The 57,671-nt window shown below is 57.1% G+C and carries 50 protein-coding genes (2 of these 50 running past the window's edge); 23 read left to right on the top strand and 27 right to left on the bottom strand.

The genetic code is table 11. The features are described from left to right. The 5 genes from BM352_RS10040 to BM352_RS10020 form a co-directional block, all read right to left on the bottom strand. Window positions 1-218, bottom strand: the start of a protein-coding gene (locus BM352_RS10040) for an ABC transporter permease (protein WP_245780961.1). The gene continues 712 nt to the left of window position 1, outside the view; only the first 218 of its 930 coding nucleotides appear in the window; its start codon is at window positions 216-218; its stop codon lies off the left edge, out of view. 6 nt (window positions 219-224) lie between these two features. Beyond that, entirely contained in the window at window positions 225-1,337 is a 1,113-nt protein-coding gene (locus tag BM352_RS10035; protein ID WP_090216227.1) for an ABC transporter ATP-binding protein, read from the bottom strand. Between the two features lie 107 nt (window positions 1,338-1,444). After that, window positions 1,445-2,581: an extracellular solute-binding protein gene (locus BM352_RS10030; RefSeq protein ID WP_090216224.1), complete on the bottom strand. Its 1,137-nt coding sequence runs from the start codon at window positions 2,579-2,581 to the stop codon at window positions 1,445-1,447. 218 nt (window positions 2,582-2,799) lie between these two features. Continuing rightward, complete coding sequence (locus BM352_RS10025; protein WP_090216220.1) at window positions 2,800-4,059, bottom strand: NAD(P)/FAD-dependent oxidoreductase; 1,260 nt, start codon at window positions 4,057-4,059, stop codon at window positions 2,800-2,802. Then, window positions 4,046-5,461: an NAD(P)/FAD-dependent oxidoreductase gene (locus BM352_RS10020; protein WP_090216218.1), complete on the bottom strand. Its 1,416-nt coding sequence runs from the start codon at window positions 5,459-5,461 to the stop codon at window positions 4,046-4,048. The genes BM352_RS10025 and BM352_RS10020 overlap by 14 nt, the downstream gene beginning before the upstream one ends. Window positions 5,462-5,582: 121 nt before the next feature. On the opposite strand from BM352_RS10020, the gene BM352_RS10015 reads away from it, so the two are divergent. From BM352_RS10015 to BM352_RS09995, 5 genes are all read left to right on the top strand, one after another. After that, a complete protein-coding gene (locus BM352_RS10015; RefSeq protein ID WP_090216215.1) occupies window positions 5,583-6,347 on the top strand; it encodes a DeoR/GlpR family DNA-binding transcription regulator in 765 nt (254 codons plus the stop codon). A 190-nt stretch (window positions 6,348-6,537) separates the two neighbouring features. Then, window positions 6,538-7,335, top strand: a complete 798-nt coding sequence (locus BM352_RS10010) for an N-formylglutamate amidohydrolase (RefSeq protein WP_090216212.1) — start codon at window positions 6,538-6,540, stop codon at window positions 7,333-7,335. A gap of 29 nt (window positions 7,336-7,364) precedes the next feature. Beyond that, window positions 7,365-8,729, top strand: coding sequence for a glutamine synthetase family protein (locus BM352_RS10005; protein ID WP_090216209.1), 1,365 nt, complete (start codon window positions 7,365-7,367; stop codon window positions 8,727-8,729). 11 nt (window positions 8,730-8,740) lie between these two features. After that, entirely contained in the window at window positions 8,741-10,120 is a 1,380-nt protein-coding gene (locus tag BM352_RS10000; RefSeq protein ID WP_090216206.1) for an aldehyde dehydrogenase family protein, read from the top strand. Window position 10,121: 1 nt separating this feature from the next. Continuing rightward, on the top strand, window positions 10,122-11,267 hold the full coding sequence (locus tag BM352_RS09995) for an iron-containing alcohol dehydrogenase (RefSeq protein ID WP_090216203.1): 1,146 nt from the start codon (window positions 10,122-10,124) through the stop codon (window positions 11,265-11,267). A gap of 12 nt (window positions 11,268-11,279) precedes the next feature. Here BM352_RS09995 and ugpC read toward each other — a convergent pair whose 3' ends face one another. The 5 genes from ugpC to BM352_RS09970 all read right to left on the bottom strand — a co-directional run bounded on the left by ugpC (window position 11,280) and on the right by BM352_RS09970 (window position 16,399). After that, window positions 11,280-12,293 carry a sn-glycerol-3-phosphate ABC transporter ATP-binding protein UgpC gene (gene ugpC / locus BM352_RS09990; RefSeq protein WP_090216200.1) on the bottom strand — a complete coding sequence of 338 codons (1,014 nt, stop codon included), beginning with the start codon at window positions 12,291-12,293 and terminating at the stop codon, window positions 11,280-11,282. Next, window positions 12,294-13,130: a sn-glycerol-3-phosphate ABC transporter permease UgpE gene (gene ugpE, locus BM352_RS09985; RefSeq protein WP_090220092.1), complete on the bottom strand. Its 837-nt coding sequence runs from the start codon at window positions 13,128-13,130 to the stop codon at window positions 12,294-12,296. 23 nt (window positions 13,131-13,153) lie between these two features. Next, entirely contained in the window at window positions 13,154-14,035 is an 882-nt protein-coding gene (ugpA, locus tag BM352_RS09980; protein WP_090216197.1) for a sn-glycerol-3-phosphate ABC transporter permease UgpA, read from the bottom strand. Between the two features lie 71 nt (window positions 14,036-14,106). Next, window positions 14,107-15,417: a sn-glycerol-3-phosphate ABC transporter substrate-binding protein UgpB gene (gene ugpB / locus BM352_RS09975; RefSeq protein ID WP_090216194.1), complete on the bottom strand. Its 1,311-nt coding sequence runs from the start codon at window positions 15,415-15,417 to the stop codon at window positions 14,107-14,109. A gap of 208 nt (window positions 15,418-15,625) precedes the next feature. After that, window positions 15,626-16,399 carry an ABC transporter permease gene (locus BM352_RS09970; RefSeq protein ID WP_090216191.1) on the bottom strand — a complete coding sequence of 258 codons (774 nt, stop codon included), beginning with the start codon at window positions 16,397-16,399 and terminating at the stop codon, window positions 15,626-15,628. Window positions 16,400-16,503: 104 nt separating this feature from the next. Between BM352_RS09970 and BM352_RS09965 the strand changes: the two genes are divergently transcribed. Next, complete coding sequence (locus BM352_RS09965; RefSeq protein ID WP_090216188.1) at window positions 16,504-18,600, top strand: 4Fe-4S binding protein; 2,097 nt, start codon at window positions 16,504-16,506, stop codon at window positions 18,598-18,600. Then, entirely contained in the window at window positions 18,597-19,466 is an 870-nt protein-coding gene (locus BM352_RS09960; protein ID WP_090216185.1) for an FAD:protein FMN transferase, read from the top strand. Before BM352_RS09965 ends, BM352_RS09960 begins: the two co-directional genes overlap by 4 nt. 67 nt (window positions 19,467-19,533) lie before the next feature. On the opposite strand, the gene BM352_RS09955 is transcribed toward BM352_RS09960, so the two are convergent. The 6 genes from BM352_RS09955 to pedF all read right to left on the bottom strand — a co-directional run bounded on the left by BM352_RS09955 (window position 19,534) and on the right by pedF (window position 25,464). Then, on the bottom strand, window positions 19,534-20,316 hold the full coding sequence (locus BM352_RS09955) for an FAD binding domain-containing protein (protein ID WP_090216181.1): 783 nt from the start codon (window positions 20,314-20,316) through the stop codon (window positions 19,534-19,536). A gap of 13 nt (window positions 20,317-20,329) precedes the next feature. After that, window positions 20,330-22,699: a xanthine dehydrogenase family protein molybdopterin-binding subunit gene (locus tag BM352_RS09950; protein WP_090216178.1), complete on the bottom strand. Its 2,370-nt coding sequence runs from the start codon at window positions 22,697-22,699 to the stop codon at window positions 20,330-20,332. 24 nt (window positions 22,700-22,723) lie between these two features. After that, window positions 22,724-23,209, bottom strand: a complete 486-nt coding sequence (locus tag BM352_RS09945; protein ID WP_090216175.1) for a (2Fe-2S)-binding protein — start codon at window positions 23,207-23,209, stop codon at window positions 22,724-22,726. 43 nt (window positions 23,210-23,252) lie between these two features. Next, the gene (locus tag BM352_RS09940; protein WP_090220088.1) at window positions 23,253-23,774 is read right to left on the bottom strand and encodes an SRPBCC family protein; all 522 of its coding nucleotides are present in this window, start codon (window positions 23,772-23,774) and stop codon (window positions 23,253-23,255) included. A gap of 87 nt (window positions 23,775-23,861) precedes the next feature. Then, complete coding sequence (locus BM352_RS09935; protein ID WP_090216172.1) at window positions 23,862-24,764, bottom strand: transporter substrate-binding domain-containing protein; 903 nt, start codon at window positions 24,762-24,764, stop codon at window positions 23,862-23,864. A gap of 1 nt (window position 24,765) precedes the next feature. Further along, entirely contained in the window at window positions 24,766-25,464 is a 699-nt protein-coding gene (gene pedF / locus BM352_RS09930) for a cytochrome c-550 PedF (protein WP_090216169.1), read from the bottom strand. Window positions 25,465-25,613: 149 nt separating this feature from the next. Between pedF and BM352_RS09925 the strand changes: the two genes are divergently transcribed. The 6 genes from BM352_RS09925 to BM352_RS09900 are packed head-to-tail and all read left to right on the top strand — an operon-like array spanning window position 25,614 to window position 30,334. Continuing rightward, on the top strand, window positions 25,614-26,789 hold the full coding sequence (locus BM352_RS09925; protein WP_245780960.1) for an ABC transporter substrate-binding protein: 1,176 nt from the start codon (window positions 25,614-25,616) through the stop codon (window positions 26,787-26,789). 59 nt (window positions 26,790-26,848) lie between these two features. Next, on the top strand, window positions 26,849-27,784 hold the full coding sequence (locus BM352_RS09920; RefSeq protein WP_425434552.1) for a YVTN family beta-propeller repeat protein: 936 nt from the start codon (window positions 26,849-26,851) through the stop codon (window positions 27,782-27,784). 30 nt (window positions 27,785-27,814) lie between these two features. Then, window positions 27,815-28,237: a cupredoxin domain-containing protein gene (locus BM352_RS09915; RefSeq protein ID WP_090216159.1), complete on the top strand. Its 423-nt coding sequence runs from the start codon at window positions 27,815-27,817 to the stop codon at window positions 28,235-28,237. Further along, the gene (locus BM352_RS09910) at window positions 28,234-28,950 is read left to right on the top strand and encodes an ABC transporter ATP-binding protein (RefSeq protein ID WP_090216156.1); all 717 of its coding nucleotides are present in this window, start codon (window positions 28,234-28,236) and stop codon (window positions 28,948-28,950) included. Before BM352_RS09915 ends, BM352_RS09910 begins: the two co-directional genes overlap by 4 nt. After that, window positions 28,947-29,738, top strand: a complete 792-nt coding sequence (locus BM352_RS09905; RefSeq protein ID WP_090216154.1) for an ABC transporter permease — start codon at window positions 28,947-28,949, stop codon at window positions 29,736-29,738. Before BM352_RS09910 ends, BM352_RS09905 begins: the two co-directional genes overlap by 4 nt. Before the next feature lie 59 nt (window positions 29,739-29,797). After that, window positions 29,798-30,334, top strand: coding sequence for a tetratricopeptide repeat protein (locus BM352_RS09900; RefSeq protein ID WP_090216151.1), 537 nt, complete (start codon window positions 29,798-29,800; stop codon window positions 30,332-30,334). On the opposite strand, the gene BM352_RS09895 is transcribed toward BM352_RS09900, so the two are convergent. Both BM352_RS09895 and BM352_RS09890 read right to left on the bottom strand, forming a co-directional pair. Further along, window positions 30,274-30,981: an ABC transporter ATP-binding protein gene (locus tag BM352_RS09895; protein WP_090216149.1), complete on the bottom strand. Its 708-nt coding sequence runs from the start codon at window positions 30,979-30,981 to the stop codon at window positions 30,274-30,276. The genes BM352_RS09900 and BM352_RS09895 overlap by 61 nt on opposite strands. Window position 30,982: 1 nt before the next feature. Then, complete coding sequence (locus tag BM352_RS09890; protein ID WP_090216144.1) at window positions 30,983-31,954, bottom strand: ABC transporter substrate-binding protein; 972 nt, start codon at window positions 31,952-31,954, stop codon at window positions 30,983-30,985. 152 nt (window positions 31,955-32,106) lie between these two features. Between BM352_RS09890 and BM352_RS09885 the strand changes: the two genes are divergently transcribed. Beyond that, window positions 32,107-32,502, top strand: coding sequence for a c-type cytochrome (locus BM352_RS09885; RefSeq protein ID WP_090216141.1), 396 nt, complete (start codon window positions 32,107-32,109; stop codon window positions 32,500-32,502). A 3-nt stretch (window positions 32,503-32,505) separates the two neighbouring features. On the opposite strand, the gene BM352_RS09880 is transcribed toward BM352_RS09885, so the two are convergent. Continuing rightward, a complete protein-coding gene (locus tag BM352_RS09880) occupies window positions 32,506-33,027 on the bottom strand; it encodes a hypothetical protein (RefSeq protein WP_090216139.1) in 522 nt (173 codons plus the stop codon). Window positions 33,028-33,236: 209 nt separating this feature from the next. On the opposite strand from BM352_RS09880, the gene BM352_RS09875 reads away from it, so the two are divergent. The 5 genes from BM352_RS09875 to BM352_RS09855 all read left to right on the top strand — a co-directional run bounded on the left by BM352_RS09875 (window position 33,237) and on the right by BM352_RS09855 (window position 40,256). Then, window positions 33,237-35,000 (top strand): PQQ-dependent methanol/ethanol family dehydrogenase, encoded by a 1,764-nt coding sequence (locus BM352_RS09875; RefSeq protein ID WP_090216136.1) that lies wholly within the window; start codon window positions 33,237-33,239, stop codon window positions 34,998-35,000. Window positions 35,001-35,109: 109 nt separating this feature from the next. After that, window positions 35,110-35,811 carry a response regulator gene (locus BM352_RS09870; protein ID WP_090220084.1) on the top strand — a complete coding sequence of 234 codons (702 nt, stop codon included), beginning with the start codon at window positions 35,110-35,112 and terminating at the stop codon, window positions 35,809-35,811. Between the two features lie 36 nt (window positions 35,812-35,847). Continuing rightward, entirely contained in the window at window positions 35,848-37,038 is a 1,191-nt protein-coding gene (locus tag BM352_RS09865) for an FIST N-terminal domain-containing protein (protein WP_090216132.1), read from the top strand. Window positions 37,039-37,042: 4 nt separating this feature from the next. Beyond that, the gene (locus BM352_RS09860; RefSeq protein ID WP_090216129.1) at window positions 37,043-39,295 is read left to right on the top strand and encodes a hybrid sensor histidine kinase/response regulator; all 2,253 of its coding nucleotides are present in this window, start codon (window positions 37,043-37,045) and stop codon (window positions 39,293-39,295) included. 109 nt (window positions 39,296-39,404) lie between these two features. Next, window positions 39,405-40,256 carry a shikimate dehydrogenase family protein gene (locus BM352_RS09855; RefSeq protein WP_090216125.1) on the top strand — a complete coding sequence of 284 codons (852 nt, stop codon included), beginning with the start codon at window positions 39,405-39,407 and terminating at the stop codon, window positions 40,254-40,256. Window positions 40,257-40,289: 33 nt separating this feature from the next. On the opposite strand, the gene BM352_RS09850 is transcribed toward BM352_RS09855, so the two are convergent. After that, the gene (locus BM352_RS09850) at window positions 40,290-44,021 is read right to left on the bottom strand and encodes a translocation/assembly module TamB domain-containing protein (protein WP_090216122.1); all 3,732 of its coding nucleotides are present in this window, start codon (window positions 44,019-44,021) and stop codon (window positions 40,290-40,292) included. Continuing rightward, entirely contained in the window at window positions 44,021-45,796 is a 1,776-nt protein-coding gene (locus tag BM352_RS09845) for an autotransporter assembly complex protein TamA (RefSeq protein WP_175500658.1), read from the bottom strand. Before BM352_RS09845 ends, BM352_RS09850 begins: the two co-directional genes overlap by 1 nt. Window positions 45,797-46,219: 423 nt before the next feature. Here BM352_RS09845 and BM352_RS09840 point away from each other — a divergent pair, with 423 nt between their 5' ends. From BM352_RS09840 to BM352_RS09830, 3 genes are all read left to right on the top strand, one after another. Then, entirely contained in the window at window positions 46,220-47,212 is a 993-nt protein-coding gene (locus BM352_RS09840) for a TRAP transporter substrate-binding protein (protein ID WP_090216116.1), read from the top strand. A gap of 87 nt (window positions 47,213-47,299) precedes the next feature. Continuing rightward, window positions 47,300-47,830, top strand: a complete 531-nt coding sequence (locus tag BM352_RS09835; RefSeq protein ID WP_090216112.1) for a TRAP transporter small permease — start codon at window positions 47,300-47,302, stop codon at window positions 47,828-47,830. A gap of 3 nt (window positions 47,831-47,833) precedes the next feature. After that, window positions 47,834-49,114: a TRAP transporter large permease gene (locus tag BM352_RS09830; RefSeq protein ID WP_090216109.1), complete on the top strand. Its 1,281-nt coding sequence runs from the start codon at window positions 47,834-47,836 to the stop codon at window positions 49,112-49,114. A 122-nt stretch (window positions 49,115-49,236) separates the two neighbouring features. Here BM352_RS09830 and BM352_RS09825 read toward each other — a convergent pair whose 3' ends face one another. The 6 genes from BM352_RS09825 to BM352_RS09800 form a co-directional block, all read right to left on the bottom strand. Further along, window positions 49,237-49,980 (bottom strand): SDR family NAD(P)-dependent oxidoreductase, encoded by a 744-nt coding sequence (locus BM352_RS09825; protein WP_090216107.1) that lies wholly within the window; start codon window positions 49,978-49,980, stop codon window positions 49,237-49,239. Window positions 49,981-50,010: 30 nt separating this feature from the next. After that, window positions 50,011-52,338 carry a DUF4962 domain-containing protein gene (locus tag BM352_RS09820; protein WP_090216105.1) on the bottom strand — a complete coding sequence of 776 codons (2,328 nt, stop codon included), beginning with the start codon at window positions 52,336-52,338 and terminating at the stop codon, window positions 50,011-50,013. 80 nt (window positions 52,339-52,418) lie between these two features. Continuing rightward, complete coding sequence (locus BM352_RS09815) at window positions 52,419-53,981, bottom strand: type 2 periplasmic-binding domain-containing protein (RefSeq protein ID WP_090220081.1); 1,563 nt, start codon at window positions 53,979-53,981, stop codon at window positions 52,419-52,421. A 26-nt stretch (window positions 53,982-54,007) separates the two neighbouring features. Next, window positions 54,008-54,889, bottom strand: a complete 882-nt coding sequence (locus tag BM352_RS09810; RefSeq protein ID WP_090216102.1) for a carbohydrate ABC transporter permease — start codon at window positions 54,887-54,889, stop codon at window positions 54,008-54,010. 13 nt (window positions 54,890-54,902) lie between these two features. Beyond that, window positions 54,903-55,898, bottom strand: a complete 996-nt coding sequence (locus BM352_RS09805) for an ABC transporter permease (RefSeq protein ID WP_090216100.1) — start codon at window positions 55,896-55,898, stop codon at window positions 54,903-54,905. Beyond that, window positions 55,895-56,998 carry an ABC transporter ATP-binding protein gene (locus tag BM352_RS09800; protein WP_090216097.1) on the bottom strand — a complete coding sequence of 368 codons (1,104 nt, stop codon included), beginning with the start codon at window positions 56,996-56,998 and terminating at the stop codon, window positions 55,895-55,897. Before BM352_RS09800 ends, BM352_RS09805 begins: the two co-directional genes overlap by 4 nt. Window positions 56,999-57,171: 173 nt before the next feature. Between BM352_RS09800 and BM352_RS09795 the strand changes: the two genes are divergently transcribed. Further along, window positions 57,172-57,671, top strand: partial view of an enolase C-terminal domain-like protein gene (locus tag BM352_RS09795; RefSeq protein ID WP_090216094.1) — the beginning only. 751 nt of this gene lie beyond the right edge of the window; 500 of the gene's 1,251 nt are visible here — the first part of the coding sequence; its start codon is at window positions 57,172-57,174; its stop codon lies off the right edge, out of view.

Raw genomic sequence — 57,671 nt, 5'->3', positions numbered from 1 at the left:
CCATATAGCAAATACTGGTAATTGCTTATGGTATACACGTCTTTTGGACCTCCTATCTCGGCGGGAGGCAGGTTGTACCGAAAGGAATAATCCAGCATCGACAGCTGTGGCAGAATGATCAGAAAGATCAGCCAGAAGGACACCAGCCCTATCAGCACACTCCCCATCACCACGCCATTGGTGCGGAAAAAGTCAGTGAAGATCATTTTCTTTTTCATCAGCGCCTACTCCGACGCCAATTCGCCCGCAGGCATAGCAACCGCGTTCGACGCATCATAGCGGAGCGACAGGTTCTCACCCTTTACCGAAATGCGATCCTGCCCAAGGTTGGGAATAGACATTTTGATCTGCTTGCCGCCGTCGCCTTCAAGGAAGACGCTGAAAGAGTTGCCCTCGAACTCCTCGTTCATGACGTTCGCGGATATCCGTGTTTGGCTTTCTGCATCCGCTGGTGCAAGCTCCAGCGCTTCGGGACGGATGAACATCATAGCGTCGTCGCCGACAGAAAGTTTGCCGATTTGGGCGGGCGTAATGCGTGACAGCAAGTCGCCAGAACGGTTTGTGGTGATAACAGCATGATTGCCACTGATTGATTTAACCTTGCCGCGAAACACGTTGTTTTCGCCGACAAAAGACGCCACGAACGGCGTTGCAGGATCGTCGTATATGTGGTGCCCAGTGTCGATCTGATCGATCACACCAGCTTTCATAACCGCAACATTGTCGGACATGGTCAAAGCCTCACCCTGATCGTGGGTGATATAGATAAAGGTGATCCCGACGCGTTGTTGGATCTCGCGTAATTCGGTGCGCATATGCTGGCGAAGCTTCAGATCAAGCGCTGAAAGTGGCTCGTCCAGCAGCAGCACATCCGGGTTTGCACAAAGTGCGCGCGCGATGGCGACCCGTTGCTTTTGTCCGCCTGATAGCTCGCTTGGCAGTTTATCACCCTGCCCGGTGAGAGCGATCATATCCAACAGCTCGTCCGCCCGTCTGCGACGTTCGCCCGCGCTCGCGCCTGCAACCTCCATCGAAAACGCAATGTTCTCCCAAACCTTCATCAATGGAAACAAGGCCAAGTTCTGGAAGATCAGCGCTGTGGGGCGCTTGTTCGGCCCAATCCCTGCCATGTCATTGCCGCCGATGAGCACTCGGCCCTCGCTGGGTTCGAGGAAGCCCGAAACCGCGCGCAGGATCGTAGTTTTGCCGCAGCCTGATGGCCCTAGAAAAGAGAAGAAGTCGCCGCCATTGATGCTGACATTGGCGTCTCTCACCGCTGTAAAATCGCCAAATCTGATCGTGATATTCTCAAGATCTACCGCAACACCAGAACTCATGTCGTTTCCCCGTTCTTATCATATCCGAACATTATGGCTCGTTCGTGATCGTTCTCTCTGCCATCTCGCCCGGCCGCGTCCCATGCGGCCGGGCAAAATGTCGTCATTTAGGCACTTTGGAACTTGTTCACAAATTCCGTGCGCACGTCGGCATACCAAGGTGCCTCTGCTGGCCAAGCGTTGAGTTTGGCCAAGGCATCGCCCGGATAGGCTTCTGCAAAGTTCTTCGCATAGGCTTCGCCTGCCAGCTTGTCTGCGCCTAGGATCGGCGAGTTGTAGCCGTGCTTGTCAATCGCGGGGCCTGCGTTCTTCGGATCGAATGCGAATTTGATCAACTCATAGGCTTGATCAATGTTCTTCGCCCCTTTTGGCATCGACAAACCATCAACCCACGCCATCGCGCCTTCAGCCGGCGCTTGGTACGTCACAGGCTCGCCCGCGGTTTTGAGCGCCAGCGGCGGCCCGTCCCAAGTTTGCCCAACGACAACGCCGTCATTCAACAGGCCGTTTTTCTGGGTGTCCGCGTCGTTCCAGATCAGTTTGAGGTTCTTCTTCCGTGCGATACACCAATCGGCGATCATGCCCCAGGTTTTGCGCATGTTCTCTTCTGACTCGTAGGCCGCCCAAACAGAGCCGGGGTCCATTTCACCCGATGCTTCCATGTAGAGTCCTGCGCACAGCATTCCGGAGTGGGCACGAATCATGGTTTTGCCCGCGTTCTCCTCGGACCAGATTTCGCCATAGCTTGGAACGCCGGACGCATCCGCGGGTGCCCACTTGTCCACGCGCCACGACATGCCCTCGGTGCCCCAAATATGAGGAATCCATGTGTTGCCGCCGAAGTCCCATGCGTCAGGGCCGATTTTAGCCATCGCAGGGTTCGCAGCCTCAATCGGGATGCGGGACATGTCGAACGGTTGCAGTAGTTCCAGCGGGCCCCATTGCAATGAGCGGTTGTTGGTCGGCCCGATCAGGTCCGCGCCTGCCCCTTGCGACGCTTTCATCTTGTTGATCAGCTCTTCGTTGGAGCCGATGCCGATGTAATTCACCTTGATCCCGGTCTCTTCGGTGAACTTAGCCAGCATTTCGTCGGGCCAGTAATCGGACCAATCCATCAGCGTCATCTCGCCGGATGTCGCGAAGGCCTTCGATACCAAAGCGGGCGATGCCAAGGCCGCGACGCCGGCGACAGCGCCCGATTTGAGAACCGCGCGGCGGCTCAGAGTGTTGCAAGTTTTCGTCATGAAGTTACTCCCTCCTGGAGGTTGTCGGCACAACGTCATGTTGTGCACTCTTGAAAAATACCGACCCTCTTATTCTCGGGGTCTTCAATGCTCATCGGACCTTTAAAGTCTCTTTGTAACATCTCGACTTACGCACAGGCTGAACATGTCTGCACAACTAGGCGTAGCCTTCACCTAAGTTACCTGAAGCGGTATGTTCCTTTGCATCTCGGCCTCAGTCAATCACGCGCGTCCGAGACTCTGAACTCAATGTCCCCGCCTCCGACAGTCGACGCTATTTTACTCATCGGCACAAGGACTCGGCGTTCTGGACGGGCACTTAATGCACAGCTCCAGATCTCATTTCCGTCCTGCGCGGCAATCAGACGTCCGCTGACAGGTTGCGTAACCCTCAGTTGGAACGTGCCCATGCCTGCGGCTGGATCAGACAGGCAAAGCCTTTGTGGCATGATGAATTTCAATCGATCATCTTGCGTGCTGACGGTGATGCAACGGTCCGGCATAGGAAGCTTCCCCGCAAGATCAGCAGCGACCCACTGCCCTGTCCTTTGACCTTCTGCCCAGCTCCATCCTGCCGTTTCAACAGGGCGCAACAGGTTTCCAGTCGCAAAGTATGCACGATCCGACGTGCGACCCCATTGATCGACCAGAGGCCCGCCGGTCGTTGCATCGACCTCAAGGTGGCCGCACCGCGCAAGTGTTGCGTCGGGCGTGAACTGCCCGCTAAAGATCACCCCGTCGCAGTTAAGGCGTCTCGTTGTTCCGTGCGGGCATTGAAGCAATACCGCTTCCACCTGTGCTTCGCCTTCGATTCCGACCAATTTCATGCCGGTGAAAACCGGTATTCCTTGCAGTTTTGGCAGAAGTGAACTGGGCCACCGAGCAGTGATGCGGTCGCTTTGCTCGACCATTGCGACGGGCTTAACCCCAGCTGCGCGACAAGTCAGAATAGCTGAGAATGCCACCAGTTCGCTACCGATGATCACTGGGCGTTTAAAAGGACGGACCCCTTTCAAATGCACCATAGATTGCAACGCACCTGTGTTCACCACCCCTGCAACGCGCGCACCTGAGACCAGACGCGCAGATCGCGGCGCCTCGCGAACGCCTGTCGCAAGGACAACTCTTTTGGCGCTCAGCTCCACCACGCCTTCAGGGGCAGCGACAAGGAGTTTGCCGTCACGGCGCGCCTCGACCACCGTTGTCATCGTCGAAATTTCTACGCCGGCATCTTTGGCAGCACGCACAAGGCGGGCAGCATAGGCTGGCCCCTTTAGGATCCGCTTGAACTCGCGAAGACCATAGGGCGAATGCGCGCAATGACGCGGGATGCCGCCCGCTCCACCCTCGCGTTCCAGAACAACGACGCGATTTACACCGGCTTTTTTGAGTTCAGTGGCCGCGGCCAGACCTGAGGGACCACTGCCAATGACGGCCACATCAATCGGCGGTCCGTCACCCAGCTTATTGCTGTTCATTTCGTAAACCTTCGTAATCGTCAAATTTCTCAGCCAAGGGCCGCTCGAAATGACCACTGGTCAGTTCCGCCAGACGCGCCGCACAGTAGAAGCCCTGGCATCGCCCCATCGTCGCGCGGGTTTGGCGTTTCAACCCGTCTATCGATCTCGCCCGCAACGGCCCCGACAACGCTGTTTCAATTTCGCGCTTGGTGACCAGCTCGCAGTGGCAGACCACTTCGCCACCCGTGCCACGGGTCCAGTCGCGCGCAGCCCCCTCGGCCAGCTGATTTGCTTGCGGAGTGGCCGGATTGGCCAACGGCTCGTGGGACCGGCCCATTTCGCTGTAAAGGCGATAGACGTATTGCGCGATGCCCAAAGCCCCGCTTAGTCCAGTAGACCGGATGCCACCGACTGTGATCCAGTTTCGATCAGACTTGGGCAAAATCTGGTAGTCATTGTTTTCGGTCGCGGGTCGCAACCCCGCGTAAGTGGCGGTGACCGGCATATCTTTCAAAGCAGGAACCTTGGTGACCGCATCAGCGATCAAGGCTTTCAAGGTCTGCTCATCTGTTGTTGTATCTGTGCGGCTTCGCTGCTCCTCCGCTGTCGGACCGACCGCAAGGTTGCCGAACACTGTCCGGAACAACACAATTCCTTTGGTGGTCTTGGAGGGCACCGGAAGAATGATCGAAGACAGCAATTTGCTGGCTGCTTTGTCGAAGACAACAAACTGCCCTTTGCGTGGCTTGATCGTAAAATCGGATGCGCCAAGCAGTGCCTGATCAACAAGGTCGCCATACAGGCCTGCGCAATTGATCACGACTCGCGCTTCTACCGACCCCATCGTCGTGTCGAGCCGCCAATGCTCGCCATCGAACACGCCACTCGTTACGTCACATGACGTCATAAGATGCGCACCATTTTCAATAGCTTGGTGCAGGTACACATAAGGCGCCGACCACGGATCAATCAGGCTTTCAGTTGGCACAAATGCCGCGCCGAGTGCCTTGTCGCTCAGATTTGGCTCTTGAGCTTTCAAGGTCTCTGCCGACACCAACTCAACATCTGTGATGCCGTTGCGATGGGCCCGCGCTTTAAGGGCTTCCAGCTTGCTCAGGCCAGCCTTTTTCCATGCAACAACATAAGCGCCAGCGTTGTCTTGCACCAAGCCCAACGAGCCGCGGATGTTCTGATATTCCTGATACCCCGCCCGCACACATTCGAGTTCCAAAGACCCTTCGGGCGCGTCAAAACCGGTGTGAAGAATTGCGCTGTTTGCTTTGCTCGCGCCTGCAAGAATATCTGTGGCGCGTTCCAAGATCGCGACACGAGCACCCTCCAATGTGAACCGCCGCGCCATCGCGCATCCAACGACGCCCGCCCCGATCACCACCACATCAAATCGTTTATTCTCTGGCATTTCCGAGCGATTTATTCCAAATTTCCAAGGAGCACTTTGACCAAGTAGGCATTTATTATGACTATTTATTGACTACTTTGATAAAATTGGCGAGCACGACAGTCAACACTCACGAGGCGCAATGAAGAAAACGGCACGGCAATCGAAAATGATCGAGCTTGTTCGCGAAAAGGAGAAAGCGTCGGTCGATGAACTGTCGGCGTTATTGGACATCTCGCCCGAAACCGTGCGCCGCGACCTAAGTCAGCTTTCCAAAGAAGGAAAAATCCATAAGTTTCATGGGGGTGCGACGCTTCCCACTGCGCTCGGCGAGGGGGAATTCCGGCAACGCATGTCCGAAAACGTCGTGGCAAAAACCAAGATTGCGACCACGGCCGCAGGGCTGTTCAAACCCGGCGAGACCCTGCTGATCGACACTGGATCGACTACGCTGTTTTTCGCCGAAGAACTCGCCAAGCGATCGGGCCTCACAGTCATTACCAACTCTGCCCAGATCGCGCGGGCGATCAGCCAAGGCGCGGGCGACAACCGCGTGTTTCTTGTCGGGGGCGAATACAATGCCGACAACAATCAGACCTTCGGTGCAATGGCGGCGACTCAAATTCGCGCCTTCCGCGCCCACCATGCGGTCGTGACCGTTGGCGCAATCGACGCACGGACCGGAGCGATGGATTTCAGTATCGACGAAGCCCAAATCGCTCGGGTGATGATCGAGCAAGCCAGCGAAGTGACGGTGCTCGCCGATGCGAGCAAGTTTGACAAGCTGGCCTCCTTTGAGGTTTGCCCGCTGCCGACCATCGACCGGCTTGTGTGCGACAGGCCGCCACCTAATGATGTGCGGGACGCACTTTGCGCTGCTGGTGGCCAAGTCGTGATCGCAAAGTAATGCCGTCAGTTCCGCAAACGCCCTTTGCCCCTTCACGCCTTGCGGGCAATGCCGTCATCTTGGGCATGATAAGAAATGACCCGCTTTCGATCCTGGAAACCGGTTTCGCCCCTTCCAACTCACTTAACTATCGCACAGTCTTCGCAAGGAGATCGCGCGATAGATTGGCTGCAACAATGAGGACCAGCAGATGAACGCCGCAGGTGTTTCAGGGCAATTACGAGACACGCCGCTTCTGAGCGAAGAAGAAGGTGCGGCCTATGAGACGTTAAACGCTGATGGCCGAAGCCCTGTCGTCTTCGTGTGCGAACATGCGTCGAACCGCGTTCCTGCAAGCCTGAACGGGCTTGGTCTCACGCAAGATCAACTCCAGACCCATGTGGCTTGGGACCCCGGTGCATCAAAACTTGCGCGACGTCTCAGCGCAGTATTTAACGCGTCTTTGATTGAGGCCAGATTTTCGCGATTGGTCTATGACTGCAACCGTCCTCCCGACGCACCAAGCGCCATGCCAGCGGATACAGAAGTCTGCCCCATTCCAGGCAACGCCGCTATCACGCCCGCAGCGCGCGCAGCGCGGGCACATGCGATTTACGAGCCGTTCCACCGTGAGGTCTCGCGGATATTAGACGGAAAAAGGAAGGCGTTCATTGCGCCGGTACTGGTCACCATCCACAGCTTCACACCGGTCTTTCACGGGCAAAAGCGCGACGTCGAGATCGGATTGCTTCATGCGCAGGACAACCGGCTCGCAGATGCTTTGATGCAGGCTATGACAGACGCTCCCCACGACATCCGATTTAATGCCCCCTACGGCCCCGAGGATGGAGTTTTGCACAGTATTGAGAAGCACCTCTTGGAAGGCCCGCTGCCTTACGTCATGATCGAAGTGCGTAACGATTTGCTGGCATCGGAGGCTGGCCTGTCCAACATGTCAGCCCTCCTCGCCCGAAGTATCTCTCACGCTGTAAACAGCTTGAAAATTTGAGAGTCCTCTAGACAATCAGAAAGAATATGATGCCCAAGAAACTGACATTCGACACCCTGAAATCCCGCGTTAAAGCGGGCGAGATTGATACGATTCTCGTGTGCCTTGTCGATATGCAGGGTCGCCTAATGGGCAAGCGGTTCGTCGCGCAGCACTTCGTGGATAGCGCATACGAGGAGACCCATTGCTGCAATTATCTACTAGCCACCGATCTGGATATGGCGACGCCTGACGGTTACGCGTCGACCAGCTGGCAATCGGGTTACGGTGACTATGTGATGAAACCGGATCTTGATACCCTAAGGCCAGTTCCGTGGTTGGAAGGAACTGCCATGGTTATTTGCGACGTGCTGGACCATCACACGCACGCGCCCGTCCCCCACTCGCCCCGCGCCGTTCTAAAAAAACAACTGGCGCGGTTGGATGCACTTGGGTTTGACGCCGCAATGGCGACCGAGCTGGAGTTTTTCCTTTTCGAGAAAAGTTACGACGACATCCGCAAAAGTGGTTTCCGCGATCTTGCCCCGATCAGTGGGTACAATGAAGATTACCACATTTTTCAGACCACCAAGGAAGAGCATGTGATGCGGCCTATCCGCAATCACCTCTATGCCGCGGGCATTCCGGTTGAGAACTCCAAAGGCGAGGCTGAAGCGGGTCAGGAAGAGCTAAACATCAAGTATGACGCCCCGCTGAATTGCGCAGACCACCACACGATTGCCAAACACGCAATCAAGGAAATCGCTTGGCAAAACGGCCACGCCGCGACCTTCCTGCCAAAGTGGCACCATGAGCGGGTCGGTTCCTCCAGCCACATCCATCAGTCACTGTGGAAAGACGGAAAATCTGCCTTCTATGATCCTGACGCCCCGCACGGGATGTCCGACCTGATGCGGCAGTATATGGCGGGTCTGATCAAATACGCACCTGATGTAACCTATTTCCTTGCGCCATATGTGAACAGCTACAAACGATTCCAGAAGGGGACATTCGCCCCGACCGGAACCGTCTGGTCCATCGACAACCGCACCGCCGGTTTCCGGTTGTGCGGCGAGAACACCAAATCCGTGCGGGTCGAATGCCGCGTTGGCGGATCGGATTTGAACCCCTATCTGGCCATGGCGACACAATTGGCTGCTGGGATTGCGGGCATTGAGGAAAAGTTGAAGCTTCAGCCCCCGCTGACCGGCGACGCCTATGAGAATTCTGGCGGCGCGCAACTCCCCGCCACACTACGTGATGCGATGGTCACGTTGAAGGGTTCCGACATGCTGCGTGCGGCACTTGGAGATGATGTCGTGGACCACTACTACCGATGCGCCGAATGGGAGCAGGACGATTTCGACCGAGTTGTCACCGATTACGAAATCGCACGCGGATTTGAGAAAGCCTGAGGGGAAGAACCGTGACCAAGACATTGAAATGCATCTCTCCGATTGACGGATCGGTTTTCGCGGAGCGCCCGGTACTGACCACGTCAGAGGCGGAAGCAGTTGCTAGCGCCGCACGCCACGCGCAGGCCGCTTGGGCGGCGCGCCCACTGCAAGAGCGGATTGATCTAGTGATGGCAGGTGTCGCCGCCGTGGGGGCGATGAATGACGAGATCGTGCCAGAGCTTGCCCATCAAATGGGTCGCCCGATCCGTTACGGCGGAGAGTTCGGCGGATTTAACGAGCGCGCGAGCCACATGGCTGCAATCGCGCATGACGCGCTCGCAAATATTGAGATCGCCGACGACAGCAGTTTTCATCGCTACATCCGTCGGGTCCCCCATGGCGTAGTGCTGGTCATCGCGCCTTGGAACTATCCATACATGACGGCGATCAACACCGTGGCCCCCGCCCTGATCGCGGGCAATACGGTTGTGCTAAAGCATTCGACCCAAACATTGCTCGTGGGCGAACGCATGGCGAAAGCCTTCCACCAAGCCGGCATCCCAACGGATGTGTTCCAAAACATCTTCGTTGACCATGACACAACTTCGCAACTGATCGGATCGCGCCGCTTTGACTTCGTTAACTTCACTGGCTCCGTCGGTGGCGGCCAAGCCATTGAGCGCGCGGCAGCCGGAACGTTCACTGGCATTGGACTGGAGTTAGGTGGCAAAGATCCGGGCTACGTCATGGAAGACGCCGATTTGGATGCTGCGGTCGATACGCTGATCGATGGAGCCATGTTCAACTCCGGCCAGTGTTGCTGCGGGATCGAGCGAATTTACGTGGTGGAGGCCCTTTACGACCAGTTCGTCGAGAAAGCCGTGGCCATTGTAAAAGGCTACAAGCTAGGCGATCCTCTTGATCCAGAGACGACACTCGGGCCCATGGCGCATACGCGCTTTGCCGATGAAGTGCGCAAACAGATTAGCGAGGCCGTCGACGCCGGTGCCACCGCCAATATCAAGACATTCGCAGAGGATGATGGCGGCGCTTACCTTACGCCCCAAATTTTAACCGATGTGACCCATGACATGCGCGTCATGCGAGACGAAAGCTTTGGACCGGTTGTCGGGATCATGAAGGTCAAAGACGATGCAGAGGCTATTGCGCTGATGAATGACAGCGTGTTCGGCCTGACCGCGTCGCTCTGGACCAAGGACATCGAGCGGGCACAGCGGATCGGGGACCAGATCGAGACCGGCACCGTCTTCATGAACCGTGCCGATTACCTCGATCCGGCCTTGTGCTGGACCGGCTGCAAGAATACCGGACGTGGCGGCGGCTTGTCAGTGATTGGCTACCATAACCTCACCCGACCAAAATCGTACCACCTCAAAAAGGCAAACTAAGATGAACCTGACTGGCAACTGGTCTTACCCCACCGCGATCCGTTTCGGTGCAGGGCGCATTTCCGAAATTGCAGATGCGTGTAAGGCCGCTGGCATCTCCAAGCCGCTCTTGGTGACGGATAAAGGGCTGGCGTCGATGGAGATTACGACCAAGACGCTCGACCTGCTTGACGCGGCCGGACTCGGGCGCGGCATGTTCTCTGAAGTTGACCCGAATCCCACCGACAAGAACGCTGAAGCTGGCGTCGCGGTGTATCGCGAGGGCGGATATGACGGGGTGGTCGCCTTTGGAGGCGGCTCCGGCCTCGATCTGGCAAAAGTCATCGCCTTTTGGGCAGGCCAGTCGCGTCCCTTGTGGGATTTCGAAGATATCGGCGACTGGTGGACCCGCGCAGACCCAAGCAAAATCGCCCCGATCGTCGCTGTGCCAACCACTGCGGGAACAGGATCCGAAGTCGGCCGCGCGAGCGTCATCACCAATTCGGAAACCCACGAGAAGAAGATTATCTTCCATCCCAAAATGCTGCCTTCGGTCGTGATCTGCGATCCAGCGCTGACCGTTGGCATGCCTAAATTCATCACTGCTGGCACCGGTCTGGATGCGTTCGCGCATTGTGTCGAAGCCTATAGCAGCCCGCATTACCACCCGATGAGCCAAGGGATTGCACTTGAAGGGATGCGTCTGGTCAAAGACTACCTGCCCCGCGCCTATGCGACCCCGACCGACATAGAGGCGCGTGCACATATGATGTCAGCCGCCGCAATGGGTGCCACTGGGTTCCAGAAAGGCTTGGGCGCCATTCACGCGTTGAGCCACCCGATTGGGGCGGTCCATCACACACATCACGGTACGACGAATGCTGTTTGCATGCCGTCGGTTCTTCAGTTCAACAAGGACGCCATCGCCGACCGGTTCGATATGGCTGCGGCCTATCTTGGCATCGATGGCGGGTTTGACGGGTTCTGTGCCTATGTCGATGAGCTCAACACTTCCATGGCGATCCCGAAAACGCTCTCCAAGTTGGGGGTAAAAGATGCCGACCTTGATGCCTTGACTGACGCCGCATTGCGGGATCCCAGCACAGGCGGCAACCCGGTCGAGATGACACCTGACAACACGCGCGCCCTGTTTGAGTCAATCCTCTAGTCTGACGCCAGACTAGACGCGCTTTCCGGCCTGATCGAACCACATGATCAAGTCTTCAGCCCAACGCACGCCCACCGCTGCGCCAGCGGCGGGAAGCGGGTCGGCCCCATCTTGGCGGACCGTGAAGGTGTCGGCCACGTCTTTGAGCCGGAGATGAACCAGTGTCTCCGCACCCAAGGCTTCGGTGAACAAAACCACAGCGTCAATCTTGCCAAAACCTTCGGCGCAAATCTCTGCATGTTCGGGGCGGATGCCCACCCGCGCCGCTCCATGCGGTGCCTTCGGAACCAAACTTGCGGCCACAAAATTCGTCGCAGGTGAGCCGATAAAGCCAGCAACGAACTCCGTTTTGGGGTTTGAATACACATCAAGCGGTGCGCCAATCTGGTCCGCAACCCCGCCATTCATGACGATCATCCGATCGGCCAATGTCATAGCTTCGACCTGATCATGGGTCACGTAGAGCGCCGTGATGCCAAGGCGCGATTGAAGCTCTTTGATTTCCAGCCGCATCTGAACCCGAAGCTTGGCGTCAAGGTTCGACAAAGGCTCGTCAAACAAGAAAACCTTTGGCTTGCGCACGATAGCGCGGCCCATGGCAACGCGCTGACGCTGCCCGCCGGACAGCTCGCGTGGTTTTCGTTTCAGATAGGGTTCCAACTGCAGCATCCGAGCCGCCTCGGCCACGCGAGCAGTGATTTCGTCTTTCGGCGTTTTCGCGATTTTCAGGCCATAGGCCATATTCTCTTCGACTGACATATGCGGGTAAAGGGCGTAGTTCTGGAACACCATCGCAATGTCGCGGTCCATAGGTTCGTCATCATTGACGCGAGCGCCATCAATCTGGATCTCGCCAGAAGTCACGGTTTCCAACCCCGCGACCATGCGCAACAAGGTGGATTTCCCGCAGCCGGATGGTCCGACGATGACGATGAACTCACCGTCCTTAATGTCGATATCCACGCCATGAATGACGTCGGTCTTGCCGAAGGATTTCTTGATATTGTCGAGCTTGATCGTTGCCATTTATTTCTCGCTATCCACAAGTCCGCGTATGAAAAGTCGCTGCATCGAAACGACCACGACCACCGGCGGCAGCATCGCCAGAATGGAGGTCGCCATGATAACCGGCCAGTCCGCATAATCATCACCACTGGGAAACATCTGCTTGATGCCCATAACGATGGTGTTCATCGACGGGTCTGTGGTGATCAGAAGCGGCCAGAGGTATTGGTTCCAGCCATAGATAAACAGTATCACAAACAATGCCGCGATGTTGGTCCGGCTCATCGGAAGCAGGATGTCCCAGAAGAACCGCATAGGCCGCGCGCCATCAACGCGGGCGGCTTCGGCCAATTCGTCCGGAACTGTCATGAAGAACTGGCGGAACAAGAAGGTGGCCGTGGCCGACGCGATCAGCGGGAAGATCAGCCCGCTATAGCTGTTGAGCATCCCAAAGCCTGCAACGACCTCGTAGGTCGGCACGATCCGAACTTCGACGGGCAGCATCAACGTCAGGAAGATCAGCCAGAAGAACAACCGACGGCCGGGAAATTTGAAATAGACGATGGCGAAGGCTGACAGCAGCGAAATCAGAATTTTTCCAAGCGCGATCCCCATCGCCATGATGAGCGAGTTCATCAGCATCAACGCCACCGGCGCGTTGATGCCCGAGGTCAGCGCCTTGGAATAGTTGGTCAGGAACTGGTCACCTGGCCAAAGCGGCATGGGCGGGCTGATTATGTCGGATTGGGTCACGGTGGAAGCAACGAACGCCAGCCAGATCGGGAAGAAGATGATCAGCACGCCGATAATCAGCCCCACATGGGTGAAGTAGTGGCCGATGCCACGTTTCTCGACCATGCCCTCGTCCGGAATACGCGCCATCAGTAATGCACCCTGCGTTCGATGAACTTGAACTGCACGATTGTCAGCGCGCCCACGATCACCAGCAAGATCACCGACTGCGCGGCGGAGGAGCCAAGGTCCTGGCTCACGAACCCGTCCGAGAAGACCTTATAGACCAGAATGGTTGTCGCCTGTTGCGGCCCGCCGGAGGTGATGGTGTGGATCACCCCGAAGGTTTCGAAGAAGGCGTAAACGATGTTGACCACAAGCAAGAAGAACGTGGTGGGGCTGAGAAGCGGGAACACGATGGTGCGGAACCGGGTCCAGAAACGTGCGCCGTCAATCGCTGCGGCTTCGATAACCGATTTGGGGATTGCTTGCAGGCCGGCAAGGAAGAACAGGAAGTTGTAACTGACCCTCCCCCAACTGGAGGCGACGACGACAAGGCCCATGGCCTCGGCCTCGTTCAGCACATGGTTCCAGTCATAGCCCAGCAGGCCCAGATACCACGACACGACGCCCACGCGCGTGTTGAACATGAACAGCCACAGCACACCTGCGACCGCAGGGGCAACAGCGTAGGGCCAGATCAGCAACGTACGGTAAACGCCGGAGCCTTTGATCAGCCGGTCCGCAAGCACTGCCAGATACAGCGCGAAGCCCATTGAGGTGATGGTGACCAGAAGCGAAAACATCCCCGTCGTGACAAAGGACGCGCGGTAATAGGGATCGCCAAGCAGGTATTCAAAGTTGCCCAAGCCGACCCACCGCATCGACAGGCCAAACGGATCGGGGATGAACAGCGACTGATAAATCGCCTGCCCCGCCGGATAAAAGAAAAACACTGCCGTGATGATAATCTGCGGCAACAGCAGACACATCGGCAAAAGCCAGCCTTTAAAGGTGACGCGTTTTTCCATTTGAATGTGGCCCCGAATTCAGAGTTCCCAAGGCGGCGGAGAATATCTCTCCGACGCCTCGGGCGATTGGTTTAACGGTTGGCTTGCTCGAAGCGACGCAGCAGCGCATCGCCGCGTTCCTTGGCACTATCAAGGGCGGTTTGCGCATCCTTGTCACCAGCCCAAACGGCTTCCAGCTCTTCGTCGATGATCCCGCGGATCTGGTCAAATGAGCCAAGGCGCAGGCCTTTGGAATTTCCCGTTGGAGCCTTGCCGGTCATTTGCATACCAGCGATCTCGGTACCGGGGTTCGCGTCGTAGAACCCTTCTGCCTTGGTCTGCTCTGCAGCCGCATTGGTGATCGGCAGGTAGCCGGTGTTCTGGTGCCACTTGGCTTGGACGTCAGAGCTGGACAGGAAGGATAGGAATTGAGAAACGCCTTTATATTCCTCGGCATCGTGACCTTCCAGAACCCACAATGACGAACCGCCAATGATAGTGTTCTGTGGCGCGTTACCGGCGCCTTCCCAGTATGGAAGCGTGCGAATGTCGAAGTCGAACTTGGCTTCGGCCTTCACACCTGCGTAACCGGCAGAGCTTTCGGTAAAGAGCGCGCATTCACCCGCACGGAAGTTGGCGCCGCCTTCATTGCGTCGACCGGTATAGATGAATTTTCCATCCTTTGCCCACTGGCCCATCGCGTCGATATGCGCGACTTGAACAGGCCCGTTGAGAGAGAGTTCAGTATCAAGACCGGCGAAGCCGTTCTCTTTGGTGGCGAATGGCACATCATGCCATGCGGACAGGTTCTCGAGGTGCACCCAGCTTTGCCAAGCAGTGACCAGCGGGCAGTCTTCGCCGCCAGCTTTAAGCCCGTCGAGGGCCGCACCAACATTCTGCCAAGTGGACAGGTCCATGTCTGGGTCCATGCCAGCGGCCGTGAACGCATCGCGGTTCACATACAGGACCGGCGTCGAGGAGTTGTAAGGCAAGGATAGCATATCGCCGTCTGTGGTCGTGTAATAGCCTTTGACCGCGCCCATGTAAGCGTCTGGATCGAACGGAGCACCGCCTTCTGCCATCACTTCATAGACCGGCTTGATCGCGCCTTTTGCAGCCATCATCGTGGCTGTGCCGACCTCGAACACCATCAGGATATGCGGCTGCTCGTTCGCGCGGAATGCCGCGATGCCTGCGTTCAATGTTTCGGAATAGTTGCCCTTGTGACTGCCAACGACAACGAAGTCGGATTGGCTCGCGTTGAACTCTTCAATTTGCGCGGCCAGCAGTTCGCCAAGGCGGCCGGTAAACGCGTGCCACCACTGGATTTCGGTTGCAGCGTAGGCATTCGATGACAACGCAAGGGTCGACGCAAAAGCGCCGAGGAATGTTCTGATCTTCATGATGTCCTCCCAGACTCGAAATTTGATCGAATTCGATGCCGCCAGCTTAGCGGCACATTTGCTCGGCTGGCAAGGAAGTTGGCAAATGGATGATGTGCCGGACTATTGCTCAGTCAGGAGCAGCGTCTAGCCCTCGAAAGTAACAGAAAAAATACAATTTAAACCATAGGTTATCGCAGGCTATTGAAAAGCAGGATTTGTTTAGGTTTCAGCCGAATCTGAGCCTGCGCCAGCGGGTCGCGCGCTGCTCAATGACACCAATCACACCGTATTCGAGCACGAGCATCAGCGCTACGAAGCTCAGCGCATAGGCGAGCACATAGCCCGTTTCAAAGAGCTGGAAGTAAAGGTGAATCTGAAAGCCGACACCGTCGCTGCGCCCAAGAAACTCTACCACCAGTACGATCTTCCAGATGATGGCCAGGCCGTTTCGGGTGCTTGATGCCAGATAGGGCCAAAGCTGGGGCAACACCACGTGACGCAGCTGTGTAATGCGTGACATCCGGTACGCGTGGGACATCTCTTTGAGCTTGGGATCCAACGCATGGACACCCTCACGCACGGTCACGGCAACCATGGCTGTCTTGTTCAATGCGACGGCGGTGATCGCCGCAACTTCGTTCAAACCAATCCACAGGTAGCACAGCACAATGACCACGAGGGCCGGAATGTTAAGCAGAACCACCAGCCACGCCCCGAACCATCGGTTAAGTGTGTTGTTCAACCCCATGCCAATGCCGATGACCGTTCCAAAGGCCATAGCCAACACGAACGCAAATGCAACCCGTCTGAGCGTTGCTAGCACGTGGAGCGGCAGCTCCCCAGATGCGGTTTCGTGCAAAAAGATGCCCCAGACCTCGTGCGGGCCGGGTAGGACGCTCGGGTCCGCTCCGATCCACGCCGCGACTGCCCACAGAGCAATCAGCGCCACAAGCGAGATCACAACGACATGCGGTTGGTTGGGAGATATCGTGTCAGCCATAGGGCCAGAGTGTCACGGAACACCCTCCTCCCCCAAGTCATAATCCGCCCGCTCATACCTAAGTCGAATAGGGCGAACTGGCTGCTGGCCCTAGGCTCTCGCACATGTTGGGAGGCAAAACACTCACTGCGCTAATCTGGGGCGTGGCCCTTTGGGTCGCTTGCGCCTTATCTGTGTCTGCGGAACCGCTTCCCCGAGAGACGCTTGAACCCTATATCGTTCCGCCGATGTCCCTTGGAGAACAGCTGAACGACCAAGGCGTGTGGCAATTGCTCAACTCAGGCGGCGCGGAGGCCGGTTATGTCTTCGAGACGGAACCCATGGCCCCCTTACCCGGATTTTCGGGCGCACCAATTAACATGCTTGTGGTTCTTGATTTGGACGGGCGCTTTCTCGACGTCAAACTGATCTCTCATAACGAGCCGATATTTGTTTCTGGGTTGGGTGAGGCGCCGTTTCACAAATTCTTCGAACAATACCGCGGCCATTCGATCTCCGACAGTCTGGTGGTCGGCACGCCCTACGGCGGGGGCGGTGACGGCTCCGCTCTGGTTTATCTCGATGGGGTGACCAAGGCGACTGCATCCGTCCGAATTGCGCATGAAAGCCTTCTGGCTGCCGCGTTGAAAGTGGCGCGAGAGAAAATGAACGGGATTTCGACAGGCCCACCAGCCTACCCGAACTTGGACTATTCAGAAAAGCTTGATTGGGCCACTTTGGTGGAGCAAGGCATTGCAACCCACAAGGTTGTCACCAACGCAGAACTCAACGCCGAATTTGCCGGAACCCTGTGGGAGGACGATGATCCCGAGGCGCAGGACTACCCCGACGAGAACTATCTCGACTTGTGGGTGATCGACCTTGGCCCCCCCTCGATTGCCCAGGCAGTGTTGTCAAAGGACAGCTATGAGGAACTGCGGGAGTTCATGTCGATCTCAACGACGGACGAACCTGTCCTGCTGATCGAGACCGCCCGTCACGGTTTGATCACCGAAGACTTCGTGCGCAACACAGCGCCGGACCTGATCAGCGCCGATCAAGGGGGCTTTCCCATCGCGTTTCGCGACGCCGACATCTATGTCGAGCTGAACAGCGACTTGCCGGAAGATATCCAAGACGGCGCCGCCTTGATCTTGCGCACCGACCGACGCCTTGGATTTGATCCAACTGCCGAGTGGACGTTACAAGTGAAGGCCCTGCGCGCGCATGGTGTGTTCCAGCCCGAGATTGGGTCAATCACCCTCGACACGGCACACAAAACGCCGGAGCGGTTCTTCTCGCGCCCCGAGGTCATCGCCCCGAGTCCGCCTTGGGTGGACGCGCTGCGCAACAGGGCAAGCGACCTGATCATCCTCGGCGTATTCCTTATCGCGCTGATTGCACTCCTCGGCCTGCGCCTTAACCGCTTGGCGGGCCACGCATTGTTCACGCCGATCCGTCTAGGAATTCTTGCCTTTGTCACTGTGTTCATCGGCTGGTGGGGCCAAGGTCAATTGTCCATTGCGACACCTATGGCGGTGCTGCGTACACTTAAAGACGGGGGCAGCTTCGCGTTCTTGCTGTACGATCCGTTCTCGCTGGCAATCTGGGGCGTTACGCTCCTCGGGTTCATCCTTTGGGGGCGCGGTTTGTTTTGTGGCTGGCTGTGCCCGTTCGGTGCGCTGCAGGAATTTGCTCATCATTTGGGCCGCCTTCTCAGACTTCCACAGGTCGAGCCAACGGGCCTTTGGGACCATCGCCTGAAATGGTTGAAATACGTCGTCCTGGCCGGACTCGTGGCAATCATCTTCACCGCGCCTGCTCGCCTCGACAAAGCAATTGAGGTCGAGCCGTTCAAAACGGCAATCACCACGTTCTTCATCCGCGAATGGTATTACGTTGCTTATGCGGTGGGCCTTTTGGTTCTATCAATGGTGCTGTTCAAAGGCTTCTGCCGTTACCTGTGCCCGCTTGGGGCAGTGATGGCGATTGGCGGATTGCTGCGGGGCCGCGACTGGATCGCGCGCCGCGTGGAATGTGGTTCTCCCTGCCAATTGTGTCGGGTGAAATGCAGCTATGGTGCTATCAAGAAAACTGGCGAGATCGAATATTCGGAGTGCTTCCAATGCTTGGATTGCGTGACCATTTATGATGACGAAAAGCTGTGTGTCCCTCTAATCCTCGCCGCGAAAGGCCGAAAAAACAGGGTTGCAGCCGAATGACCCTGACCCGCCGCCGTTTTCTGACAATCTCCGCCGCGTTTGCGGCCCTCCCTGCGCAAGCCTCTAGCTGGCAGGGCCGCGCTTTTGGTGCAGACGTCAGCATCACCATCCATGGCCCCCGTGAACTGGCAGAGCCTGCACTTGCGCAAGCGCACCAAGTCATCCGCGAAACACAACGGCTCTTTAGCCTCTACGATCCAGACTCCAGCCTGTCGCGTCTGAATCGTGCGGGTACACTCCACCTCCCGGATCACCGTTTCCTTGCGCTCATGACAGCCGCTGGTGATGCTTTTGATCGGACAGGTGGCCTGTTTGATCCGACCGTCCAACCGCTGTGGCAAGCGCTCGCCAACGGACGCGACGGGGCACAGGCTGTGGCCTCAATCGGATGGGACCGTGTGCGCTTTGACACAAGCCGCATCACTTTGGGCGATGCGCAGGCCCTTACGTTCAATGGTATAGCCCAAGGGTTCGCAACTGATCTTGTCACCGAGGTGATGATCCAGAACGGCCTCTCCAATACACTGGTGAATATCGGTGAATATCGAGGCACGGGCGGGCAATGGGCGATCGGGCTAAGCGATCCGTCCCTCGCCCATCTTGGCACCCGCACTCTGTCCAGTGGTGCAATCGCGACCTCCAGCCCATCCGCGCTCAGCCTTGGTGCTCAGGCCCATATCCTTCACCCAAGCGCGCGCCCGCACTGGTCTACCGTTTCCGTCGAGGCGGACACGGCCACGCTCGCCGACAGCCTTTCGACTGCATTGGTCTTGGCTCCGCGCCACGACGTGGAGAAGATCAGTCAGCAAGCCGGCATTCGCCGCGTGACTCTCGTGAGTTTCGACGGCGACCTGACAACGATTTAATCCCGACCCGACAAAGAAAAAGGCCCCGCCAACCTGGCAGGGCCTTCATGCGTTTTTGCTCAGCGGTTTAGGACGCTGCTGCAACCGCCCGCTTGGTCATCACACCAACCAGATGCGCGCGGTATTCAGCGGAACCGTGTAAATCCGCGATCAGATTATCTGCGCTCACGCTCAATCCGTCCAAGGCACTCGCGGAGAAGTCCTTCGACAGCGCCTCTTCCGCGGCGGTCCAACGGTGGACACCTTCGTTCGATGCACCAGTGACAGCCACGCGAACACCATCGGCAGTTTTCGCCACGAACACCCCGACCAGCGCAAAACGTGAGGCAGGTTGCACGAACTTCTGGTAGTTGGCCTTCTCGGGGATCGGGAACTTGACGGCGGTGATGATCTCGCCTTCATTCAGCGCGGTCTCGAACATTCCGACGAAGTAGTCATCAGCCGCGATCTCACGCGTGTTGGTGACGATCGTAGCACCAGAGGCCAACGCCGCCGCAGGATAGCAGGCCGATGGGTCGTTGTTGGCGATCGAGCCACCGATGGTACCACGACTGCGCACCGCGGGATCACCGATATTCGCTGCCAGTTCCGACAGCGCCTTGTAGCTGCCATCAGCGGCCACTTCGCCGTGCGTCGTGCCGCCGCCGACAGTGAGAACACTGCCCGCCGCAGAAATACCCTTCATCTCGGACACACCGGTCAAGGAGACCAGCTTTTCAGGAGATGCCAAGCGTTGCTTCAACGTGGGGATCAGGGTCTGCCCTCCCCCCAGTGCTTGGGCATCACCGCTGCTCAAGGCAGCTGCTGCTTCGGCCACTGTTGCAGGGCGCTCTATGTCAAATGCATACATGTGCTTTCTCCTCTCAAGCGTTCTGCATGGCCGACCACACGCGGTGTGGGGTCATTGGCATGTCGATATGTGTGACGTTCTTGCCGCCGGATTGGAGCGCGTCGATGACCGCGTTCACCACCGTCGGAGGAGAGCCAATGGCCCCCGCTTCACCGCAGCCTTTCACGCCCAATGGGTTATGCGTACAGGCATTCCCCTGAGAGTGATCGACTTTGTAGAACGGCAGGTCATCTGCGCGCGGCATCACATAGTCCATGTAAGACGCGCTTAGAAGTTGGCCATTCTCGTCATAGGTGGTGTTTTCCAACAGCGCCTGACCGATGCCTTGGCCCAACCCCCCATGCACCTGACCGGTCACGATCATCGGGTTGATGACGTTGCCGAAATCATCCACGGCGGTCATGCTTTCTACGGTCACCTTGCCAGTTTCGGGGTCGACTTCGACCTCGCAGCAATAGGCACCGGACGGATAGGTGAAGTTGGCCGGATCGTAGAACGCGGTCTCTTCCAAGCCCGGCTCGATATCTTCGAGCGGGAACTCATGCGGGATATAGGCTTTCAGCGCCACCTCCCCGAAGGTCACCGATTTATCCGTGCCCGCAACCGAGAATACACCGTCGTTCAGCTCGATGTCACCATCGGAGGCTTCCAACATATGGGCCGCGATCTTCTTGGCCTTGTTGATGATCTTCTCGGTGGCACGCACCACGGCGGAGCCGCAGACAGCCAACGAGCGCGAACCATAGGTCCCCATCCCGAACGGGATTTTGGAGGTGTCGCCGTGCACGATGTCGATGCTTTGCGGATCAATGCCCAGCATTTCTGCCACCACTTGCGGGAAGGCCGTCTCGTGGCCTTGGCCGTGAGAATGCGCACCCACCATAACGGATAGGTTGCCCGTGGCGTTCACCCGAACAGTCGCGGCGTCATAGAGACCCACGCGAGAGCCCAGCACACCCACAAGGTTCGACGGCGCGATGCCGCACGCCTCGATATAGGCATTCACGCCGAAGCCACGCAGTTTGCCTTTCTTCTCGGAGGCTTTGCGGCGGGCAGCAAACCCTGCCACATCAGCGACTTTCTCCATCTGGTCCATCAAGGCGTCGTAGTTGCCACTGTCATATTCCAGACCTGCCGCACTCGCGAAGGGGTACTGATCCGGCTTGATGAAATTCTTTCGGCGCAGCTCAATCGGGTCCATGCCGATCTCACGGGCCGCTTTGTCGATGACACGTTCCAGCGAAAACGTCGCTTCCGGACGACCAGCGCCGCGGTAGGCATCAACCGGTGCCGTGTTGGTAAAGACCGCCTTCACGTTCACGTAGACGTTGGGAACGGTGTAGTTCCCGGCCATCAACGTGCCGTGCAGGAAGGTTGGTGTCGCTGTCGAGAAGTTCGACAGGTACGCGCCGACATTGGCCATGGTTTCGGTACGGAAGGCGAGGAAGTTGCCGTCCTTGTCCATTGCCAGTTCGATCTTGGTGACGTGGTCACGACCATGCGCATCAGTCAAGAACGCTTCGGTCCGGTCAGCGGTCCATTTCACCGGACGGCCAATCTTCTTGGCTGCGGCCAACACCAAGGCTTCTTCACCATAGTGATAGATCTTGGAGCCAAAGCCGCCACCCACGTCGGGGGCGATGACCGTCAGCTTGTTTTCAGGGATTCCCAGCACGAAGGCCGAGATCAGTAAGCGCGTCAGGTGCGGGTTTTGCGACGTGGTGTGCAGCACATATTCGTCGTTAGCGCGGTTATACTGCGCCATGGAGCAACGGGGCTCCATCGCGTTTGGCACCAGACGGTTATTGACCAATTCCAGCGTCGTGACGTGATGCGCGCCTTTGATGGCGGCGTCGGTGGCGGCGCGGTTGTCTTCGATCCAGCCCCAGTCGAAACACTGATTGGTTCCGATTTCGTCATGCACATAGTTGGAGGAGGACAGCGCGTCTTTCATATTCACAACGGCTGGCAGTTCTTCGATATCAACCTCGATGGCTTCAACCGCGTCTTTGGCCTGCTCAATCGTTTCAGCTATAACAGCGGCATAGGCGTCACCAACGTGGCGCACTTTGCCGTGCGCCAGCACGGGGCGCTTCGGCTCGTGCATGGGGGTTCCGTCGCGCGAGTTGATCAGCCACCCTGCGGGGTTGCCGCCGACTTCGACGAAGTCTTCGCCAGTGAACACCGCCAGCACACCCGGCATGGCTTCCGCTGCCGAAGTGTCGATGCTTTTGATCACACCATTGGCCACAGTCGATCGGGCAAACACAGCCGCCGTCTGACCATATACATTCATATCATCGCAATACTGACCAGAGCCGGTCAGGAAGCGGACGTCTTCACGGCGCACAGTTGAAGCGCCAATTCCACCATCTTTGGGCATGAAAATTCCTCCCTTTATCTCTTGTTATTCTGCGGCAATGGCGCTGACGTCCTGCCCGGACGCGGCCATGATTGCCTTGACGATATTGTGGTAGCCCGTGCAGCGGCAGATATTGCCTTCGAGATACTCACGCACCTCGGCTTCGGAGGGTTTCGGGTTGTCCTTCAGCAGTGCCGCCGCAGACATCACCATGCCAGGCGTGCAGAAGCCGCATTGCAATCCGTGATGTTCCTGAAACGCCGCCTGGATCACGTTGAGCGAGCCGTCGGCATTTGCCTGCCCCTCGATCGTGGAAACTTCGGCGCCCTCGGCTTCCGCCGCGAACATGGTGCAGGACTTTACCGCCTTGCCGTCTACATGGACAACACAGGCCCCACATTGCGACGTGTCGCAACCGATATGCGTGCCGGTCAATCGCAGATCCTCGCGCAGGAATGTGGACAGCAGCGTGCGCCCCTCCACCTCGCCCGAGACGGCTTTGCCGTTGATGGTCATCGTTACTTTGGTCATCCTATCCTCCCTTGGATATCGCTATTTAGTTTGGTGGAGCCATTCAGCTTACCAGCCGTTTGAACCACCCTTTTTTCTTCGTCTCATCATTACCCCCTGCGGCGGCGTCTTCTTCGCCAGCCACAGGCGCGCCTACGGCATCTTGGAAATTGGTGAAGAACTGGTCGGCCATCTTTTTGGCAAAGCCGTCGATGATGCGCGAGCCTAGCTGCGCGAGTTTGCCGCCGACCTTGGCTTCAACATCATAGTGCAGAATGGTGCTGTCACCCTTGCCCTCAAGACGCACATCCGCCCCGCCCTTGGCGAAACCAGCGGCACCGCCCTTGCCTTCGCCCGACATGGTCAGGCTTTCATTCTCGACCATGTCACTGAGTTGCACTGCACCTTTGAAAGTCGCCTTCACCGGGCCTACCTTTTGGACGACTGTCGCCTCAAACCCGTCAGCGGCAGAGCCGGACATTTCCTGACAGCCTGGCACGCAGGCTTTCAGGACTTCGGGGTCCAACAGAGCGGCCCAAACCGTGGCGATGTCAGCGTTAATTTCACGACTGTCACTCAAATTCATGGCAGATTCCATTTCCTTATTATGGCTAACCTACGTTCGCACACCCTTCGCGCCTATGAGACTAAGGGTGTAGGCGAAGCCGCAGCGTCAGCGTTCTGGAGGCTGAAAGCTCAGCCCGTAATTCTCATATATTTTCGCGATACGCCCATCCTGAAGCGCTGCGAGAACTGCGTCATCCACAGCGTAAGACAACGGGCGGTATCGAAAATTCACTGCGACTCCCAAGGTCCACTTGCTTACCGCAAAGCCTGCAAGTGGAGGTTGATGCACGTCGGAGCCGTCCGTCAAGCCGAATTCAAGCTGCGCAAGCGGACCCATCGCCGCCTTGGCTTCGCCCGACGTCAAAGCGCCCATCGCTGCTTGCATATCCGCGAACCGCTGCACGTTCCGGCCAAGCTGGCCGCCTGCGAAAGACGAAAGGTAGAAATCCGAGATCGAGTCATTCTCGACCGCAACGGAATCAAACCGGAAATAAGCAGGGACCGGCTTTTCGTCAGGGTAGCTTTCTTTATCAAAGGCAATCGCGATGGATTCCGATGCGTATTGGCCTGTAAACACCACATGCTCCACCCGACACTTAAACGCGCTGTCATACGGAATGCGCATCATAACGTTCGACACACGCCCCCCTACGACAGGGCCCAACCAGATGTTGTTGCGCAGGTCGGCCTCCAGGTTCTCCCCCGCGGTCACGAAATTGAATCGCGCCTCAATGCCAAGGTCCTCTGCAATCAGCTTGGCGATGTCGATGTCGACGCCTGTTGGCTTGCCGTCCTCTTCCCAACTGTAAGGTGGGTAGTTCTCGTAGACCGCGAACAGCATGTGTCCTTGGTCCATCAGCACATCAAGCTCCTGCCCGACAACGTCACGCCCGACATTTTGCGGACGTTCTTGTGGGACGTAGTCTGCGCAAGGATCAGCAGCGTGGGCCTGCCCCGCAAGGAACAGACCCACGACCACCAGGGAGGATCGCAGGAGTGACCGCGCCATCTTAATGCGCGGCTGAAAGGCCGATGGTCAGCGTCTCTGCCGCCGACTTATACGCGTCTGGCGTGCCGTCGATGAGCTTGGCCGCCCGGAAAGCGACAGAGTCGGCTACAGGCGCACCGGACAATGTTTCGATATTGCCGGCGATCTCGCTGAGGCGTTGTTTGAGCGCCTCGGGATCGGCGCCGCTCGCATCTGCGGCATAGCCCGCCAGACTGTCACGCATAGCTTTCAGCTCGTCAGACACCGCTTCCATCGCGTCCCCGTCGGGGCGGGTTTCGACATAGGTCCGGATCGCCCAAGCCGCATCCTGCCCCAGCAGTTCGCCGAATGCAGGCATTTTGGTGATACCATTCTGGGTATAGCCAGTTCTGAAGCGCTCGATGAACCATTCGTCGCCGTATTCTTCTGCCTCAAGAAAGCGCAAATCCGGGGCCAGACCGCCCGAAACAACCTCAAGCCCGTGGCAACGCGCGCAGTTCTGGTTGTAGCCAGACGCGCCTATTTCAACGGCTTTTTGCCAAACCTCTTCGCCCGCCGCTTCGGCGCGGTAGGGGTTTTCAGTCAACCATTCTTCACCGTTCGCTGGCAATCCGGCAGTATCGACCGGCTGCGGGTTCACGTCCCCATGAGCATAAGCCAAAGTGGTTGCTGCAAAGACGGCCCCAGCCGCAAAAATCCCTTTGAGTGATACGTTGTGCATTTCTGTCCTCCCAGAACGGCATGAATTCCCTTTGCCCGCTTTTAAGACAGGGGAGCAATCGGGCGGTATTGGACTTTGGTTGCGGTCCGGCCCGCTTCGCGACCAAAGTCTAATTCGACCCGCCGTTCACAGCTAGCTAGTCTCGGTCTATGGGAGAGACAATCACACGACGAGTTATGGCCACTGGTGCGGCCATCTTATCGGCACAGGTCGCTTGCGCAGGGGTGTCTTTAGATATCTCCTATCTCAGCATCGAGACATCTTTGCCCCCGACCCTGTCAAATCTTGATCCGGTGCCACAGGATAACGGCAAGGCGGGCGCGCGCACCGGCCTACAAGACAACCTTACGACTGGCAAATTCCTCGATCAAACATACACGATGACCGAAACAACGCTGTTGCAAGGCGACGATGCGCTGACTGCCGCGCGAAACCTTCTTGCACGCAGCCCTTTTCTGGTGCTTGACGCCCCGCCTGATATCTTGATTGCCATTGCGGACCTGCCCGAAGCCCAAGGTGCCATACTATTCAACACGTCGTCGGGGGATTTGACTTTACGTGACGCCGAGTGCCGCGCCAATCTGCTGCACAGCCTACCTTCGGACGCGATGCGGACTGATGCGCTCGCTCAAGTGTTCGTCCAAAAACGCTGGAACGATCTGGTGATGGTGTCCGGGACCCGCCCTCAGGATGTGACCTACGCCGACGCCATGCGCCGCTCGCTCAAGAAGTTCGGGCTGAAGCTGTCTGCCGAAAAAGTCTGGGCCTTTGATGCAGACATGCGGCGCACGGCATCTCAGGAAATACCATTATTCACACAAGAGCTTGGAGATTACGACGCGCTGATCCTTGCAGATGAGCTGCATGATTTTGGCCGATACGTGCTTTACAATACATGGGAACCGCGACCTGTTGCTGGCTCCGAGGGGCTGTCAGCGGTGACTTGGTCGCCCGTAATTGAGCAATGGGGTGCCGCACAACTTCAAAGCCGTTTCGAAACTGCGCATGGGCGAGACATGAACTCTCAGGACTACGCCGCGTGGGCTGCCATCCGCACATTGGGCGAAGCTGTCACGCGCACGAATAGCGCCGAGCCTGCTACATTGCGTGACTATATCCTGTCGGACGGATTCGAGTTGGCAGGCTTCAAAGGGCGCCCTTTGACCTACCGCCCGTGGAACGGTCAGCTCCGCCAACCGATAGCGATCGCGCATCCTCGCGCCTTGGTCGCGCAAGCCCCGCTTGAGGGGTTCTTACACCAGAATAACGAACTGGACTCACTGGGGCTCGACCGCCCTGAGAGCCGATGCGAGGCCTTCCAATGACCCATGCCAAGACTCCCCTGAAATCTCGCGTTCTTATTTTCGCGTGTGTTCCGGCGCTGATGATGACAACCTCGGCTGCATTGGGCGACGAGATTTGGGTGACGAACGAAAAAGACGACACTGTCTCTGTCATCTCGGTGGAAACGCTGGAGGTCATCCAGACCTACGAGACCGGCGAGCGGCCGCGTGGCATCACCTTCTCCAAGGATTTTTCGCGTGTGTATATCTGCGCCTCTGACAGCGATGCGGTGCAGGTCATGGACCCGAATACTGGCAAGATCTTGCACGATCTCCCCTCGGGTGAAGATCCCGAACAGTTCGTCCTGCACCCCGACGACAAGCATCTCTACATCGCAAACGAGGACGATGCGATCACGACCGTGGTAGACGTCGAGACCCGTAAAGTTATCGCGCAGATTGATGTGGGCGTGGAGCCAGAGGGCATGGCAGTCTCTCCGGACGGCAAGATTGCGATCACCACATCCGAGACGACCAATATGGCGCATTGGATCGACACCGAAACGCAAGAGCTTTTCGCAAATACGCTGGTTGATAGCCGCCCCCGTCACGCAGAGTTTGTAAAAGATGGCACCGAGCTTTGGGTCAGTTCCGAAATTGGCGGCACGATCACGATCTTTGATGTGGCCACCCAAACCGAAAAAGCGAAAATCGGCTTTGAGGTGCAAGGGGTCCACTCCGACCGCGTCCAACCCGTAGGCTTCGAATTCACGCAAGGTGATACCCACGCTTTCGTGGCCCTTGGTCCGTCAAATCACTTGGCTGTGGTTAATGCAGACAGCTACGAGGTTGAGGATTACATTCTGGTTGGACGAAGGGTTTGGCATATGGCGTTCAATGAAGACAAATCCCAGCTGTTCACCACGAATGGTGTGTCCGGCGACGTCACCGTCGTTGATGTCGCCTCGCGCAAAGCTACGAAATCCATCAAGGTCGGCCGCTTCCCTTGGGGTGCCGCCTTCCGCCCCACTCAGTAACGCCCAGCTACATCTGACAAAGGAAACCAAATGCGCGCGCTTATACTGGCCCTTATCTTCGCCACTACGTCTGCCAATGCAGAGGGCTTCGGCCCCGCAGGGCTGCTGTCTGGCAAGAACAAGGAAGACTTGCCGCCGATCACGCTATCCGCTGGCGCGCCCCTAACTGACGCGCCTTGGATTCTGAAATCCGGCACCTACTACGAATTTGAAATCCAAGGGGACGGTTCGCAGGAACTGGCCCTGATCGGCCCAGAGTTCTTCCGAGCGATCTGGATCGACGAAATCGTCGTCGAGGGCTTGGAAATCCGCCCGCTCGGGCTCGACAGCATTGAGTTTGACGAAGCGGGGGAAATGGAAATCGGCTTCGTCGCGATTAAGCCCGGTCAATATTATCTCAAGATTCCAGGCTCTAGCGGAGAGACGCAACGCCTTGACATCACGATAGAATGAGCGGGCTTCAAGTCAAAAACCTCAGCTATGCTTATGGGGCCAAGACCGCCCTAGAGGATGTCAGCTTTTCTGTAATGAGTGGTCAGTTCTGCGCGCTCCTAGGGCCGAACGGCGCGGGGAAATCGACGCTGTTCAACCTTCTGACGCGTCTGTTTGTGGCCCCGCAAGGGCGTGTTTCCGTTGCTGGGCATGACCTCGCTAAAGCTCCGCGAGACGCATTAGCACGGCTTGGCATTGTGTTTCAGCAATCCACGCTGGACCTTGATCTGACGGTCCGCCAAAATCTCAACTACTTCGCCGCACTGCATGGTCTTTCCGGAAAGGATGCCGCCCGCCGCATTGATGCAGCACTAGACAAGCTTGGCATGCTGGAACGCGCACAGGAAAAGGCCCGCGTTTTAAATGGTGGCCACAGAAGGCGGGCCGAAATTGCGCGCGCCTTGATCCATGATCCGGCGGTCTTGTTGCTGGATGAGCCAACTGTTGGGCTTGATGCAGCGGCCCGCGCGGCACTCACGGATCATGTCCACGCCCTGACAGATGAAGGCACCACCGTTCTATGGGCCACCCACCTGACGGATGAAGTCCGCCTCGATGACCAGTTGGTCATCTTGCATCAGGCCCGCATTCTTGCGACCGGGACTGCACGTGACATCAGCAAAGATCGCCCGTTGCAGGCCACTTTCCTGGCTATGACCGAGGCGACGGTATGAGCCCATATCTCACCTCGCTTCGCGCCATCGTCGGGCGCGAGGCTTTGCGCTTTGTCCATCAACGGGAACGGTTCATCGCAGCCCTCGTACGCCCGCTGATCTGGTTGCTCGTCTTCGCCGCCGGTTTTCGCGCGGCACTCGGTCTCAGCATCATTCCGCCCTACGAAACCTACATCACTTACGAAACCTACATTGTCCCCGGGCTTTGCGGGATGATCTTGTTGTTCAACGGCATGCAGTCGTCACTCAGCCTTGTCTACGACCGCGAGATGGGGTCGATGAAACTGCTATTGACCAGTCCCCTGCCACGCTGGTGGTTGCTCTTTTGCAAGCTCATCGGCTCGACGGCGATCTCCATCCTGCAGGTCTATGCGTTCCTTGCGATTGCGGCGGCGTTCGGGATCGCCATGCCCTTGCTCGGCTATATCACTGTGATCCCTGCATTGATGGTCGCCGGCATGATGCTTGGGGCGCTCGGACTGCTTCTGTCGAGCTTTATCAAGCAGTTGGAGAACTTTGCCGGCGTCATGAATTTTGTTATCTTCCCAATGTTTTTCTTGTCCTCCGCACTTTACCCACTTTGGAAGATGGCGGAGTCTTCGAAGCTGCTCCACAGCATTTGTTCCGTCAATCCGTTCACTCACGCGGTCGAGCTGATCCGGTTTGCGCTCTATGGCAACTTCAACGGCCCCGCCTTGCTTTGGACCGTTCTCGCCAGTGTGGTTTTTACTGCGGCGGCACTCTGGGGTTACAACCCGGCGCGGACAGGTATACGTCGCAAAGGCTGACCAATCCTACGACCATAAGCGGGCTGATAAGCGTCTGGCATCGTGCTAAATTAAGTTCCATGAGACATTTTCTTGCCCTCCTTACACTGATTGCGTCACCAGTCGCCGCCGAAAGCCTGCAAGAGTTTGGCATCCTCAATCCAGACGAGATGTCGTGGACTAGCGTGATTGACCAGGCAAGGCGCGGCGAGACCAGCATGACATTGTGTGCCAGCGGATACATGCTGACAAAGTCCGGCGACCATTCTGCTGCCCGCACCATATTCGAAGCCTGCGCGGCGGCGGGCTACACGGGCGCGATGACTTGGATGAGCCAACTCGACAACAACGGATTGGGCGGTGAGTATGATCCCGATGCGTCAGCGAGCTGGGATCGGCAAGCCGCGGAACTGGGCGATCCTGTGGGCAAATTCAACTACGGAATTGGGCTGATGCGGGGCCACGGCGTCGACAAGAACGAAGCGTTGGGACGCCAATATGTGGACGAAGCTGCACACGACGGATTGCTGGCCGCGCGACGCCTGCAAGGCGCGGACTACGATTTAGACGAGGTGACGCCCGATGCGGACAACTGGAAATACGCGCCTTTGTTCTGAACATCACCGGTCATCTGAGCTGGACTGCCGCCAAGTGTGACCACGCGGCTGGCTAACTTGGTCGCTTCCTCCACCACATGGGTGACAAGTATAGTGGTGACCTTGTGGGTTGCGCGCAGTTTGGCGAACAAGACCATCATCTCCTCCACCAAACTCGGGTCGAGCGAGACAAAAGGTTCGTCCATCAGCAACAAGTCGGGTTTGGCTGCAAAAGCGCGGGCCAGTGACAGGCGTCGTTGCTGCCCTAGCGATAGTTGCGACGGGAAGTCCTGTCCGCGCCCTTCGAGCCCAACCTCTGCCAAGGCCTGCTCCGCCTCCGCTTTGGAAATTCCTGTTGCGATACAGATGTTGTCACCGACTGTGCGCCACGGCAGCAAGGTCGGCTCTTGGAAAACCATTCCGACTTTGCCGTTCACACGGCACGTACCGCGATATCGCGTCTCCAGCCCCGCAACAATCCGCAACAACGAGGTTTTGCCGACGCCGGATGGCCCAACAAGCGCCAGGGTCTCGGACCGATCAACAGTCAAGGAAACTGCGCCCAGTATCGGCGTATCGCCATAGACCAGCGAAGCAAGACGCAACTCTAGAACCGGGTTGTTAGACCCTTTTCGAGTGTTAGATGCCTCACTTACCACGTGCAGCACATCAACTGCCGCTTTGGAAGAACGTTCCGCTTGGCAGTTCCGTCGCCTTACCGATCAAATCCTCGCCACCAAGCTCGACCATCAGGCTCAGCATCCGCGAGGCGGCGGCTTCATCAATTGGGCCAGTTGCGGGAATACCTGCCCGGAAGCCAGCCTTCAGGGCTTCAAAGGCAGCATCGGTTTTCGCATTCATTTCTGGGCGCAGACGGTCCCATTCAGCCTCATCCCTAGCAAGCAGATCCTTCGCCGCGCGCGATGCTGCGGCAAGGCCGTTTACAATCTCTGGATTCTCGCGAAGCAACTCCCCTTTCACGACGTATCCCAAAAGCGGTGTGTTCGGATCCAGGCCCAGTTCATTTGCCGCATCGGCGACATCGACGAGCTTGCGCATTCCCGCAGCTTCCATCTTCGCCATGAAGTGCCAGAAATTAATGGCTCCGGCTGTTTCACCTGACAGGGCGGTTTTGAAAATCAGCGGCGGCGCGCCAAACACCTGTTCCGTCTCGGCGGCCAAATCCATGCCGAATTTTTTCTCGGCATAGGCTCTTAGGATCAGCCAGCTTTTGTCTAACGGACCGCCTGCAATCCCGATCTTCATACCTTTAAGGTCTGCGAGGCTTTGCGCTGTGCTGTCCTTGCCGACCATGACACCGCCAACAGCTTTGGAATAGGGAATGAAGACATAGTCTTTTCCCGACGCCCGCTGACGCGCAACCCAAAGCCAATCAGACACGATGACATCTGCTTCCCCGCCCTGAAATGCGACCTGCGCGGCGGAACCGCCCGCCATGCCCTGCACCTCGAGCTCGAACCCGTTGGCTGTGTCCATTCCGTGCTGCTTGATCGTGTTCAGCTCCCAATTCACCGTCCCGAATTTCAGCACCGCTGCCCGTAATATCGGAGCGTCCGCAAAGGCAGCGGTCGTCAGCAGCGTCGCGATCAATGCGCCGCCCATAGATTTGAAAAATGTCATAAACGCCTCCCGTTTGAGCACAGACTACCACCGCCCCGAGTTGCGGAAATACGACCAAAGGATAACGCCCAAAGGCGCATTGGCTTGATGCAGATCAACTTGCAAGCACGATCGTGGGTGCATTCCTACCTCATTCAAAAAGGAGACGCGACATGGGACGTTCACAACTTTTCGCAAGCCTAGCTATCCTTGCGGGCCTATCAGGCACACCGGGCTTTGCTGGCGCTGCATACGAAAGCGTAAAGATCGAAGCCGGCAAGACGTTGTTTGACGCGGAATGCCACCGCTGCCACGCTGATAACTCATCCGACCCGTCTTATGGCCCTTCGCTTTCCGGCATCGTTGGCAGAGCCGCAGGCACGCATGAGGGGTATGACTACTCCGAAGCCTTGTCCAATGCTCCTATTGTCTGGACCCCTGCTGCCCTGAGGGCCTGGATGGAAGACAATACCGGCTTCATGCCAGGGACCAAGATGCGCCATGTCGGGATTACTGATCGCACAGTTCAGGACTTCATTTTGTCCTATCTCGCCACTCTTGCGGAGTAGCCGTCACTCAACAATCAGACGCGGTAGCCAGTGGCTGTCCGCGTCGCTGGGGTGGATGTCTTTGGGCGATAATGGCCGCAACTCCCCCGCGGCTGGCGGCGCGGAAAGAAGGTCCATATCCATTTCATGCAAGACGCCGACAAAACGCGACCCTTGGGCTTCGATCTTGTAATACACCCCATTCCACATGTTTATCCCGTAGTCGTTCGCCGCTTTCCAGACGAACAGGAAGTCGTATTCCATATCGACCAGATCGCCAGAGATGTCGCGTTCAATCTCATAGGGGTACGGCACGTGGCACCAGTTTTTGTCAGGTCCTTCAAGACATTTGAACGGGCGCATCGACAAGAAATGGTCGCTAAACGCGGCGTCATTCATATGAACGGAATAGGCCCCGCCTTCGCGTTGATCCAGCGTTGCAATCTGAATCCGCTGCCCGTCATTGGTTTCAAGAAATACGGTTCGGACATCCGCCGCAGCCGCACCAGCTGCGGCAATCATTGTCAAAGCCACCAGAATATTCATAGCCGCCCCCCTCCTATGCGAAAGGTAGCCAGAACCGTCGTGAGTCGCATCACGACCATCGTGCTATGACCCCTGTGTCAAGGCGTTTGGGGTCTTACGACCAATGTTCAATATCTAGCAACAGTCTTTCTAAGAATACTCGCCCTCGGGTCGGTCTGCGCTCTGATTTGGTGCGCGACCTTTATGGAACGGCAAAGGGAGGAACCACAATGAACAGGTTCGTAATGGCCGTGACAGCCGCAGTATTGGCAACAGGCGTTGCACATGCGGAAGTCACCGAGGAAATGCTTTTGAACGATACGGCGTCTACGGGCGACGTCCTGACCAATGGTATGGGGCGGCATCTGCAACGCTTCTCGCCGTTGGAGACTTTGAACAAAGACAACGTGAAGAACCTGCTTCCAGCTTGGGCATTCTCGCTTGGCGGGGAAAAACAGCGCGGGCAGGAAACCCAGCCGCTGGTGCATGACGGTGTGATGTATATCACCGGCTCATACTCGCGCATGTATGCCATCGACGTGAAAACCGGCGAAGAGCTGTGGCAGTATGATGCCCGACTTCCGGAAGGCATTCTGCCTTGCTGTGACGTGGTAAACCGCGGTGCCGCAATTTATGGCGACAACATCTACTTTGGCACGCTAGACGCGCGCATGGTGGCCCTGAATGCCAAGACAGGTGACGTGGTCTGGAACAAGAAGATCGCAGATTACAAAGCTGGATACAGCTACACAGCCGCGCCACTGATCGTCAAAGGGCTGGTCATCACCGGCAACTCTGGCGGTGAATTCGGCATCGTTGGCGAGGTTCAGGCCCGTAACGCTGAAACCGGCGATCTGGTTTGGACACGTCCGGTGATCGAAGGCCACATGGGCACGCTGAACGGCGAAGAATCCACCATGACTGGCACGTTGAACGCGACTTGGCCCGGCGACATGTGGAAAACCGGCGGTGGCGCGACTTGGCTTGGTGGCTCTTACGACGCCGACACCGACACGCTGGTCTTCGGCGCAGGCAACCCTGCCCCATGGAACAGCCACTTGCGCAATGCTGGCACACCGGTTGACGGGAATGCAGGTGACAACCTGTATGCGGCGTCGCGCATCGGCATTGACCCGTCTAACGGCGAGATCAAGTGGCACTTCCAGACCACACCGCGTGAAGGCTGGGACTATGACGGCGTGAACGAAGTGGTCGCGTATTCTGACCGCTCCGGCAACAAACGCTTTGCAACCGCTGACCGGAATGGCTTCTTCTACGTGTTGAACCGCGAAGACGGCAAATTCGTCTCTGCTGTGCCGTTCGTGAAAGATATCTCTTGGGCAGAAGGCATTGACGAGAACGGTCGCCCGATCTTCAACGAAGCCAACCGCCCCGGCAATCCGGCGGACGCGGCCGATGGCAAGAAGGGTGAAGTGGTCTTTGCGTCCCCATCCTTCCTTGGCGGCAAGAACTGGATGCCAATGGCGCACTCGCCCAAAACAGGCCTGTTCTACGTGCCCTCCAATGAATGGGGCATGGACATCTGGAACGAGCCGATCACCTACAAAAAGGGCGCCGCCTATCTCGGCTCCGGCTTTACCATCAAGCCGAACTACGAAGACCACATCGGCAGCCTGAAGGCGATCGACCCCGACAGCGGCGAAACCAAGTGGGAGTTCAAGAACGATGCTCCTCTTTGGGGTGGCGTGATGACAACTGCAGGTGGGCTGGTGTTCACCGGAACGCCTGAGGGCAAATTCATCGCCTTCGACGACGAGACTGGCGAAGTGCTGTGGTCCTTCCAGACGGGATCCGGCATTGTGGGTCAGCCGATCACTTGGGAACAAGACGGTGAGCAATATGTCACCGTAATCTCTGGCTGGGGCGGTGCTGTTCCGCTTTGGGGTGGCGAAGTTGCCAAGAAGGTGAACTACCTGAACCAAGGTGGCATGCTGTGGACCTTCCGGCTGCCAGCCCAATTAGCAGCGAACTGATCCTTCCCAAACAAATTTCAAACGCCCCCTTCCCGAGGGGGCGTTTTTTGTTTGGTCTAAGACCTTTTGGCAAGTGACCGCGCCCGCCCTTGCACGCTATCATCCACTCATGACACCGCATGGGCTGACCACTTCCGAGCAACTCAATTCGAAACAGCCTCAGGGTTGGGCGTTGGTCATCGACGATCATCCACTCTTTTGCGACGCGCTGGAACTGACGCTTAAATCAGTCGCCGCGTTCAGCACTGTTGTTACCGCCGATTGTCTGGAGGCCGCGCTGGAACGCCTAGAAGGTGAAACACCGCCAAGCCTGATCCTGCTTGATCTGAATTTGCCTGATGTCAGTGGCTTAGACGGGCTAATTCGCCTGCGCCGCCGCGCTGAGAAGTCGCCGATCATCATCGTTTCTTCGATGACGGACAACTCCATCATCAATGGTGCAATTGTCGCCGGGGCGTCCGGGTTCGTGCCGAAGCACAGCCGTCGCTCCGTCTTTAAAGAGGCAATCGAGCACATCGCGGCGGGTATGGTCTACAAACCTGCCAGCTTCGTAGAGGGCAATGCGTCGGCGCAAAACGGCGAATCCGTTTCCCGATTGTCGTCGCTTACCAATCAACAGGCCCGAATTCTGGACCTGATTTGCGAAGGCAAACTGAACAAACAGATCGCTTACGATCTGACGATTGCAGAGACGACGGTGAAAGCCCACGTCACCGCCATTATGCGCAAGCTTGGGGTCCAAAGTCGCACGCAGGCCGTGCTGGTCGCGCAGGACGCCAAATTTGCTTCGGTCTTGCCAAGCTCTGACTGAGAGCCCTATCCTGCGGATTAGGGAGAACAATCTGACATGCTGGCTAATGGTGGGGCTGAGAAAGTAACCGCGCTGGAAAAGCACGCTCGCTCGGGCATTCTATGCACGGCGCAAGTGGCATGGACAAACACGTCTCCGGTTACAGAATTGCAAAAAGACTTGGGATCAAGAGAGTTTGGATTGGTCGCCCTGTTCGTGACACCGCTCGCAGATTTTCACGGTGTGGTGGCTGAAGCAGAGCGGTGCTTTCCAGCGACTGATGTTTTGGCCTGCACCACTGCTGGCGAAATCGGGCAGTCGGGCTACGACGAGGGCTTGATCGTTGCCATCGGCTTTCCCAAGTCAGGCTTCTCCACAACCTCCATGCTGATCGAGGATATCCAAAACCTGAATGCGCAGCCGGTGATTGACCGCATCACCCTCGAGCGCATAGCCCTACAGGATCGCAGCCCAGAGATGGAGAACGGCTTTGCGTTTCTCGTCGTGGATGGGCTGTCTCTCAGTGAAGACACGTTTGCGGCCACGATCTCCCCTGCCCTTCGCGACATGCCCATTTTTGGCGGATCGGCGGGCGACGGTATCGACTTTAAAGAAACGCTGGTCGCCCTGAATGGCAAATCCAAAAGCAACGCCGCAGTTCTGACTTTGCTGCGCAGTCAGCACAAAGCGCGTGTGTTCAGCCTCGATCACCTCGTCCCGACCGAACGGCAGATGGTCGTAACAGAGGCGGACCCGGACCGCAGGATCGTTAAATCAATCAACGCCGAGCCAGCCGCGCGCGAATACGCGCGGATCGTCGGCAAAGACCCCGAACAACTGGACCGCTTCACGTTCGCCTCGCACCCTGTAGTGGTTCGTATCGGCGGCACGCACCATGTGCGCGCGATCCAGCAGGTGAATGATGCAGGGGAGCTCGTGTTTTTCTCGGCCATCGACGAAGGCATGGTTCTCACGGTTGCCACTCCCGACAACATGGCCGAGCATCTGCGCCGGAAAATGGCCGAACTGTCGGAGGATGGCGCCCCCGCGAATATCATCGGGTGCGATTGTATCTTGCGCCGGATTGAAGCGGAGCAAACACAGATGAGCCGCGAACTGTCTGAAATCATGTCGGAACACCGGGTAACGGGGTTCTCTACCTATGGGGAGCAAATTGGCCCCCTGCATGTGAATCACACGATGAGTGGCGTGGCGTTCTACTATTCAGACTCTGAAGCGGAGGCATAGGCTGATGTCGCTGATCAACCCCGCCGATACGGTAGAGCGCCAGAATGAAAAGCTTTTGCAGATCGCCCGCTCGCTCATGCGCAGGGTCGAACAGAAAAACGAGCAATCAGGGCTCGCCTATCAACAGTTCGAACGTGCCGCCTTGCTGGAAACCCAAGTGCGCGAACGCACACGTGAATTGGAGCGCACGCTCGACCTTCTGCAAGACTCAAATGCCCGTCTCGAAATCGCGAATATTGAAACGGAAACCGCGCGGTCCAACCTCACAGAGGCAATCGAGACGATCAGCGAGGGCTTCGCCCTGTTCGATACTGATGACAGGTTGGTCCTTTCGAACAGCCGCTTTTGCCGCGATCTTCTGGATATAGAAGCCGATCTTCTCGCGGGATTGCCGTTCGAAGACTACGTGTCGCTGATTTCCGGCAGCCGGTTTCTAGAGCTGCCCGATGGTGTCAGCCGCGACGAGTGGGCTACCCTGCGAATTCAGCGACATGGCGACGAACATGTCGTCTTCAACGTTGCTCTGATCTGGGACCGTTGGTTGCAAGTCAGTGAGCATCGCACCTCGCGAGGTGGCACGGTGATCCTGCAAACCGACGTGACCGAGATTATTCGCATGGAGCGTCAGGAACGCGACAAGATGCGCGACCATCAAGCTGAGATTTTGCAGGCCACGCTTGACCACCTCAATCAGGGTGTTTGTATTTTCGACCACAACCAGTTGCTTGTTGGGTGGAACAAGAAGATGGACGGGATGCTAGCCCCGCCCAGACGACGCGCCGCGATTGGCATGGCGTTTTCTACGCTGATGGACAGGCTGCGTGACGATCTGGACTTCCATGACGGCTTCGACGCAGAGCATCTTCGCAAATGGGCCGACCATTCCATCCGGCGTCGCCCGATGGCCTTCGAGGTCAGCCGTGGCGGCAACCAAGTGTTCAACGTGTTCGCGCAAGAGATGCCGGATCGTGGATTTGTGATCAGCTTCACCGACGTCACTGCGGAACGCGAAGCAGCGCGCGCGCTCTATGAAATGAACGAATTTCTGGAGCGCCGTGTTCGGGATCGCACAGAGAAACTGGGCGAAGCGTTGTCCGAAGCCGAACGCGCCAACGCCTCTAAAAGCCGCTTTGTTGCGGCAGCAAGCCATGACCTGTTACAACCGCTTTCCGCTGCCAAACTCTTTGTCTCATCCTTGCCCGACAAGGTGGACAATCCAGAGGCGCTGGAGGTTATAGCCAAGACCGAAACCGCCCTTGCCGGAGCAGAGCAAATCATCGAAGCCTTGCTCGACATTTCCCGACTGGATGCAGGTAAAGCCGTCTTCAATGTCCAGCCGCTGAGCCTGTCACAAATCTTCGCCCCTTTGCGAGATGAACTGACCCCGCTTGCGGCGGCGAAAGGCATTAAGCTTAGGATCGTTAACAGTGACCTCAGGGTCAGAAGTGATCCGGGCTACCTGCGTCGGATTGTGCAGAACCTTGTCTCTAACGCCATCCGCTATACGGAAACGGGCCGCGTGGTGGTCGGCGTGCGTAGGGCGGGTACATCCGCACGGATCGAGGTTTGGGACACAGGCCGCGGCATTCCCGAGATTGACCAGATCGACATCTTCAAGGAATTCAAACGGCTCGACGCGACAAACTCCGAAGCCGGACTTGGCCTTGGGTTGGCTATTGTGGAGCGTGCCTGCATGGGACTGGGCCATAGCCTGAACCTTTGGTCGGAACCCGGTACAGGAAGCTGCTTTACGGTGATGCTGCCGTTGGAAAAATCCAAACAAGATCCGCAAACACACAGCGCGGACTCCTCGCCTCATGCGCACAAGGATCTGAATGGGCTTTTGTTGATGTTGGTAGAGAATGACCCCCAACTTGCAAATGCGATTTCCATGATGATCGAGAGCCAAGGTGCCTCTGTGATCCATGCGCAAAACGCGTCCGAAGCCCTCGCGCTCCTCGACGAGATCGAATTGGTCCCAGATGCCATGCTGTTGGACTACCAACTTGGCCCCGGCCAAACGGGCACAGAGCTTTACGAAGAGGTTTCGAAAACCCACGCCAACGTCCCGACGGCGATCATCTCTGCCAACAGAACGAAAGAGTTGAAAGATGCGTGCAAACGCTTGGCCCTTCCCCTGCTGAAGAAGCCGATCTGCAAGGATGCCTTAAGTGTCTTTCTAGAGCAGATCCCGATGGCACAACCAGCAACACGCTACACCCCGCGGCTTTTGCGCGGGGACGAGCATCCCAATTAGATGCAATTCGTCGTAATGGCATTTTCAACACCAAAGCATGTGATAAACCAAGGAACGCCCCGGCGCCTCGTAGGGCACATCTGAAGGGTGGCCCGAGGAAGATATTGATATGACAGATGAGGCGAAGAACACGGTCAAGTTAGGCCTGATCGGGGACAATATTACCCAATCCAAATCGCCCCGCCTTCACCGCACCGCGGGGGCGCTGGTCGGGCTGAATGTCACCTATGATCTGCTTATCCCAGCTGAACTGGGTCTCACCTTTGACGGCGTTTTTGCCTACGCTCAAAGCAACGGTTATCGCGGCGTAAACGTGACCTATCCCTACAAAGAACTGGCTCCATTCAAGGTCAGCATCGATGATCCGTTTGTCCGGGCAATTGGTGCGATCAATACTGTTGTGTTCGAGGGTGACGGTCCCAAAGGATTCAATACGGATTATTCAGGTTTTTTGAATGCCTACCGCTGCGCGCGTGGAGACACGCCAACCGGAACAGTCTGCCTCATCGGGACGGGTGGCGTGGGCAAGGCGGTCGCCTTTGGATTGGTCGGCCTGAATGCAAAAACCATCCGTTGTGTGGATATCGACGAGGCCAAAGCAGCATCTCTCGCCACAGCCCTCGCCGCATTGGGATCGGACACAACATTTGAAGTTTTTACAGATCCGGTTGCAGCCGCGAACGGCGCGGATGGGATCATCAACTGCACCCCGATGGGCATGGTCGGCATTGGCGGCACGCCGTTGCCAGCAGAAGCGATGCGTGGGGCCACATGGGCCTTCGATGCGGTGTATACCCCTGTCGACACCCCTTTTTTGCAAGATGCAGCGCAGGCGGGACTGACGGTTATCTCCGGCTATGAATTGTTCTTCGGCCAAGGCCTTGATGCCTGGGACATCTTCGTCGGCGCGCCACTTGACCAAGCTGCATTGCGTCGTGCAATCGCAGGTCATGAATTGTAGCCAGCTATCGCCGCGATCAGGTAGACGGTCGCCTCAGTAATCTTTCTCGTAAAAAATGCCGATGCCGGTGTCGCCGTCACTGCCAAGACGCCCTCGGACTGTGACGCTCGGGCTCACCTCCAGGTTGAGGTTGATCTGACTTTCGCCATCACTTTTGACCGTCACATCTGTGTAGATGTTGTCTGAGATATACTTGCCAACTTTCGCCTCGGTATTTCCTTCGGCATCAGTGCCGATATCAAGGTCATCAACGCCAAGATTTTCGCGCAACCGGTCGGTTATGCCAAGCCCACTCTTGCCCGACAAAGTGCGAATTGCCACGGCCAGTTGCACAGCCTGAAATGCCGAAATCTGTGTCACGTCACGGCCAAACAACAGGAACGACAACGCCTCCTCATCCGGCAAGGCGGGGACCGAAGTAATGGTCAATTCCGGCGCGGAGGCCAAGCCCTCAAGCTGCAAGCCGACGGTCACGCCTTCGACGTCAGCAGTCGCGGCAAACCTAAGCACAGGATCAAAACTGCCCCGCAGCCGCACGGCCCCTTCGGTCAAGACAAGACGCCGCCCCAAAAGGTCCAGTCGCCCGCGGATCAAATCAAAGCTGCCAATCGGGATCACATCATTGGTCGTGCCGGTCAGTCGCACGCTACCGCCCAATTCAGCATCCAACCCGCGGCCCCGCACGAACAGGCGGCTTGGAATTCGCACGGTTAGATCAAGCGGGAAGCTTGGCCCAGAGCTCACATCCGACGGCGCGCCATCCAGCCCTGCGAAACTCAGCGTGCGGCGCACGGGTTGCGACGGGTTCAGGTGCCGTAAACCCTCTAAGACGGAGTAGGATGGGCCGATCTGTGGAATGCGAACCTCCGCCGTAGCAACGTCGATCACGCCACCGATCACAGCCCCTCCGGTTAACGGCCCGCTAACCGTCAAGCGACCACCGAGCGACGCCTCGAACAGTGAAGCGTCGCGCAAAGTCGCGCCGGACAGGTCCGCGACAAGTTGTGCGTTATACGGCGCGTTCAGCGAAATCGGGCCGCTTAGCGTGAGGGCACCCCCCGTCGATACGCGCGCCGCCACGGAAAGCTGGGCTTGCCCCCCGGACAAGATCACTTGCCCGTTTATGTCGTTCAATGCGGTGTTCTGGGCAAGCAACGCCAGACGCGCGTCCGATACGCTCAGACGACCACCAACGGAGCTGAGCGCCGGTGGTCCATTGACGTTCAGATCGAAGCGCACAAGGCCCGACAGGCTTTGCCCCTGCAAGCGCGGATTGACCAGCGCCAAGGGTGCGGTTCCGTTCAAAGCAAGATTGACGGTAGAGGCGTCCGCTGCGACCTGCCCACTTGCGGTCGCCGCAACGCCCGCAGGCCCCTGCCCTGAAGCGTCAATAAGCCAAGTGGACCCTTGACGCTCTGCACTGCCCGCAACACTAGCGGGGCCCGGGAATCCGGGAACGATGCTTGCAAGATTGCTGACGCCCGCGCGGTAGGTGACTGTTCCACTTTGCGCTCCGAAGCGACCGCTTACATCGGCGTCCAGCCCGTTCCCGCGTACAGTCAGCGTACGAATGTCGATGGTGCCATCTGCGTCACGCGCAGCGGACAGATCAAACCGCGTCGTGCCGCGCAAAAGTGGTTCGACAGTTGGAACGCTAAAGGCCAGACCATTTGCTGCGCCAGTTGCGGTTACGTCAAAGCTCCCTTCGTTGATGTCAGCTTTGAGGTCGGTGGTAATGTTGACAGAGCCGGACATCGCCCGCCCCGCCAATCCCGAGAAGGCGGACAAGCGTTCAACGCTTGCGTTTAGTGCCCCGTCAACCAACGCCTTGCCGTCCTCAAAGCCGCTCACTGTTCCTTTAAAAGTGCTTTTCGTGCCGCCCGGCAGTAACGCATCCGCGACGATGGCCCAAACGTCGCCAGTCTGATCCGCCGTAACCGTCAGTTCGGCCACGCCGTACAAGCTGGGCAAGGCGCGCGAAACGTCAGGCAACGAGGCCGTGAAACTTGCACGGCTTTCTCCGGTGCGCAGGGTCGCTTCGCCTTCGATACGCGCGTGATCCGTCGCAATCAAAACCGGCTCGATGCTCAGGCCGCTCTCGTTTCTTGATACGCCCAATGTCAGTGATCCGTCGCCGGTCAGCAAGGGGTCCACCTGCGCGATGCCCGTTGCCAAATCCTGCGTCGCTCCTTTGAAGTCGAGCGCCAGAAGTCCAGACAAGGGTTCAACCGAGCCGGTGACATCCAAGCTCGCAGCCCCTGCCAGTTGAAGGCCTGCCAAGGCAGCGAAGCGCGACAAATTCTGCGCCTCCACCCTCATATCAGGGACCAGTGTGATGGCCTCAATGGTTTCCAAATCGTTAACTGTAAGGGCGCCATCCAAGCTGTAATCCGCGCCTGCTAAGTTGATGTCCCGCAGGATCAAAGGCGCGCCTTTCGCCCACGAAAACGACAACGCCCCGCGCAGTTCCGACCCGATCGCTTGAGCTAGTGCGGCGTCTTTGGGGAGGACACCCGATACGACCAGTTGCATCGCACCTGTGACACGCTCGTCGGCCTTCTGAACCGCTCCCGTCGCATCAAAATTCGCGCGCTCCAGCTCTAAGCCCTCTTGTTGCAGACCTTGCGCGAAGCCTTTGACTGACCAAGTGTCGCCTGCGCTTGCATCAAAACCCGCCGAAAGCTCCACCCGCTCCACAGACGTGTCGGGCCCTGGCAAAGGCAAAACGACTGTATCCCCGTCGGGTGGAACGATTTGGCCGTCGATTTGCAGTTTTTGCGGCCAGCCTTGGGCGTCGATCTCGGCACTGCCCTGAATGTTCAGCGCCGCCGTTTGCAATGTCAGCTCATCCAGCTTGACCCCGCCCGCCACACTGCGTTCCCCGCGGGTAACCAGCTTGACGTCATTGCCAAGGAACTCCGCAAATTCCGGCACAAAGACCGGCGCGACATCACCGCGCACGTCCAAGGCAAAGCGACTTGTTCCATCGGCATCGGATGTGAGTGTCGCTGCGCCCTCAAGTCGCTCCTCGCCGTCGGTTTCCAAACGGATATTCGCGCTGAATTCGCTGATCGGATCCTCGCCCTGCACGGTCAACAGGATGGAGGGATAGCCTGGCACTTCCAGAAGGTTGACGGCTAAGCCCCCTTCCGGCTCTTCTAAGCTCAGGTCCAGAACAAGGACGCGCGTTGCGTTATCGAAGGCCGCTGAAAGACTGAACTCCCCTGCTTGATCGAGGCGCGTGAGACTTAGATTTGCCTCGCCAGAGCCGTTGGACAAATTCGCGTTGCCTTGGGCTGACAGCTGCGCCGCTTCACCGAATAGCGCAGCACCTATATTGAGTGTGCCAATCTGAAGCCTACCGATATCAACTGACACAGGAAGTTCAGGCAAGGTAAACGCCCCGCGCGCTTCGGGCGTGGGCATCGCCGTATCGTCGGAGACCGGGGCTCTGGGAAGATCGATCTGTTCAACGGTGATATCGTCAATCTCGACCTGCCCCCGCAGCAATGCGGAACGGCTCCAAGCCAGTGACACGCCCGTCGCGCTGAGCCAGACGCCCTCTGCGTCGGAGATTGTAATGCGGTCGACGGTAGCACGCGCGCTCAGTGCGCCCGCAAATCCTTCAAGTCTGACCGTTCCGCCCTCCGTCGAAAGCGCATCCTCAAGGAGACCTTGGATATAGCCGCGGTCGCTCTCCTCTTGCTGGGCGAACGCAGCCAGAGGGGCAAAAACTAGAAAAAGACAAAGCGACAGAAACCGCATCAGAAAGCCTGCCCGATGCCGACATAGACCTGCACCCCGCTGCCAGTGTTCCCTGAGACAGGTGCTGCCACGTCGAGCCTGATGGGTCCGACCGGCGTTTGGTACCGCACACCCAGCCCGGCGCCGGAGTGCCAGGCCCCGTTGCCAAACCCGTCAGCGCCGATAAAGCCTGCATCCGCAAAGGCGACCAATCCGAACGTGTCGTTGATCGCATATCGCACCTCCCCAGACAGAGCGGCAAAGGCGCGGCCCCCGATGGTGCCGCCAGCGATCGGCACGCCCAATGACTGGTAAGGTTGCCCGCGCACGGTGCCGCCGCCACCGGAATAGAACAAGAAGTCAGGCGGTGCGGTCTGGGAGGTCAGGCCAACCAACTGCCCTAGCTGCAAACGTCCTGCGAAGACGGTTTGCTTCGTTTCACCCAAGGCTTTGTAGGCCCGAGCATCAAACGTCAGATGCGCCCCGGTTTGCCCCTGCACCGTCTCGTAGAACGGCGTCAGTTCGCCCTTGAGGTAATACCCGTCTTTGGTGTCCAATCGGTTGTCGCGCGCATCGTAAGTCAGCGCGAAGGGAAGACTGAAAAGTTGAATATCGCGTTGTGTGTTCGGGGTGACGTAGAGGTCCGTCACGCGTGAGAAGCTATAGCCAATCCCAAGCTCTCCGGTGAGGCGGTCCCCGAACTCACGCGAAAGGCCTACAGTCAGTTCGACCTGCTTTTCAATGTAGTCAGGTTCGTCCGAATAGGACAAACCGCCCTCTGCGAAGAGCAGCGTGTCGGCACCGAAGGCGGCAGGCTTTTCGAACCTGAAGGACAGGTCGTAGTCGATATCGCCAGAATTGCCTCCGATTTGAGCGATCTCGGTATCGACGCGCAACTGCTCTGCCCCGCCCAAGATGTTACGGTGGAGCCAATAGCCGGAAAGCGTCAGTCCGTCCAAACTGGAAAGCTCCACCCCGCCGCCGATCCGCCGCGGCTTCCGGTCCACCACGTTGATCTGCATATCGAGTGAGCCGTCAGCATTGACAGTTTCTGCCTCGATCACCTGCACGGATTTGAACGTTCCGGTTTTGCGTAGCCGGCTGGCTGCTTTGGCGACGGCTTCAGGATCATAGATTTGCCCGCTTGGGATGCCTGCAATCTTGCGTACCCGCTTTTCGCGCACATCTGTTTCGCCAGCGATTACTATCTCCCCGAAGGTCACGCGCGGTCCGGTTGACAGCGCGATGTCTACATCAAGCTGTGCGGTGGCATGTCGCGCCAGCACCGATTGATCCGCGATCGTTGCCTTGGCATATCCCGCGCCGCGCCAGTCATCGACCGCGTCGCTTGCGGTTTCGCGCACAACGTCCGCCAGGGCGGGGGCACCCGTGCGGAAGCCAGACTCTAAAGGGGACTGATCAAGAAGTGGGCCGATCTGTGCACGCCCGAACCGAAACGGACGTCCGGGCTCTACCAAAATTTGCACTTCAGCGACACTGGAGGGTTCGCGGAACGGATCAATCAATGCAGCCTCACGCCCATCGACCAGAACGCTGACCACGGACGAATAATAGCCTTTCGAATACAGAACCTCGATCATCCGTGCGTATTCAGAACGGGCGGCGGCAAGTACATCACCACCGGTTGTCTCTGCCTTGCCTTCAAGAGTTTTCACGATGGAGTTTGCCTGCAAGCTATCCCGCAGCTCCGCGTCGCCTGAGCCGATAAGACCCACCCGCACAATGTCCAAAGCCGCCGCGCCGCTTGGCAGCGAGGCCGCGAAACCCAAAGCCACTATCCAAAAAACTGAAATCTGCCTGATCATATACGCCACACTTTCTTAGCGAACCTACCCGAGCCGCATGAGCACCGCTATCGGATAAGCAAGTCTCGGCACTATTTCGCAAAGAGTTTACTGACGTTCAGATGACAACAACGCGACCCTAAATAACGCTTCAACAAGCCATTTGTTCCGGATTCTGCGCGACTTTTTTCTACTTCCGATGGAAACATCGGCTTGGAGACAGATAGCCAACCTACATCAGTCAGCATTTGCAAATTGACTCGTGATATCGAAGAGAATACTAGTATACCAATTGAGGCTCGAGAGGCCGCGGCGCTACTCACGCGCCTTCGGGTGAACCTCAGTTTTGGCCTTGCTGCCAGCTACATTCGCTTGGCAGCGGGATCATTTACAACGATCAGGGAGGATCGATTAATGCTGCATTCTAACATTCGCAAAAGCCTATTCGGCGCCGTTATTGGCGGCGCATTGCTTGGCGCAGGGGCTTCTGCATCCGCTGCTGAACTGCGCGGCTGGAATATCCATGTTGAAGACTATCCGGTCTCCATCGCAATGGAATCCTTTATGGCTGAAGTTGCCGAAAAAACCGGTGGTGAAGTCACGGGCAAGATTTACCACAACGGCGTTCTTGGCAGCCAGCCTGACGCAATCGAGCAAATCCGCCTTGGCGTGATCGACTTTGGTGAATTCAGCCTTGGTCCAATGGGCCAATCAATTCCAGAGACCAACGTCGTCTCGCTGCCGTTCATCTTCAAATCCATCCCGCAGATGTACAAGCTGATGGACGGCGAAGTCGGTGAAGCTATCGGCAAAGGCATGATTGCAAAGGGTATCGTCCCGCTTGGTTGGTATGACGCTGGTGCGCGGTCTTTCTATAACTCGGTTCGCCCGATCAATGCGCCTTCCGATGTCGAAGGCCTGAAAGTTCGTGTCATGAGCAACGACCTGTTCGTTGGCATGGTTGAATCGATGAACGGCAACGCGACACCCATGGCGTTTGGCGAAGTCTACCAGTCGATCAAAACAGGCGTTGTAGATGGCGCGGAAAACAACCCGCCATCCTACGAGTCGACCAACCACTTTGAAGTTGCTCAGTACTACTCCCTGACGGAGCACCTGATCATCCCAGAATGCCTCTGCATGAGCCTGAAAACTTGGGAAAAAATGACCCCGGAACAGCAGGCGATATTGAAAGAAGCCGGTCAGACCAGTGCCAATCTTCAACGTGAGTTGTGGCAGGCGCGTGAAGCGGCCAGCATGGACAAAGTGCAAGCCGGCGGCACGACAGTGAACAAAATCGCAGATAAAGCCCCATTCCAAGAAGCAATGGCGCCTGTTTACGATCAGTTCCTGGCGGCAAACCCTGATCTTGTCAGCTTGGTCAACATGATCCGTTCCGCGGACTAAGATCGACCGTGAATAACAGAAGGCCCGCGCAGCGCTGCGGGCCTTCTCTTTGCGCACGTTACAGGCGTTGACAGAGAGGAGACCCTGATGGTGGGGCAGTCTTCCAAATTTCTTAAGCTTCAATCCGCGTTGGACGCCATAAGCAGAGCCTGCATCATCGTTGCATCCGTTGCTTTGGTCATTCTCGTCGCGACATTCGGCTGGCTGGTTTTCGGGCGCTACGTCCTGAACGCCACACCGACTTGGGTCGAGCAACTCGCCCTTCTCTTGATATGCTACATTGCCTTTCTGGGCGCTGCTGCAGGGATCAAGGAAGACACGCATCTTGGGGTCACGCTGTTCCGTGACATGGTCCCTACTGTCTTGCAAAAAATCCTCATCGTCCTGATTGACCTCACGCTCGCCGCCTTTGGGGCCATCATGCTCATCGCTGGTATCACGCTGATGAAGTTCGGCTGGGCCACGTTGCTGCCGATGCTCGATATTCCGGAGAGCTTTCGCACCTTGGCGATCACGTCTTGTGGCGGGCTCATCTTTCTTTTTGCCGGTGCACGCGGAGTTCTGAGAATTCTGACATTCTCGGACTGGCAGCCCTCCCCTCACGAATTGGACACCTAACCCATGGGCCTGACTATTCTCTTGCTCGTTTTCGGCCTCCTTGTGGTGGTCGGTATGCCGGTTGCATTCGCCATGGGCATCGCTGCGGCATCCGCCTTCTGGTATGAAGGCTTCCCGATGCTGATCACCTTCCAGCGCGCGACTGCGGGTGTGTCGGTGTTTTCGCTTCTGGCCATTCCATTCTTCGTCTTCGCGGGGGAGCTTATGCTGCATGGGGGGATCGCGTCCCGATTGGTGAAGCTCGCCTCCGCCCTTGTCGGCCACCTCAAAGGTGGGTTGGCGATGGTCAATATTTTCTCGTCGATGTTGTTCGGCGGCATTTCCGGCTCCGCAGTGGCGGACATCTCGGCCCTCGGGTCGCTGCTGATCCCTGTCATGAAAGAACGCGGCTACCGACCGGATTTCGCGGTCAACGTCACCGTGACGTCCTCGATCGCGGGTATCGTGATCCCGCCCAGCCACAACATGATCATCTTCGCTGTAGCGGCTGGTGGCGGCATCTCCGTCTCGAAGCTGTTCCTTGCAGGCGTGATCCCCGGCATTTTGATGTGCGTATGCCTTGCGATTGCGGCCTATATCCTGTCAGTAAAGCACAAATACCCCGCCGAACCTTTCCCCGGATGGGGTGAGGTTGGCCGAAGCGCTGCAGACGCAATCCCCGGTTTTATCACCGCCGTTATCATCGTGGGAGGGACACTTTCGGGCGTTTTCACCGTAACGGAATCCGGTGCATTCGGCGCACTGTATGCACTGTTGCTGACGAAATTCTACTATCGCTCTCTGACTTGGGACGCTTTCGTTCGTGCCGCGACGGGTGCTGTCCGCACCACCGCGATGGTGATGATCCTGATCGCATTTGCCTCGTCCTTCGCCTACCTGCTGGCCCTCTACCAAGTGCCTGCAAAGCTGAGCGATCTTCTGGTTTCGATCTCGGATAATCCAATCATCATCTTGCTGATGATTAACGTCATCCTGCTGATGTTGGGCATGATCATGGATATGGCTGCGCTGATCCTGATCTGTACACCCATCTTTCTGCCAATCGCCAAGGGCCTTGGCATGGACCCGACCCAGTTCGGTATCATGATGCTTGTGAACCTCGGGCTGGGCTTGTGCACGCCCCCTGTCGGCACCTGCCTGTTCGTCGGGTGTGCCGTTGGCAAAGTGAAGATCGAGGAAGCGCTAAAGTCTATCTGGCCCTTCTATCTGGCCATTTTGCTGGCCTTGATTTTGGTCACATATGTGCCAGCAGTATCGCTTTGGTTGCCGTCGCTGCTGGGGTGAGGTTAGGGCCTCCCCTGCTGCTCAAGCAGGTCTGGACAAAAAAGAGACGCGCCACATTCTGGCGCGTCTCTTTTCGTTTGGGATATTGCCAGCACCGCAGAGGCGGTGCTGGCAGAGTTGGTCTAGCTGAACAGCATACCGCCGTTGATGTCGACATTCGCGCCGGTGATAAACGCGGAGTCGTCACAGGCAAGGAAGAGAACCAGATTGGCAACATCCTCGGACACACCCTGCCGCTTGACCGGTGCAGCGGCTTCGTAACCCCGGCGCGCTGCGTCTGCGGTGTGGATGTTGTGGAAATCGGTGTCGATCATGCCGGGGCACAACGCGTTCACCCGCACATTCGGGCCCAGCTCCTTGGCCAAACCGCGCGTCATGGTCATAACTGCCCCTTTGGACGTCGCGTAGGCGACAGAGCCCGGCCCACCGCCATCACGCGCCGCTTGGCTTGCAAGGTTTACGATGGCGCCGTTTTTCAGATGCGGAAGACATGCTTTAACCATCAAGAAGGTGCTTGTCAGGTTAAGGTCCATCACCGCGTTCCAGTGATCCAGAGACATTTCGGCGATTGTCTTGCGCGCGATCAGACCGCCGGTGTTGTTAACCAACACGTCGACGCCACCGAACTCGGACACCGCCCCATTAACCAGCGCATCGACACCCGCTTGAGTGTTCAGGTCGCCCTGAAGCGCAATTGCTTTGCCGCCTGCAGCCTTGATTTCGGCGACTGCGCTATCCGCGCCTTCGCTGCTGGCGAAATAGTTGATCACAACATTCGCCCCTTCCGAGGCGAGCTTGATCGCACAGGCGCGGCCAATGTCGCGACCACCGCCAGTGATAATTGCTGTCTTGCCAGCGAGTTTCATAAGGTTTCCTTCCTTCGATGAGTGAATTGTTTAGCTCGCGACATCAAATGTCTTGGGCACAACGACCTTGAAGCTTCGGTCGTCGGATGTGGTGAAATACAGGTCGCAGTCATATCCCTGATCGTCGAGGAAGCTGAACACGCGACGCGGCGCAGCTGAGCGATACGGAACCAACAGCGTGGCGATCCGGTGACGAATGGCCTTCGGGAACCGTGCGGTCAGGCAAGTGCTGACGGGCAATCCCTCGATCTCGGATGGGTTTACATCGGTAAAGCCTGTCTTCTGGCTGAGCGCGGGCGCGCCAGCTTCGGACCACAGAATTTTACCGTAGAATCCTGCCCTTTCGCCGGAGTAGCGGAAGGTTGTGTCGCCCAAAGTCATTGGGGCGTTCGCATGCAGGAGCCAGTCAATTTCCACCGGCTCGTCCGCGTCGATGCTGTCGACGATGACAAAATATTCGTTCTGGACAAAATAGACGTCGCGCAGCACCGAAGTGACTTCTGGCGACATAGTCTTGTAGGCGGCCGTTGCGTCGCCCTGGATGTAGATGTGATCTTCGCGTTCTTCAGCCGTATTGATCCGGCCCGCTGACTGCATCGCAAGCACCTTGTCCTTGCCCGCATACTGACCTTTGCCGTTCACAAGAATAGCATTCTTCGACAACGTCTGACGCCGCCAGTTTTGGTGCATGGTGCTGTTAAACGCCACATAGTGACCTGACTGGATCGCAAGGTCCTCGCCAAAGCCCGCAAGACAAAATGCGTTTTGGTCCCCATGGCTGTGACTGATTGCACCGTAGGGTGAGGCCTTCATCACGAACTGAATGTGGTTGTCTGGATCTTGCATCCGGTGCTGTATCGCGACCCAGCCGATCCCTTTGAACCAGCGCAGTTGGTCGTCGTCACTTGGCGGCACGGCCTCTACGATGGGGAAGTCGGTCCGGTAGGCCAGCTCGTCAAAATTGAAGTCCCACCAGCCCCAGTTGTAGAACGCCATCTCTGTTCCGGGGTTCGTGCGCTTTATCTCGTCGTAATACCACTGATATGCACCATTTCCGGTAACGCCTGCGTATTGGCGCAGGTTGAAGCCGATTTTGACCGCTGGCAGATCGCCCATGGTGCTGTCGTCGCCAAACGTCGCGCGACGGGTATCTGGCGACTTGGTGTAGAGAGGGAAATCCCCTGTGCGTTGGAAAAACGGTCTCTGATAGAGGTCGATGCCGGTGTAGCCTTTCAGCAGGTTCGCGGCGTCAATAAGGTAGGCCATTCCTGTCATCCAGTAGTGCGGACCCTCGGCCCAGCCGCCATCTGAGTCACCCCATGGGCTATAGACAGTGAACAAGAACTCGATGGAGTAGTTGAGCCACTCCTCGGCCTCCGGTGTCTCGCCCAGCATGGCGATCGACGCCGGGATAAGCACGGCCGAGACCGCGCGGACAGCATGGCTGTCAAACGGGAACAGGTGGATGTTGGCGTGTTTGATCAGGTGATCCGCTGTCTCGCGGGTGCGCTCAAGAAGGGCTTTGAGAACAATCGCCCGCTCGTCTTCGTCCAACTGGTCGTACAGCCAATCATAGCCCCAAGCCAAAGCGACGTTAACGCGGAACGCCCATTCGTCGGTGTAACTGCGCGACGTGGTGCCCGTCGGGTTCCAAGCGGCCGCAGAGAGCAACCATTCCTTGGCCCGCGCCAGCATTGCCGCGTCTTGGGTTACCTGACCTCCAATGGCTAGGTGGCGGATCGCGTAAAGCAATTCCTGACAATCGATATATGTCTGACGCCATACGGCAGCCACGCGTTGATGGTTCGGGTATCCCGCGGGCTCTGGCAGGATATCGCGATCCATCCACGGCAGGACGGATTTTTCGAAAAAGGTCGACCATGTGCAATGGTCGGGATCGCTTTTGACGTCTTTGCGGAACTGGCTCAGGCGGTCGGGGGTCAACCACAAATGAGGGTGGTTCTTGTCGCAGGCCTGAAAACGCGTGGCGCGGCTTGCCAACGGCGTTTCGGGAAGGCCCTCTGTAATGGAAAAGCTGCGCGCGGCGCTCCACGTACTGGCAGGTTTGGAAGTCTTGGGATCCCAAACGGCATAGGACCAATGGTAGTCGCCTGCTGGTAGCACGCGATCAGGCGTGAAAAAATTCAGGGGGATGCCGCTGAACACGTCCGTGCCATTGGCTGGAAATTTCGGGTCGGTCGAAACGCGCAACACATATTCCGCTTCGTCCTCGATCACCGGCAACCATGAAAACCGCGGTGGGTTCTCTGGTATGGCGACGCCATTTGACGGCCCATACTGGATTGTCAAACGCCCTGCGGCTGGCTCGTCTATCGTTTGAAGGTCATCGCGGGGCATCGTCATCTTTCCGGATTTTGAGCATAGGGGGAGTAAGCGCGGCCTCGTTGCGGCCGCGCTCGATCGTTTAGAAAATGGCGTTAGTTATACTGACGCTGATAAGCAGAGTTCATCACTTCGATGACTTGGGCGTAGCCCATGTCGTTCAGAGTTTCGAGGTAAGCGTCCCAGTCAGCTTCGACGTTGCCGGAACCGAGAACCCATGCCTGCTGACGCTCCAGCATATAGGTGCGCAGGGATGGCCAGTACTTATCGTAGACAGCTTGTTCATCTTTGTTGAACGCAACGCCAAGGAACTGATCCACGAGTAGGTCATTGGCGGAATACAGCTCGATGCCTTCGCGTGCCGCTGGTGCGGTCCACTGCCATTCGTAGCGATAATCCTGCCAGTAGCCGCGCTGGATTTGAGCGCCTTCCAGATACATCTGGCTGTTCACAGCTTTGTCGCTGTTTAGCACAGCGTCTGTATAGACCGGCTCACCATCGACCATGTTCCAAGTCTTGCCTTCGACGCCGAAGTTGGAAAGCAGACGTCCCTCTTCGGTGAACCAGAAGTCAAAATACTTGACGACGGTTACAGGGTCTTCCGCCTGATAGCTGATTGCCCAACCATCGGGTTTGACCGGAATACGGCGGTGTTCTTCCATCCGGACACCACCTGCGGAGGCTGGCGGCAGGAATGGAATGAAGTTGAAGCCTTCAACTTTGTCGGCAAGCGAGGCGTTATAGCCAGATGTCGACGCGAACCAGTCATGGGTCACACCACCAAGGTTCTCACCGAGCAGATAGTCGCGAGAGGATGATCCGCGGGTGAAGATTTCAGGGTCAATCAGACCTTCTTCATACCATTTGGCAATGTTGGACAGACCAACCTTGTAAGCCTCTTGAGCATAAGGATGCACCAGCTTGCCTTCGTCGGTGACGTAGAAATCGTGGTATGTGTCAGACCCGGAAGAGCGAGCATCCCACAATGTCAGCAAGCGGTTAACTTCTTCCCACTGACGGGCAAAGTACGGAATTTCGTCCTTCAGGCCGTTACCGTTCGGATCTTTGTCACGGAAGGCGACCATGACTTCATACAGTTCGTCCACGTTCTGTGGCTGCTCCAGCCCAAGCGCATCCAGCCAGTCTTGACGGATGAACCAAGCGCGACCGAACTGACCATCGGGCAGATAAGGGATGTAGTAGTAGTTGCCGTCATAAGACGAGATCGCCTGCTGAAGACCGGGGTGGCTGTCCCAAAACGCCTGAATATTTGGCGCGTGTTCTTTCACCAGGTCGTTCAGAGGAACGAAAGCGCCCTCCGGCCCGTATTGGTTGACAGGTTGCTGGATCAAGTGGCCGCCGACGATGTCAGGCAGATCGCCTTGTGCCAGAAGCAGGTTCATTGCTTCGTTACTGTCGGTGGAGTTCCGGCCAGCGGTTTTGTCAACGAGGCTCACACCCGTCATTTCGCGCGCAGCAAGCTCGACGGGGTATTCCTCGTCCGAGTTCGGCACGCCGTAGCCCTGAGCACGTGGCCAGTGCATGTGAATGGTAAGCTCTACCGGTTCGTCGACGACTTTCAGATGTCCGTCTGCGAAAGCAGGCGACGTCATTGCTGTCGTCATCAGAATGGCTGATGCAAGTTTGAGATTGCGCATATTGTCCTCCCTTATGCGGTTGTTGGTCATTCTTTCACCCCTCCAAGAAGGATGCCTTTGTTGAAGTATTTCTGCAGGAACGGATAGATCAGCAGGATCGGAATGATCGAGCAGACGATGATCGCCGCACTGACCGTCTCGAACGAATAAGCGGCGCTTTGCAAGGTGTTGGCAAATTCCTCATCGTCAGAAAGCTCGACGATGACGTGGCGCAGATAGACCTGCAGCGGAATCTTGTCCTCGTCTTGCAACAAGACCATTGCCCAAAAGAAGCCGTTCCAGCGCGACACGACGCAGAACAATGCGACGGTTGCAATCGCTGGTTTCGACAGGGGAAGATACACCTTCCATAAAACCTGGAATTCGTTCGCCCCATCCATCCGTGCGGCTTCTTCAAAACTTTCGGGAATGCCTTCAAAGAAGTTGCGCAAGAGGATGATGTTGAAGCCGTTGACCGCAAAACCAATGATGATGCCGAAATAGCTGTCCAGCAGGCCGAGGTCGCGCATGTTCAAGAAGAACGGGATCATACCAGCGTGGAACCACATGGTGAATGCCACCATCAAGTTCCAGAACCGCCGACCGTAAAGTTGTTTGCGCGACAGCGCGTAAGCGCCCGGAATGATGAACGCGAGGCTCATCAGAGTACCGCCGATCGTATAGATGAATGTGTTGCGGTAGCTGATCCAGAACATCGGCTCTGCCAAAACGCGGCTGTAGGCTTCAAGCGTGAATCCAACGGGCGTCAGAACAACGCTCCCCGACCGCGCGGCGAAGCCGGAGCTCATTGACAGGGAGGCGATGTAGATGAAGGGGTAGAGCGCCGAGATGGTGAATATCCCGATCAGCACCATGTTCAGGACGACAAACGCGCGGTCACCCTTTGAGTAGAGGTTCATGTTGGCCATAAGACGGGTCCTCCTACCACAGTGACGTGCGCGAATAGCGCTTGGAAATGGTGTTCGCGCTCATCACTAGGACGAATGCAACGACTGCATTGAACAGGCCGGCGGCAGCGGCGAGGTCGTATTGCCCGCCTTGTAGGCCTTGCCGGTAGATGAAGGTGTTCACAACGTCTGCGGTCTCATAGGTCGCCGGCTGGTACAGCAGGATGATCATCTCGAAGCTGACCTCCAACATGTTGCCGATGCGAATGATGAGCATGATGATAATCGTTGGCATAATTGACGGGATGGTGATCTTCCACATCATCTGCCAGCGGCTCGCGCCATCGACGACGGCGCTTTCATAGAGCGTCGGGGACACACCCGCGATTGCCGCCAGATAAACGATCGACTGAAACCCGGCCTCTTGCCAAATGGTTGTGCCGACAAAGATCGGCCGGAACCATTCAGCCTTTGTCAGGAAGTAGATCGAGTCCAACCCGAACCAACCAAGTATCGTATTCACGATCCCTGCCGAAGGCGAGAATGCGGTGATCACGATGCCCGCGATGATCACAGAGCTGATAAAATGTGGAAGATAAACAATAGTTTGCGAAGCTTTCTTATACCATTGCTTGAGGATTTCATTGAACATCAGTGCCAATAAGATCGGCATCGGAAATCCGAATATCAGACTGAGAAAGCTGATATAGACGGTGTTCCTGAGTGCGCGCAGGAATTGGTCATTATTAAACAACGTCTCGAAGTGCTCGAGGCCAACCCATGGGCTATTGGCCACCCCGCGAAAGACGCTGTAGTCTTTGAATGCGATCTGCAGCCCGTACATTGGTTTGTAAAGGAATACCAAGAGCCAGATAATCGTCGGAAGCAGCAGAACATAAAGCTGCCATTCGCGGCGCATGTGCTCACCGATCATTTGGACCCTACTACGCTTGCGATCACGCAGCGCCTCACTGGCTTCGACGACCAACTCCTCAGTGGAGCCGCCTACTTTGCTCCCCGGGGCCTTCATTCGACACGTACCTGACCCGACAGGGCCACTCCCGTTTTAGCGTCGAAGACTTTGATCAGGTCCGGTGATGCGGTAAAGCCAGTGACATCATTCAACTGGTTGATATTGCCGAGTGTTTCAGTCCGGATCACGAATGGCTCTCCGGCGATGGACATGTGCAATAATGCTTCTGAGCCAAGCGTTTCGACGAGGTCCAGTTCGCCCATGATCGCCCCTGCTTTGGGCTTGGTCACGATCTCAGCATATTCCGGCCTGATCCCGACAATCACCTCGCGGCCGACTGCGTTTTGCAGTCCGGGCAACGGAGCGAGCGCAATTTTCTGGCCTGAGAACTCGGCCACAGGACCAGAATCACCATCCGCAATAACGGCCTTGATCTGGTTCATCGGCGGCGCGCCTAAAAAGCCAGCTACAAAAGAGTTTGCAGGGTTGAGGAACAACTCCATCGGTGTGCCGATCTGCTCGATCCGCCCGTCATGCATAACAACGATCCGGTCGGCCAGCGTCATCGCTTCGACCTGGTCATGGGTCACGTAGATGCTGGTGACACCCAAGCGCTTGTGCAAACGCTTGATTTCGGCGCGCATTTGGGTGCGCAGCTTGGCGTCGAGGTTTGAAAGAGGCTCGTCAAAAAGGAAAACCTTGGGGCGGCGCACAATTGCGCGGCCCATGGCAACCCGCTGCCGCTGGCCGCCGGACAGGTCAGCAGGCCGACGCTCCAAATAGTCTCTCAGTCCAAGAATTCCGCTGACTTCCTGGACAGCGTCTTCGATCTGCTGCTTACCCTCCTTACGGATCCGCAAGCCGAATGCCATGTTCTCTGCAACGTTCAAATGGGGATAAAGCGCGTAGTTCTGGAACACCATTGCCACGTCCCGGTCTTTAGGAGCGACGCGGTTCATCAGGCGACCGTCGATCATCAAATCTCCGTCCGAGATCTCTTCAAGACCGGCGATCATTCGCAGGGTCGTCGACTTGCCACATCCTGATGGACCAACGAGAACGACGAATTCTTTCTCTTGAACCTCCAAGTCAATCCCATGAACGACCTGAACCGCCCCATAGGCTTTTACGATGCTATTCAACACAACGCCTGACATGGCCCCTCCCAGAGTTTGCGGCCGGCTCCTCCAATGGGCGTGGCCGCGTTTCGCGCTCATCAAATGTGATTCGCGCCAATCTAACTGGAATACTAGTCTGTTTATTCTAGTATACTAGTATTGATTTTTGTTTTTTACCGATGTCTATTCGTAAGGAGTTATTAGGGCCCGTCATGAAGATCACTGAAGTCATCATTACCCCCATCGCTATCCCTGACGTCCCTTTGGCGAATACCAAAGGTGTGCACCCTTCAGTCTTCTTGCGATCAGTTATCGAAGTAAAAACCGACTCTGGCTTTGTCGGGTTGGGGGAAGGATATGGTGCCAAGCGGACCTTAGATGGGCTAGAAGCCGTTGCTCCAATACTCGAAGGCTTGGACCCCTATGATTTGCGTGACCTGCGACGACGCGTAGAAGCGGCCCTGCCCGATAGTGGCGGCGTAAATGCCCCCACGGCCCTCGCTGACCACAAGGTCATTGACGTGGTCTACAGTGCTTTTGAGATCGCCTGCCTCGACATCCGAGGCAAAGAAGTCGGTCGACCACTTTATGATTTGCTTGGCGGAGCGGTTCGCAAAACCATCCCTTTCGGTGGATATCTCTTCTACAAATTTGCCAAGCAAGATCTGACCTTTGGCCCCGACATTATGGGCGAAGTCATGACGCCCGACAC

Origin of the sequence: Litoreibacter janthinus (assembly GCF_900111945.1) — a bacterium.
Taxonomy (GTDB): domain Bacteria; phylum Pseudomonadota; class Alphaproteobacteria; order Rhodobacterales; family Rhodobacteraceae; genus Litoreibacter; species Litoreibacter janthinus.
Note: the sequence above shows the minus strand (reverse complement) of the source record. Positions and strands in the feature narration are given on the sequence as shown.

Excerpts from the sequence above, each read along its gene's own strand:
- BM352_RS09830 (WP_090216109.1), top strand. The coding sequence starts at position 47,834 with ATGGGCCTGACTATTCTCTTGCTCGTTTTCGGCCTCCTTGTGGTGGTC.
- BM352_RS09880 (WP_090216139.1), bottom strand. The coding sequence starts at position 33,027 with ATGAATATTCTGGTGGCTTTGACAATGATTGCCGCAGCTGGTGCGGCT.
- BM352_RS09915 (WP_090216159.1), top strand. The coding sequence starts at position 27,815 with ATGCGCGCGCTTATACTGGCCCTTATCTTCGCCACTACGTCTGCCAAT.
- BM352_RS09855 (WP_090216125.1), top strand. The coding sequence starts at position 39,405 with ATGACAGATGAGGCGAAGAACACGGTCAAGTTAGGCCTGATCGGGGAC.
- BM352_RS09840 (WP_090216116.1), top strand. The coding sequence starts at position 46,220 with ATGCTGCATTCTAACATTCGCAAAAGCCTATTCGGCGCCGTTATTGGC.
- BM352_RS09970 (WP_090216191.1), bottom strand. The coding sequence starts at position 16,399 with ATGGCTGACACGATATCTCCCAACCAACCGCATGTCGTTGTGATCTCG.
- BM352_RS09810 (WP_090216102.1), bottom strand. The coding sequence starts at position 54,889 with ATGGCCAACATGAACCTCTACTCAAAGGGTGACCGCGCGTTTGTCGTC.
- BM352_RS09925 (WP_245780960.1), top strand. The coding sequence starts at position 25,614 with ATGGGAGAGACAATCACACGACGAGTTATGGCCACTGGTGCGGCCATC.
- BM352_RS09800 (WP_090216097.1), bottom strand. The coding sequence starts at position 56,998 with ATGTCAGGCGTTGTGTTGAATAGCATCGTAAAAGCCTATGGGGCGGTT.
- BM352_RS09945 (WP_090216175.1), bottom strand. The coding sequence starts at position 23,209 with ATGACCAAAGTAACGATGACCATCAACGGCAAAGCCGTCTCGGGCGAG.
- BM352_RS09940 (WP_090220088.1), bottom strand. The coding sequence starts at position 23,774 with ATGAATTTGAGTGACAGTCGTGAAATTAACGCTGACATCGCCACGGTT.
- BM352_RS09935 (WP_090216172.1), bottom strand. The coding sequence starts at position 24,764 with ATGGCGCGGTCACTCCTGCGATCCTCCCTGGTGGTCGTGGGTCTGTTC.
- ugpB (WP_090216194.1), bottom strand. The coding sequence starts at position 15,417 with ATGAAGATCAGAACATTCCTCGGCGCTTTTGCGTCGACCCTTGCGTTG.
- BM352_RS09910 (WP_090216156.1), top strand. The coding sequence starts at position 28,234 with ATGAGCGGGCTTCAAGTCAAAAACCTCAGCTATGCTTATGGGGCCAAG.
- BM352_RS09820 (WP_090216105.1), bottom strand. The coding sequence starts at position 52,338 with ATGCCCCGCGATGACCTTCAAACGATAGACGAGCCAGCCGCAGGGCGT.
- pedF (WP_090216169.1), bottom strand. The coding sequence starts at position 25,464 with ATGCACAACGTATCACTCAAAGGGATTTTTGCGGCTGGGGCCGTCTTT.
- BM352_RS10010 (WP_090216212.1), top strand. The coding sequence starts at position 6,538 with ATGAACGCCGCAGGTGTTTCAGGGCAATTACGAGACACGCCGCTTCTG.
- BM352_RS10015 (WP_090216215.1), top strand. The coding sequence starts at position 5,583 with ATGAAGAAAACGGCACGGCAATCGAAAATGATCGAGCTTGTTCGCGAA.
- BM352_RS10025 (WP_090216220.1), bottom strand. The coding sequence starts at position 4,059 with ATGAACAGCAATAAGCTGGGTGACGGACCGCCGATTGATGTGGCCGTC.
- BM352_RS10020 (WP_090216218.1), bottom strand. The coding sequence starts at position 5,461 with ATGCCAGAGAATAAACGATTTGATGTGGTGGTGATCGGGGCGGGCGTC.
- BM352_RS09850 (WP_090216122.1), bottom strand. The coding sequence starts at position 44,021 with ATGCGGTTTCTGTCGCTTTGTCTTTTTCTAGTTTTTGCCCCTCTGGCT.
- BM352_RS09920 (WP_425434552.1), top strand. The coding sequence starts at position 26,849 with ATGATGACAACCTCGGCTGCATTGGGCGACGAGATTTGGGTGACGAAC.
- ugpA (WP_090216197.1), bottom strand. The coding sequence starts at position 14,035 with ATGGAAAAACGCGTCACCTTTAAAGGCTGGCTTTTGCCGATGTGTCTG.
- BM352_RS09960 (WP_090216185.1), top strand. The coding sequence starts at position 18,597 with ATGACCCTGACCCGCCGCCGTTTTCTGACAATCTCCGCCGCGTTTGCG.
- BM352_RS09815 (WP_090220081.1), bottom strand. The coding sequence starts at position 53,981 with ATGCGCAATCTCAAACTTGCATCAGCCATTCTGATGACGACAGCAATG.
- BM352_RS10030 (WP_090216224.1), bottom strand. The coding sequence starts at position 2,581 with ATGACGAAAACTTGCAACACTCTGAGCCGCCGCGCGGTTCTCAAATCG.
- BM352_RS09835 (WP_090216112.1), top strand. The coding sequence starts at position 47,300 with ATGGTGGGGCAGTCTTCCAAATTTCTTAAGCTTCAATCCGCGTTGGAC.
- BM352_RS10005 (WP_090216209.1), top strand. The coding sequence starts at position 7,365 with ATGCCCAAGAAACTGACATTCGACACCCTGAAATCCCGCGTTAAAGCG.
- BM352_RS09965 (WP_090216188.1), top strand. The coding sequence starts at position 16,504 with ATGTTGGGAGGCAAAACACTCACTGCGCTAATCTGGGGCGTGGCCCTT.
- ugpC (WP_090216200.1), bottom strand. The coding sequence starts at position 12,293 with ATGGCAACGATCAAGCTCGACAATATCAAGAAATCCTTCGGCAAGACC.
- BM352_RS09860 (WP_090216129.1), top strand. The coding sequence starts at position 37,043 with ATGTCGCTGATCAACCCCGCCGATACGGTAGAGCGCCAGAATGAAAAG.
- BM352_RS09805 (WP_090216100.1), bottom strand. The coding sequence starts at position 55,898 with ATGAAGGCCCCGGGGAGCAAAGTAGGCGGCTCCACTGAGGAGTTGGTC.
- BM352_RS09885 (WP_090216141.1), top strand. The coding sequence starts at position 32,107 with ATGGGACGTTCACAACTTTTCGCAAGCCTAGCTATCCTTGCGGGCCTA.
- BM352_RS09995 (WP_090216203.1), top strand. The coding sequence starts at position 10,122 with ATGAACCTGACTGGCAACTGGTCTTACCCCACCGCGATCCGTTTCGGT.
- BM352_RS09870 (WP_090220084.1), top strand. The coding sequence starts at position 35,110 with ATGACACCGCATGGGCTGACCACTTCCGAGCAACTCAATTCGAAACAG.
- BM352_RS09955 (WP_090216181.1), bottom strand. The coding sequence starts at position 20,316 with ATGTATGCATTTGACATAGAGCGCCCTGCAACAGTGGCCGAAGCAGCA.
- BM352_RS10035 (WP_090216227.1), bottom strand. The coding sequence starts at position 1,337 with ATGAGTTCTGGTGTTGCGGTAGATCTTGAGAATATCACGATCAGATTT.
- BM352_RS09890 (WP_090216144.1), bottom strand. The coding sequence starts at position 31,954 with ATGACATTTTTCAAATCTATGGGCGGCGCATTGATCGCGACGCTGCTG.
- BM352_RS09875 (WP_090216136.1), top strand. The coding sequence starts at position 33,237 with ATGAACAGGTTCGTAATGGCCGTGACAGCCGCAGTATTGGCAACAGGC.
- BM352_RS09900 (WP_090216151.1), top strand. The coding sequence starts at position 29,798 with ATGAGACATTTTCTTGCCCTCCTTACACTGATTGCGTCACCAGTCGCC.
- ugpE (WP_090220092.1), bottom strand. The coding sequence starts at position 13,130 with ATGGTCGAGAAACGTGGCATCGGCCACTACTTCACCCATGTGGGGCTG.
- BM352_RS09950 (WP_090216178.1), bottom strand. The coding sequence starts at position 22,699 with ATGCCCAAAGATGGTGGAATTGGCGCTTCAACTGTGCGCCGTGAAGAC.
- BM352_RS09905 (WP_090216154.1), top strand. The coding sequence starts at position 28,947 with ATGAGCCCATATCTCACCTCGCTTCGCGCCATCGTCGGGCGCGAGGCT.
- BM352_RS09825 (WP_090216107.1), bottom strand. The coding sequence starts at position 49,980 with ATGAAACTCGCTGGCAAGACAGCAATTATCACTGGCGGTGGTCGCGAC.
- BM352_RS09865 (WP_090216132.1), top strand. The coding sequence starts at position 35,848 with ATGCTGGCTAATGGTGGGGCTGAGAAAGTAACCGCGCTGGAAAAGCAC.